This window comes from Bradyrhizobium sp. USDA 4461 (assembly GCF_054055655.1).
In genome coordinates this window covers 5,236,885-5,294,078 of the sequence record NZ_JBSRXM010000001.1, presented here as the reverse complement: position 1 = coordinate 5,294,078, position 57,194 = coordinate 5,236,885, and the positions used below count along the sequence as shown (strand labels likewise).

The 57,194-nt window shown below is 64.2% G+C and carries 51 protein-coding genes and 1 pseudogene (2 of these 52 only partly in view); 12 read left to right on the top strand and 40 right to left on the bottom strand.

The features are described from left to right. The 14 genes from ACVINW_RS24545 to ACVINW_RS24480 form a co-directional block, all read right to left on the bottom strand. Positions 1-518: the 5' portion of a Gfo/Idh/MocA family oxidoreductase gene (locus tag ACVINW_RS24545; protein ID WP_456753678.1), read on the bottom strand. Its footprint begins 421 nt before the window's first position; 518 of the gene's 939 nt are visible here — the first part of the coding sequence; the start codon lies at positions 516-518; its stop codon lies off the left edge, out of view. Positions 519-634: 116 nt separating this feature from the next. Then, entirely contained in the window at positions 635-1,150 is a 516-nt protein-coding gene (nusG, locus tag ACVINW_RS24540) for a transcription termination/antitermination protein NusG (RefSeq protein WP_456753677.1), read from the bottom strand. Then, positions 1,150-1,788: a winged helix-turn-helix transcriptional regulator gene (locus ACVINW_RS24535; protein ID WP_456753676.1), complete on the bottom strand. Its 639-nt coding sequence runs from the start codon at positions 1,786-1,788 to the stop codon at positions 1,150-1,152. The genes nusG and ACVINW_RS24535 overlap by 1 nt, the downstream gene beginning before the upstream one ends. Before the next feature lie 138 nt (positions 1,789-1,926). Further along, complete coding sequence (locus tag ACVINW_RS24530) at positions 1,927-3,144, bottom strand: glycosyltransferase family 4 protein (RefSeq protein ID WP_456753675.1); 1,218 nt, start codon at positions 3,142-3,144, stop codon at positions 1,927-1,929. Further along, the gene (locus ACVINW_RS24525) at positions 3,141-4,232 is read right to left on the bottom strand and encodes a glycosyltransferase family 4 protein (protein WP_456753674.1); all 1,092 of its coding nucleotides are present in this window, start codon (positions 4,230-4,232) and stop codon (positions 3,141-3,143) included. Before ACVINW_RS24525 ends, ACVINW_RS24530 begins: the two co-directional genes overlap by 4 nt. 8 nt (positions 4,233-4,240) lie before the next feature. Continuing rightward, positions 4,241-6,055, bottom strand: a complete 1,815-nt coding sequence (gene asnB, locus ACVINW_RS24520; protein ID WP_456753673.1) for an asparagine synthase (glutamine-hydrolyzing) — start codon at positions 6,053-6,055, stop codon at positions 4,241-4,243. Between the two features lie 167 nt (positions 6,056-6,222). Next, a complete protein-coding gene (locus ACVINW_RS24515; RefSeq protein WP_456753672.1) occupies positions 6,223-7,404 on the bottom strand; it encodes a glycosyltransferase family 4 protein in 1,182 nt (393 codons plus the stop codon). After that, positions 7,404-8,333, bottom strand: a complete 930-nt coding sequence (locus tag ACVINW_RS24510; protein ID WP_456753671.1) for an NAD-dependent epimerase/dehydratase family protein — start codon at positions 8,331-8,333, stop codon at positions 7,404-7,406. Before ACVINW_RS24510 ends, ACVINW_RS24515 begins: the two co-directional genes overlap by 1 nt. A gap of 3 nt (positions 8,334-8,336) precedes the next feature. Beyond that, entirely contained in the window at positions 8,337-9,188 is an 852-nt protein-coding gene (locus tag ACVINW_RS24505; RefSeq protein ID WP_456753670.1) for a class I SAM-dependent methyltransferase, read from the bottom strand. Next, positions 9,178-9,747 (bottom strand): acyltransferase, encoded by a 570-nt coding sequence (locus ACVINW_RS24500; RefSeq protein WP_456753669.1) that lies wholly within the window; start codon positions 9,745-9,747, stop codon positions 9,178-9,180. Before ACVINW_RS24500 ends, ACVINW_RS24505 begins: the two co-directional genes overlap by 11 nt. Next, on the bottom strand, positions 9,744-10,586 hold the full coding sequence (locus tag ACVINW_RS24495) for a hypothetical protein (RefSeq protein WP_456753668.1): 843 nt from the start codon (positions 10,584-10,586) through the stop codon (positions 9,744-9,746). The genes ACVINW_RS24500 and ACVINW_RS24495 overlap by 4 nt, the downstream gene beginning before the upstream one ends. Positions 10,587-10,732: 146 nt before the next feature. Beyond that, the gene (locus ACVINW_RS24490; protein WP_456753667.1) at positions 10,733-11,827 is read right to left on the bottom strand and encodes a glycosyltransferase family protein; all 1,095 of its coding nucleotides are present in this window, start codon (positions 11,825-11,827) and stop codon (positions 10,733-10,735) included. 3 nt (positions 11,828-11,830) lie between these two features. Beyond that, entirely contained in the window at positions 11,831-13,669 is a 1,839-nt protein-coding gene (asnB, locus tag ACVINW_RS24485; RefSeq protein WP_456753666.1) for an asparagine synthase (glutamine-hydrolyzing), read from the bottom strand. 2 nt (positions 13,670-13,671) lie between these two features. After that, positions 13,672-15,225 (bottom strand): lipopolysaccharide biosynthesis protein, encoded by a 1,554-nt coding sequence (locus ACVINW_RS24480; protein WP_456753665.1) that lies wholly within the window; start codon positions 15,223-15,225, stop codon positions 13,672-13,674. A gap of 301 nt (positions 15,226-15,526) precedes the next feature. Between ACVINW_RS24480 and ACVINW_RS24475 the strand changes: the two genes are divergently transcribed. After that, positions 15,527-16,720, top strand: a complete 1,194-nt coding sequence (locus tag ACVINW_RS24475) for a CaiB/BaiF CoA transferase family protein (protein ID WP_456753664.1) — start codon at positions 15,527-15,529, stop codon at positions 16,718-16,720. Between the two features lie 97 nt (positions 16,721-16,817). Here ACVINW_RS24475 and ACVINW_RS24470 read toward each other — a convergent pair whose 3' ends face one another. The 9 genes from ACVINW_RS24470 to ACVINW_RS24430 form a co-directional block, all read right to left on the bottom strand. Beyond that, on the bottom strand, positions 16,818-18,329 hold the full coding sequence (locus ACVINW_RS24470; protein WP_456753663.1) for a tripartite tricarboxylate transporter permease: 1,512 nt from the start codon (positions 18,327-18,329) through the stop codon (positions 16,818-16,820). A gap of 22 nt (positions 18,330-18,351) precedes the next feature. Further along, positions 18,352-18,894, bottom strand: coding sequence for a tripartite tricarboxylate transporter TctB family protein (locus ACVINW_RS24465; protein WP_456753662.1), 543 nt, complete (start codon positions 18,892-18,894; stop codon positions 18,352-18,354). A 76-nt stretch (positions 18,895-18,970) separates the two neighbouring features. Then, a complete protein-coding gene (gene mtnA, locus ACVINW_RS24460) occupies positions 18,971-20,068 on the bottom strand; it encodes an S-methyl-5-thioribose-1-phosphate isomerase (RefSeq protein WP_456753661.1) in 1,098 nt (365 codons plus the stop codon). After that, the gene (locus tag ACVINW_RS24455; protein WP_456753660.1) at positions 20,065-20,940 is read right to left on the bottom strand and encodes an S-methyl-5'-thioadenosine phosphorylase; all 876 of its coding nucleotides are present in this window, start codon (positions 20,938-20,940) and stop codon (positions 20,065-20,067) included. Before ACVINW_RS24455 ends, mtnA begins: the two co-directional genes overlap by 4 nt. Positions 20,941-21,149: 209 nt before the next feature. Then, positions 21,150-22,127, bottom strand: a complete 978-nt coding sequence (locus ACVINW_RS24450; protein WP_456756490.1) for a Bug family tripartite tricarboxylate transporter substrate binding protein — start codon at positions 22,125-22,127, stop codon at positions 21,150-21,152. A 438-nt stretch (positions 22,128-22,565) separates the two neighbouring features. Next, positions 22,566-23,363, bottom strand: a complete 798-nt coding sequence (locus ACVINW_RS24445) for an enoyl-CoA hydratase/isomerase family protein (RefSeq protein ID WP_456753659.1) — start codon at positions 23,361-23,363, stop codon at positions 22,566-22,568. A 33-nt stretch (positions 23,364-23,396) separates the two neighbouring features. Next, the gene (locus tag ACVINW_RS24440; protein ID WP_456753658.1) at positions 23,397-24,590 is read right to left on the bottom strand and encodes a pyridoxal-phosphate-dependent aminotransferase family protein; all 1,194 of its coding nucleotides are present in this window, start codon (positions 24,588-24,590) and stop codon (positions 23,397-23,399) included. A 116-nt stretch (positions 24,591-24,706) separates the two neighbouring features. After that, positions 24,707-25,990 (bottom strand): MFS transporter, encoded by a 1,284-nt coding sequence (locus ACVINW_RS24435; protein ID WP_456753657.1) that lies wholly within the window; start codon positions 25,988-25,990, stop codon positions 24,707-24,709. Positions 25,991-26,095: 105 nt separating this feature from the next. Beyond that, a complete protein-coding gene (locus tag ACVINW_RS24430; protein WP_456753656.1) occupies positions 26,096-27,295 on the bottom strand; it encodes a pyridoxal-phosphate-dependent aminotransferase family protein in 1,200 nt (399 codons plus the stop codon). Between the two features lie 132 nt (positions 27,296-27,427). Here ACVINW_RS24430 and ACVINW_RS24425 point away from each other — a divergent pair, with 132 nt between their 5' ends. The 3 genes from ACVINW_RS24425 to ACVINW_RS24415 all read left to right on the top strand — a co-directional run bounded on the left by ACVINW_RS24425 (position 27,428) and on the right by ACVINW_RS24415 (position 31,716). Beyond that, entirely contained in the window at positions 27,428-28,180 is a 753-nt protein-coding gene (locus tag ACVINW_RS24425; RefSeq protein WP_456756489.1) for a GntR family transcriptional regulator, read from the top strand. Between the two features lie 136 nt (positions 28,181-28,316). Further along, positions 28,317-31,295 carry an FAD-binding and (Fe-S)-binding domain-containing protein gene (locus ACVINW_RS24420; protein ID WP_456753655.1) on the top strand — a complete coding sequence of 993 codons (2,979 nt, stop codon included), beginning with the start codon at positions 28,317-28,319 and terminating at the stop codon, positions 31,293-31,295. Further along, on the top strand, positions 31,288-31,716 hold the full coding sequence (locus tag ACVINW_RS24415; RefSeq protein ID WP_456753654.1) for a GlcG/HbpS family heme-binding protein: 429 nt from the start codon (positions 31,288-31,290) through the stop codon (positions 31,714-31,716). The genes ACVINW_RS24420 and ACVINW_RS24415 overlap by 8 nt, the downstream gene beginning before the upstream one ends. A gap of 190 nt (positions 31,717-31,906) precedes the next feature. On the opposite strand, the gene ACVINW_RS24410 is transcribed toward ACVINW_RS24415, so the two are convergent. The 3 genes from ACVINW_RS24410 to ACVINW_RS24400 form a co-directional block, all read right to left on the bottom strand. Continuing rightward, a complete protein-coding gene (locus ACVINW_RS24410; protein ID WP_456753653.1) occupies positions 31,907-32,686 on the bottom strand; it encodes an enoyl-CoA hydratase/isomerase family protein in 780 nt (259 codons plus the stop codon). Positions 32,687-32,763: 77 nt separating this feature from the next. Then, positions 32,764-34,863 (bottom strand): molybdopterin oxidoreductase family protein, encoded by a 2,100-nt coding sequence (locus ACVINW_RS24405; RefSeq protein ID WP_456753652.1) that lies wholly within the window; start codon positions 34,861-34,863, stop codon positions 32,764-32,766. Positions 34,864-34,986: 123 nt separating this feature from the next. Further along, positions 34,987-36,057 (bottom strand): extracellular solute-binding protein, encoded by a 1,071-nt coding sequence (locus tag ACVINW_RS24400; RefSeq protein WP_456753651.1) that lies wholly within the window; start codon positions 36,055-36,057, stop codon positions 34,987-34,989. A 198-nt stretch (positions 36,058-36,255) separates the two neighbouring features. Between ACVINW_RS24400 and ACVINW_RS24395 the strand changes: the two genes are divergently transcribed. Together ACVINW_RS24395 and ACVINW_RS24390 are read left to right on the top strand one after the other, a co-directional pair. Further along, positions 36,256-37,182: a tripartite tricarboxylate transporter substrate binding protein gene (locus ACVINW_RS24395; RefSeq protein WP_456756488.1), complete on the top strand. Its 927-nt coding sequence runs from the start codon at positions 36,256-36,258 to the stop codon at positions 37,180-37,182. A gap of 33 nt (positions 37,183-37,215) precedes the next feature. Further along, a complete protein-coding gene (locus ACVINW_RS24390; protein ID WP_456753650.1) occupies positions 37,216-37,917 on the top strand; it encodes a molybdate ABC transporter substrate-binding protein in 702 nt (233 codons plus the stop codon). A 14-nt stretch (positions 37,918-37,931) separates the two neighbouring features. On the opposite strand, the gene ACVINW_RS24385 is transcribed toward ACVINW_RS24390, so the two are convergent. Further along, positions 37,932-38,738, bottom strand: coding sequence for an SDR family NAD(P)-dependent oxidoreductase (locus tag ACVINW_RS24385; RefSeq protein WP_456753649.1), 807 nt, complete (start codon positions 38,736-38,738; stop codon positions 37,932-37,934). Between the two features lie 81 nt (positions 38,739-38,819). Between ACVINW_RS24385 and ACVINW_RS24380 the strand changes: the two genes are divergently transcribed. The 5 genes from ACVINW_RS24380 to ACVINW_RS24360 all read left to right on the top strand — a co-directional run bounded on the left by ACVINW_RS24380 (position 38,820) and on the right by ACVINW_RS24360 (position 43,778). Next, the gene (locus ACVINW_RS24380; protein WP_456753648.1) at positions 38,820-39,563 is read left to right on the top strand and encodes a GntR family transcriptional regulator; all 744 of its coding nucleotides are present in this window, start codon (positions 38,820-38,822) and stop codon (positions 39,561-39,563) included. A 44-nt stretch (positions 39,564-39,607) separates the two neighbouring features. After that, the gene (locus ACVINW_RS24375; protein ID WP_456753647.1) at positions 39,608-40,630 is read left to right on the top strand and encodes a TRAP transporter substrate-binding protein; all 1,023 of its coding nucleotides are present in this window, start codon (positions 39,608-39,610) and stop codon (positions 40,628-40,630) included. A gap of 42 nt (positions 40,631-40,672) precedes the next feature. Then, on the top strand, positions 40,673-41,185 hold the full coding sequence (locus tag ACVINW_RS24370) for a TRAP transporter small permease (RefSeq protein ID WP_456753646.1): 513 nt from the start codon (positions 40,673-40,675) through the stop codon (positions 41,183-41,185). A 15-nt stretch (positions 41,186-41,200) separates the two neighbouring features. Continuing rightward, complete coding sequence (locus ACVINW_RS24365; protein WP_456753645.1) at positions 41,201-42,496, top strand: TRAP transporter large permease; 1,296 nt, start codon at positions 41,201-41,203, stop codon at positions 42,494-42,496. A 187-nt stretch (positions 42,497-42,683) separates the two neighbouring features. After that, complete coding sequence (locus tag ACVINW_RS24360) at positions 42,684-43,778, top strand: amidohydrolase family protein (protein ID WP_456753644.1); 1,095 nt, start codon at positions 42,684-42,686, stop codon at positions 43,776-43,778. Between the two features lie 50 nt (positions 43,779-43,828). Here ACVINW_RS24360 and ACVINW_RS24355 read toward each other — a convergent pair whose 3' ends face one another. The 7 genes from ACVINW_RS24355 to ACVINW_RS24325 form a co-directional block, all read right to left on the bottom strand. Beyond that, entirely contained in the window at positions 43,829-44,098 is a 270-nt protein-coding gene (locus ACVINW_RS24355; protein ID WP_456753643.1) for a hypothetical protein, read from the bottom strand. 137 nt (positions 44,099-44,235) lie between these two features. Beyond that, the gene (locus ACVINW_RS24350; RefSeq protein ID WP_456753642.1) at positions 44,236-44,973 is read right to left on the bottom strand and encodes a Crp/Fnr family transcriptional regulator; all 738 of its coding nucleotides are present in this window, start codon (positions 44,971-44,973) and stop codon (positions 44,236-44,238) included. A 239-nt stretch (positions 44,974-45,212) separates the two neighbouring features. After that, positions 45,213-46,052 (bottom strand): phosphodiesterase, encoded by an 840-nt coding sequence (locus ACVINW_RS24345; RefSeq protein ID WP_456753641.1) that lies wholly within the window; start codon positions 46,050-46,052, stop codon positions 45,213-45,215. 9 nt (positions 46,053-46,061) lie between these two features. Next, positions 46,062-47,120, bottom strand: coding sequence for an ABC transporter ATP-binding protein (locus ACVINW_RS24340; RefSeq protein WP_456753640.1), 1,059 nt, complete (start codon positions 47,118-47,120; stop codon positions 46,062-46,064). Further along, positions 47,117-47,902 (bottom strand): ABC transporter permease, encoded by a 786-nt coding sequence (locus ACVINW_RS24335; protein WP_456753639.1) that lies wholly within the window; start codon positions 47,900-47,902, stop codon positions 47,117-47,119. Before ACVINW_RS24335 ends, ACVINW_RS24340 begins: the two co-directional genes overlap by 4 nt. A gap of 4 nt (positions 47,903-47,906) precedes the next feature. Continuing rightward, positions 47,907-48,722 (bottom strand): ABC transporter permease, encoded by an 816-nt coding sequence (locus tag ACVINW_RS24330; RefSeq protein ID WP_106329293.1) that lies wholly within the window; start codon positions 48,720-48,722, stop codon positions 47,907-47,909. 37 nt (positions 48,723-48,759) lie between these two features. After that, on the bottom strand, positions 48,760-49,767 hold the full coding sequence (locus tag ACVINW_RS24325) for an ABC transporter substrate-binding protein (protein WP_456753638.1): 1,008 nt from the start codon (positions 49,765-49,767) through the stop codon (positions 48,760-48,762). Between the two features lie 185 nt (positions 49,768-49,952). Here ACVINW_RS24325 and ACVINW_RS24320 point away from each other — a divergent pair, with 185 nt between their 5' ends. Beyond that, positions 49,953-51,104, top strand: coding sequence for a zinc-dependent alcohol dehydrogenase (locus ACVINW_RS24320; RefSeq protein WP_456753637.1), 1,152 nt, complete (start codon positions 49,953-49,955; stop codon positions 51,102-51,104). A 35-nt stretch (positions 51,105-51,139) separates the two neighbouring features. Here ACVINW_RS24320 and ACVINW_RS24315 read toward each other — a convergent pair whose 3' ends face one another. The 6 genes and pseudogenes from ACVINW_RS24315 to ACVINW_RS24290 form a co-directional block, all read right to left on the bottom strand. After that, positions 51,140-51,844, bottom strand: a complete 705-nt coding sequence (locus ACVINW_RS24315) for an ABC transporter ATP-binding protein (RefSeq protein WP_456753636.1) — start codon at positions 51,842-51,844, stop codon at positions 51,140-51,142. 3 nt (positions 51,845-51,847) lie between these two features. Then, positions 51,848-52,618, bottom strand: a complete 771-nt coding sequence (locus ACVINW_RS24310; protein ID WP_456756487.1) for an ABC transporter ATP-binding protein — start codon at positions 52,616-52,618, stop codon at positions 51,848-51,850. Further along, positions 52,615-53,601, bottom strand: a complete 987-nt coding sequence (locus ACVINW_RS24305; protein WP_456753635.1) for a branched-chain amino acid ABC transporter permease — start codon at positions 53,599-53,601, stop codon at positions 52,615-52,617. The genes ACVINW_RS24310 and ACVINW_RS24305 overlap by 4 nt, the downstream gene beginning before the upstream one ends. Before the next feature lie 7 nt (positions 53,602-53,608). Continuing rightward, positions 53,609-54,493, bottom strand: a complete 885-nt coding sequence (locus tag ACVINW_RS24300) for a branched-chain amino acid ABC transporter permease (protein WP_456753634.1) — start codon at positions 54,491-54,493, stop codon at positions 53,609-53,611. A 51-nt stretch (positions 54,494-54,544) separates the two neighbouring features. After that, positions 54,545-55,798 (bottom strand): ABC transporter substrate-binding protein, encoded by a 1,254-nt coding sequence (locus ACVINW_RS24295; protein WP_456753633.1) that lies wholly within the window; start codon positions 55,796-55,798, stop codon positions 54,545-54,547. A gap of 68 nt (positions 55,799-55,866) precedes the next feature. Then, a pseudogene (locus tag ACVINW_RS24290) lies at positions 55,867-57,194 on the bottom strand (xanthine dehydrogenase family protein molybdopterin-binding subunit) (it continues 1,064 nt past the right edge of the window).

The following is a 57,194-nucleotide window of genomic DNA, read 5'->3' as shown; positions in this document are numbered from 1 at the left end:
TCTTCAGCGCCCTTCCAGGAGGCGTGATACCAGCGCCCGCGCGAGGTGATGTAGGTGAGCTCGACCTTGTGGCGCTTCTGCGAGTTGGCGAAGCGGTCGCGAAGCGCGATGATCGCCGGATGCAGGCGCAATTGCAGAATGGTGGAGATCCGCCGGCCGGTGTCGCGCTCGATGGCTGCCAATCCGTCGATGTCGCCGGGATTGAGCACCAGCGGCTTTTCGCAGATCGCATCGACCCCGGCGCGGAGCGCAAACCGGCAGTGCGCGTCGTGAAGGTAGTTCGGCGAGCAGATCGTCATGTAGTCGAGCTTCTTGCCGTCGCGCTGCAACGCGCCGACATGGCGATCGAACAACTCGAATTCGGTAAAGAACTCGGCGTCGGGGAAATGGCTGTCCATGATTCCGACGGAGTCGTTGGGATCGTAGGCCACCGCGAGCTTGCCGCCGGTATCGGCCATCGCCCGCATGTGCCGTGGCGCGATGTAGCCGGCTGCACCGATCAGCGCATAATTGGTCATGAAATCTCCCTCTTCGAACTCTTGGCTTGCTTCAGGCAAGCTACCGCACTCGGGGTGAATCGCGCGTCACACCCGAGCAAAAAACTCCAATACGCCCCGCAAGGCGGCAGACGCGCTCAAGCCGCGGCGATCAGATCCGCCCCGACAAGAACGCGGACCTTGCGGCCCAACAGGTTCAACAGAACGGCCACGCGATGGTGATCGCTGGCGTCCTCCACAAGCGCAAGACTGTCGACGAATGCACCCTCGACAATGCGAACCGCATCGCCAGGCGAGAACGCCGGCCTGCGCGCAAGGGCGATGAATCCGGCCTCGTCCTCGCGCGATTTCAGCGCATCGATAACGGCATTTTCAACTGCCGCGGGCCGATCGCCGACGCAGACGAGATGTGAAACGCCGAGCGTCGATTGAATGGCGCGCCAGCGCTGTGCCGCGACATCGATCGCGACAAACAGATAGCGCGGGAATAGCGGCCGGGCGACGAGCTCGATCTTCCGCGCATGACTGCGGCGCCGCTGATAACGCGGAAGGTAGGTGGAGAACCCCTGTCGCACGAGGCCGGCCGCCGCTTTTGCTTCGGCATTGACTTGTGTCTGCACGACATACCAGCGGGACCCGGGCTGCATCGCCATCACGCTCCCTGCGGCTGCTTGGGACGCAAGCCCAGTAGCTCCGGCGCGAGCACCTTGTCTGCGCCGAAATTGCCAACCGCCTGGTCGAAGACGGTTCGAGCGGCCGTCAAATGGGTCACCACCACCGCATCGAACGGCTCGTCCACCAGCGCATAGGAGGAGACCACCTTGACCCCGATGAAGCGGGTCGCTGTCGCATCGGGATCAACGATGGCAAGCACCGAAATCGGCCCATCGACCGCACACAGGATCGCGATCTCGCAGAGGTCCGATTGTCCGGCGAGCACGACCCGCCTGAAGCCACGCGCCTGCGCGCGTTCAAACAGCCGGCCGTATTCCTCCTTCGCCTTGCGGAACAGCGAAAAGGAGTCCGTGAGGAACTGGACGGTCAGTCGCGATTTCTCGGAGAAGCCCTGCGGGGTGAGATAGTAGGCATAGCGCCGCGCCGGCGCCGAGCCGACCTTGACGAAGCCCTTCTTGATCGCCCGCTTCAGGTAGGCATTGACTAGGCCGAGCGCGACGCCCAATTCGGCCGCGATGTGCCGCTGCGATTGCGCACCATCCGCCTCGAGCGAGGTGAGCAAGCCGAGCACCAGCCGGTCGCTGTCATTCTCATCCGTCGGCAGAGTGCTTGCCATCACGCCTGTCCCCACTGGAGCAGGCTGATACCGCGTTCACTCGATGAACGTCAAGCAAATTCGTTCATGCCATGAACGCTTCAACCAATTGATTACAAAGGGATTTACATCTGACACATGTGACGCGATGGTCACACTTCAGGCCTTATCGGGCAACTCGGCCAAGTATTGCGCCGCGAGCGTTGAATAGCTGTACCGCCGCGCCACGGCCACCCGATCGGCCCGCGGACGCGCCGGGTCGTCGAGGGCAGCGCGCAGGGATGCGGCAAGCGCGTCGGCATCATCAGGCGCGCATCGCGCGGTCACCAGATCCTCGAGCCCGGTCAGCGCCCGCTCCTCACAGGCAATGACACTGCGCGGTGCGAACAGGCAGTAGTCGAACAGCTTGTTCGGGCTGATGCCGTGGTGATAGAGCGCGTTGTTGTGGAAGGCGACCACCGCGCAATCGGACGCGTGCAGCATGCTGTGCACGACCGCCCGATCGACCTCATCGTGAAACTCCACATTGGCGAGCGCAGCCGCCCGCTGTTTCAGCGCCTCCTTCGAGGTGCCGGAACCGATCATCACGAAATGGATCTCGGGGTTTGATTTACCGAGGATCGAAGCGGCGTCGAGAATGGCCTCCACGGCGTTCGGCGGGCCCATGCCGCCGGCGTAAAGCACGACGCGCCTGCCCCGCTGGTGCAGCAGATTGATGCGGTCGACCAGGGGATGGCCGAGAGCCTCGATGGTCAGCGCGCTCTGAATTTCGCCGTCGGAAACTCCGTTGGGGATCCACAGGAACTTGCCCGCGGGCAAGCCACGCGCCCGCATATGAGCTTCCGCTCCGGCCAACAGGCAGATCACGCGATCCGCCGTACGATAGGCGGCGCGCTCCTTCCAGCCGAGCACCTTCATCAGCGGATGCCATGCCGGCGTCATGCCAAGCGCGACGATGCTTTCCGGCCAGAGGTCGCGGACCTCGAGCCAGAACCGCGTCCCGAATTGTCGCGCGACTTGACCGGCCGCTGAGACGAAGAACAGATGCGGGCTCGACGCAATCATCAGGTCCGGCTCGCCGAACTGCGCCGCGATTGCAGATGCCGCCGAACGGAAAGCCGGCGCAAAGCTCAGATTGTTCCGCAGCCGTCCCAGGCTGCCATGGCCATAGCGCGGCGTGTCGAGAAACCAGAAGTCGACGTCATTGATCCGCTGCGGCCCCGGAACGCGCGGCTGCCTGTGCAGGTGGTGAAAGGCGGCGCTGACGATCACCACCCGGTGCCCCATCTTGCCCCAGGCGTCTGCCAGCCAGAACGGACGATAGTGACGCCCGAGGCCAGGGCCTCCGGCAAAGGGATGCAGCAGCCAGATGTTCATGCCGCCGCCCCGAGCGAACCAAGTCGCCGGTAGAGCTCGATGAGTTCCGCCGCGTCGTGCTGCCAGTTGAAATTCCGGGTCACCGCGGCCCGTCCCGCCAGTCCCATTCCGATCGCGAGCTGCCGGTCGTCCGCGAGCCTGGACAGGCAGTCCAGCAGCGCCGCGCGATCGTCGAGCGACACGACGAATCCGCACCCGGCCGCCTCCACGATCTCCTTGGATTTCGGCAGATCACTTGAAATGACAGGTAGGCCGGCAGCCATATATTCAAACAGCTTGGTTGGAAGTGAGAGCAAATAATTCGGTTCAGGCAATAGCAGGTTGAGGCCGATGAGACTCTCGTTCAGCAGCTTCGCGATCTCACCACGTCCCAGCCTGCCCCTGTATGACACGTCGGCAGTTGATTTCTCAAGCCAGGCTTGTTCCTCGCGACCGATTGTTCCCGCCAGCACCAGCGGCAGACGCACCGCGGCACATGCTTCAACCATTTCGACCAGCCCGCGATCGAAGCTGGTGCGGCCAACGTAGACCGCCTGGCGTCGCCGTTGTGTCGTCGGCCCAGGCTCAATGAATTCGTCCAGTCGCACGGTGTTGCGCACCAGCATGACGGCAGCACCATAGCTGCGAAAGCGATCGGCAATAGCCGGCGTCGCCGCGACGATGGCGTTGAAACGGCTGGCGGCGTAGCGTTCCGCCAATTCCATTCCGCGCGAGACGAGCGGCCGCATCCAGGGCCAGATCCACCGCTTGGAATAGATGTCCGCGGGCACATCCTCGTGGACGTCGTAGACCACCTTGCAGTTTCGGCTCTTGAGCCGCAGCGCGAACGGGATCAGCTCCGGATCGTGGAATTGCACGACGTCTGCGCTGGCCGCCCGCGCGAGGGCAAAGGCCGCTCGGCCCGTGACCCACGGGCGCTTCCAGCGGGCAGCCGGCGGCATCTCGATCAATCTGAAATCGATGCGGCCCGGATCGCTCGGGCAAGGTGACCGTGCCACGACGGTCACGTCGTGGCCGGCTTCGGAGAGGCTGCGCGCTTCCTTCTCAACGATTCGAATGTCATCGGCCGCATGGACACTCGACAACATGCAAATCTTCATGGAGATCCGACCCGGAAGCGTTCACCCCAAAGCGCGACGCAATAAAGCCGCCAGCGCATTCCAAGATCGAGCCGGTGGAATTTCTTCTTCACCGCAGCCATGTCGGCGTAGCGGGCAAGCAGGGCGCTGCCGACAACCTTTTCATACATCGCCGGCGAGTGTCGGCTGAGCCAGAGCCGGTCGGGTGCTGCAAAGCCGATCTTGTCCTTGCGCCAGGAGATGCTGGCCGGAAGCGCGTCCTGCATCGCTGCACGGAGCGGCCATTTCGTCCAGCCCTTGTTCAATTTGATGCGCGTCGGCAGGCTCAACGCAAACTCGACAAAGCGGTAATCGAGGAACGGCAACCGGGTCTCGATACCAAACCGCATCGAGTTCTTGTCCTCGAAACGCAGCAGCATCGGCAGGTTGGTTTCGGTGATCTCCAGCACCTGCATTTGCTGCGCATCTCTCGTCTCTCGCGCAAAACGGCGAAGACATTCCGGCAGTTCCGGGCTCTTCAGGAAGGCGTATTGCCAGCGGTAATATGCGTTCCGCAGCGCCGCCGAGCTGGCGCCAAACAGGTACATCAGCAACCGTTGAGCCGAAACGCCGGCCTGCGTGGCCGCGCTAAAGGCGGACAAGAATCCCCCGACGCCGGAGCGAGCCAGCTGGTCGCGCAGCCAGGCCGCATAATAGCGGTGATAGCCCAGCAGCGTCTCGTCACCGCCCTGACCGTCGAGCAGCACGATGACGCCGTTGGCGCGCGCGGTCTTCATCACCTCGTATTGCATCATGATCGAGGGGCCGCCGAACGGCTCTTCCTGCACCTCGAGCAGGGCCTCCGCGGTCGACGCGAAATCCTGATAGCTCGGCTTGGTACGCAACCAGTTCAGCTCGGCCTTTGCGACGACGTCGGCCGCGTATGCCTCCTCGTTGTTCTCCGCCTGCTCGCTGACCGCCGTGATGGCAAAGAAGCGATCGTTGGAGGATGAGGCATAGCGCCGGGCCGCCAGCGTCGCGACGCTGGAACTGTCCAGTCCGCCCGACAGGCAGGTACCGACCCGAACGTCCGAGCGCAAACGCAGACGCGTCGCGTCATCGAGCAGCTCCGCCAGCGAGCTGGCGGCTTGCTGCTCGTCGGCCACGGCCGAACGCGGCGCCAGCGAATAATAGCGCTCGATCTTGATCCGGCCCGTTGCCAGATCGACGCGCATCTTGTGTCCAGGGGCCAGCTTCTCGATACCCTTGAAGAAGGTCCGATCGGTATGGTCGCTGAGGCCGCAGACGAGAAAGTCCCTGACAAGTTCGTCGTCGGCGACGGCGCGCCCGATCAACGGCAGCAACTGGCGAATCTCCGAACCGAAGGCGAACTGGTTTGCCGTGTCGACAAAGTAGAAGGGCTTCACACCGAAGCGATCACGCGCGCAGAACAGCGTATTGTCACGCTCGTCATGAATCGCAAACGACCACATGCCGTTGAAATGCTCGAGGCAGCTTTCGCCCCAATGGACATAGGCCGTGAGCAAGACCTCGGTGTCCGACGCCGTGTGGAAGACGTGGCCGAGCGCTTCAAGCTCTGCGCGCAGTTCGAGATAATTGTAGATCTCGCCATTGTAGGTGATCCAGATCGGCAGCAGCCTGTCGCGCATCGGCTGCGCGCCGTCGTCGGTCAAATCGATGATGGCCAGTCGCCGGTGCCCCAGCCCGACCTTGCCATTGACCCTGACCCCGCGCCCGTCCGGCCCGCGGTGAGCGACCAGATCGGTCAGTCGATCGACTTGGTCAGCATCAACGAGCCCGTTCTTGGCGACTAGGCCGAATATGCCGCACACGTGGGACTAACCTGCATGGTCTGGGTTTCGTGGACAATTCGACAGGACGCGCATTCCGGCCGCTGCGGCACGACATCCGGCCCAGCGCCTGCGCTCTCCTCTACCCTGTTCACGCGATGAACGTCAACCTCAGGGGTCAGCGCGCGCCCGCGCGATCCGCTGCTCGACTATCTTTCGATCGGCGCATCGACATCCTGACCGGCAGCCTCTCGCATGGTGGCGGCAAAACTGGCCGCGAATGCGCGGACGCGCTCGTCCTGATGCGGAACGACGTTCCGAATGACGAGCCCGCGCGCTTGCTGCGAAGCCTCCGCAAGGTGGTCGGCCAGCGCATTCGGATCATCGACGCCGAAATAGCGGGCGGCGCCTGAGGTTTGCTCGCGGTGTACGTCGATGTCGGACAGGATCATCTGAACGCCGAATGACTTCGCCTCCTCCACCGTCGTGCTCCAACCCTCGAAGCGCGACGGGTTGAGCAGCGCGGTTGAGGCTCGCAGCAGGGCGTAGACATGGGGCAACGGGATCACGCCGAGGTGCCGGAAATGCGCCTCGAGGCCGCGGCGTTTGATCTCGGAATTGACCAGATCGTAATAACCGGGCTCGCGCCGATCCTCCGTGCTGCCCGATGCGCAGACCACGACATCGACCCCACGACGTTTCAGGATCGTCAACGCGTCGACGACGAGCTGATGGTTCTTGTGGCGGTAGAACTGATTGGGCAGATAGAAATAGTTCTGCGGCAGGCTATAGGTCGCGATCACGTCCGACGGTTCCGTATTCAGGAACGCAGCCGGCGGCTGGGTCGCGAAGCGTACGACGCTGACGCGGCTCTTGGCGTGCGGGTAGTAGGCCCTGAAATCGCGCAAGGCGCTCTCGCTGCTCAGCATGATGGTTCGCCCGGACGCCATCTGAACGCGAAAGCCGATCTCGCGGCGCCAGCGCGCCGTCGTCGGAAACAGCTGAGGCAGCGAACGGTGTTGCAGATCCGGGATCCAGGCCACCGTTGGGATCGCCAACCGCCAGCCGAAGAAGCGCGCGGCTTCAACGACGACATCGATGCGTGCGGAGCGAAACGCCGCCGCGGCTCCCCGGTCCAGACCAAGCGCGAGCGCTGAAGCCAGACCCGGCTGTCCGTCGAATGCCTCGGACCTGACGACCTCGACGCCGGGTATCGCGGCAAACTCTGCGAGTTCGTTCGCATCGGCCCCGGTCCCCGCAAACACGACCGGAGTGAACTCGCCGGGCAGAAACCGGTCGAGCGCCGCGAACAGGTTGCGTTGATAATTAAACCCGCCGGCCCAAAGCCGTCGCGAAATGTGACCAAACGCGAACCGCAATGGGCGCGGCATCACGAAGCATGTCCTTTGAACCAAGCCACATAGTCGGCGATACCCTGGTCGAGCGGAATGCGCCAATCGAATCCGATTTCGCGGAGCATTGTATCGTCGGCCAGCAGGCTGACGGGATCGCCGGGCCGGCTGATGCCGGAGTGCCGTACAACCGTATTGCCGCCCCACTGCTTGATCAGGAGCGCGGCGATATCGGCAACGCTCGTGCCGCGGCCCGAACCGCCATTGATGACGCGGAAATTCTGCTGCGACGACGCTTCCGCGACTTTGGCAAGCAGCCTTGCGACATCGCGAGCGTCGGTCCAGTCGCGGATTTCCTGGCCGCTCCCGCCAAGCGTCAGCACGGGTTGCTGGGCCTCCAGCCGCGAGCAGATGTCCCACAGCAACTGCTTGCGCAGATTGGGGCCATAGACCGAGAACAGCCGCACGATCGTGCAATGCATGCCAAACGACTGCGCGTAGCTCCGGCACAGCTGCTCCATCATGAATTTGTGCTGCCCATAGGGGGACATCGGAGTCGGGACAGCACTTTCAGCGATCGGCCCGGCATGGTCGGCGCCGTACACGGCCGCGCTCGACGCCGCGATCAGCGCGCAGTCAGGCGCGGATCCGCGCAGCCATTCGAGCAGCCGCGCCGTGCTCGCGACCGTCCGCGAAAAATCCTCGAACGGCCGCTCGATCGAGATGCCGACGGAGGAGCCGCCGGCCAGATGAAAGACATGCGTCGGCAGCCCGTGCGCTGCCGCAAGGGCGTTGAGATTGGCCGCGTCGATCTCGCCGTTGATCCAGCTCTGCAAGCCGAGCCGGCGGGCTTCCGTCGCGTCGAGCGCGCCGTGCCCGACGCCGTGCACCGCATGGCCGGCGCCTGACAACTCATGCACGAGATGGCGGCCGATGAACCCGTTCGCGCCGGTGACCCAGACGATCATCGCTCAAGCCTTGTGACAGACAAAGGAGTACAGCCGGCCCGGCCGATTGTCGAAGCGCTCGGCCATCGACAGCAGCGAGCCGAACACAAGGCGTGACGCAAATGCGGTCCGCCACAACGGCGCTGCCGGAATCCTTTGCGACAACTTGGTCACGATCGCAGCCTTCAGCGTCTCGAGCGTGTAGGGAAACAGGTTGATCGGACTTTGCAGCGGCGCCAGCGTGTCGATCTTCGAAAATCCGGCGGTGGCCAGCGCGCCGGTATAGCGATCGAGCAGGAAGGCATGTTCGCCGCCGTAGAGGTGATGCAGCGGATGCTGCGCAAGGAACTGGGGAAGATCCGCCTCCTTGCTGATGACGTGCTCGCGCGCCGCGATCAGCATGCCGCCGGGCCGCAACACGCGAAACATCTCCCGACAGGCACCTTCGAGATCGCGCGTGTGATGCAGCACGGCCCGGGCAAAAACCACATCGAACGTCGCATCGGCGAACGGCAGCCGCTCGGAAAACTCCTCGACCACCTCGATCGGCAGTTGCGCCTGCTGCGCCAGGCTGCGGATCGCCGCCCCTCCCACGATCGCGCTGGGATCCGGCTCGAGCGCGGTCACCGCAAAGCCGCTGCGGGCGAGCGCGTAGCTTGCAATGCCGCGGCCGGCGCCGACGTCGAGCGCGGCACCAGACCGGCCGGCCAGCAGCGCTGAGACCGCCCGCCACTCGGAGCTCTGGAAATAGCGTTCAGCGGCTTCGGCCAGCGGATCGTCGTAGAATGCGTCGAGCACGAGCTGGCGCTGGTCGGGCTGATTGCGCAGCCAGACCACCGCTTCCTCCCAGGTGGTAAACTTGCGCTCACCGTTCATCGGCGCCAAGCTCCCTCACCAGCACGGCCGGATTGCCGGCCACGATCGTAAACGGCGCGACATCCCTTGTGACGACCGCGCCGGCCGCGACGATGGCGCCCTGCCCGACCGTCACCCCGCGCAACACCATCGCAGCCGCGCCGATCCAGGCATCATCGCAAATCCTCACCGGGCTTTCGTCGAGCGAGATGTCGCTCGGATGGCCGCGCGTGAAAATCTGCTGCACCTGCCGGTGCCGCTCCGCCGTCCGCAGCGGATGGGTGAGATTGTCGAACACATTCGCCGAATGCGAGATCAGGACGCGGTTGCCGATCTCGATCAAGGCCGCCGACCAGATCCGGGTGCCTTCGCCGACGTAGCACCACTCGCCGATCCGGATCTCCCCGCCATGCGCGAAGGTCAGGAGCTCCCCGAGGATGCGGCTGTTGCGGCCGACGACGATCTTGTCGGCATCGCCGCGGATGTTCCTGATCCTGGCGGAGCGGCCGAGCGCCGCGTCGGCTTGCAGACGGCACGTCGCGCGACCGATCAGACGTTGGATCAGGTAATCGATATTCATGCGGTCAACTGCAGGCAGGCGACCGCGCGCGACGACGCCGCAAGGTCGTCGCCCTGCCCCTTGCCGGTATGGATGTCGAAAACGGTGGCGTCGGCGAGCGCCTCGGCACTCTGGCGCGACCAGCCTTGTCGCGAATAGCCGAAATAGTCGACATGGTGCGATGTCGCGCCGAATGCCTCGATAATCCGCTCGATCATGGCAAGATCGAACACCTGATACCAACCGAGATTGTCGCGCTTGCCGAACGGCACGGAGATCAGGCACGTCCCGCCGGGCTTGAGAATGCGCTTGAACTCCTTCACCGCCGGGACGAAACCATCCCGATCGGTCTCGGCATCGCGCGGATCGCCCGTGTACAGCATCTGATTGTCGAGCCCGATGTGCTCGATCGTCGAAATGCTGGCGACCGTGTGGAAGACATGATCGCCGAACATCGTCTTGCGGAGATCGCCGAACACATAGGAATAACCATCATGCCAGTAGCAACGCCGCTCCGGCGCCAGCGTCATGATGGTGAGATCCGCGCCGCGCAGCGGCGGACGCCGCAGCAGGAAGTCATGGTTGAAGGTCGATCCCGCATCCAGCATCTTGCCGACATCTTTCAATCGGCCGTAGACCCAGGGATATTCCACCACGCGCTCATCCATCGCGATGCCGTAGCCGGGCGGAAGCTCCTTTCCCGCCTGAAGCAGGCCGCCGTCGATCGCCGCGGTGATGGTGTCGCGTTTGACCGTCTGATAGCCCGGGCCGAACGGCCGCGGCCGCATCCTGAACAACGGCACGGCCAGTCCGTCCGCCATCCATTTCAATTGATAGATCAAGTCACTTGCAGACATCATTCCGGCCCGATCGCCCGCCCGCTGGCCGGCTCTGTGCCCCCGTGTAGAGCCTTTTCCGGTCCGATGGAATCGGAACGGGCTCTAGAATCTCGCTTTTGCGCGTTTTCTTCACGCCAACCGCCACCCACTTCGCTCGAAACGCTCTGTTACGGCTCAATCCGCGCGACGAGATCGATAAACTGTGCCCATTGCGAGGCCTTGCTGTAAGTCTCCTGCACGCGGCTCCGGCCGGACGCGGCGATCCCGACCCATTGCGGCCAATCCCGCAGGCTGCTTGAAATCGCCTCGACGGCCCTTTCGGGCGCGTCATAGGTGCGCATGGTGACACCATCCTGCATCGCCTCCGGATAGTTGCCGGCATCGGACACCAGCAGCGAGCCGCAGCCCATCGCCTCGAAGCAGCGCATGTTGCCGCGATCGTTGCCGGCCATGTCGATGGCGCCGTTGAGCACGATCTTCGCCGACCCGAACAGCTCGTAGAGGTCCCGGCCGAACAGCGGCGTCCTTGCGATGCGCGCGATGACGTCGGGGCGGCGGTGCTTCCCCAGCGGCAGCAATCGCCCGACCGCGCTTTCGGCAAGCCGCGTCAGCCGCGAGGCATCGAGGCAGAATACGATGTTGCGGTCAGCCGCCAGCGCCGCGACCTGTTCGAGCGTCCGGCCGCGCGCACTATGGTGCCGCGAATATCCGCCGACAAACGCCACGTCGATCGGCCGTTCGCCGTTGCCATACTGCGCCATGACAGGATCGATCGCGGGGAAGAACAGCTCCGCCCGGCAGCCCTTGCCGCGCCAGGCTTCGAGGATCGAGGGGAAGTTTCCAAGCACCGCGCCATAGGCGCTCAGGTCGGCGTTTCCCGAGGGCGCCGCGCGCCAGCACAGCGTCTTCTTCACACAGCCGGGAAGCTTGGCGACGAATGCACTGGGATAACGCACCGGATCGAGATTGTAGAACACCTCGGTCCTGTGATGCTCGATCTGCGCGAGCAGAATCGCCTCCAACGTCGGCGTCCCCTGCATGCCCTGCTCACGGGCCCATTGGCGCTGCAGCACGTCGTCGTCTGCATTGGTGAAAAAAGCTTCCGGCGCACCGTCGAGCACCGGCTTGAGGAAATGCGCCGCGCCAAAGCGGTCATGCAGGAAAACGTCGCGGCGCGCGGCGAAGGTCGATGCCTTTGCCGCGAGCTGATTCAGCCGCGGCAGATAGGACGGATAGAGACCGCTATTCTGGAACAGGCGCATCGGTTACGCGGTCCTCGCCAACATCCATTTCATGTTCAGATACGGCCAGATCCGGCCGACCGATTCCCAATCCCAGCCTTGCGACGCCGTCAAGCGACCGACCACTTTCCGCAGCGGCGTCTCGTCGACGAACTCGGCGAATGCCGGAACCTTCCGATCGAGCAATTCCGTGGTCCAGCCCGCCAACGGACCGTTCAGCCATTCCGGCATCGGTGAATTGAAGCCGACCTTGCGGCGCGCGGTGCGGATGCTTTCGGGCATCAAATTCGCCATCGCCTGCCGCGCCACCACCTTGGTCATGCCATCGGCCGATTTGCTGGTTTCCGGCAGCGCCATCGTATAGGTCACCAGCCGCCAGTCCATGAACGGCATACGGACCTCGATCCCGTGCGCCATCGAAAGCCGATCGAAATTGCGCAGGATGGTGGGCAGGGTGGTCGAGTGGAACATGCGGTAGAGCCGCCGGTTCAGCGCACCCCATGTATCAGGCAACTCATCACCCTCGGCAACCAGCGGCAGCGGCGCCGGCATCGCCGTCAGCCCTCCGCGCAGGAAATAGTGCCCCTGGCGCCTGATCATCTGCGCGCGCAGGAAGTCGAGGCCGCGCTGTGCGAGTTGCGATCGGGACGTGAGCGCGGCCGCCGCGTTGCGGATCTTGAATGCGGCCGACTGCCCTTCCTGCAAATAAGCGCCCATCAATTCATCCGCGCCGTGGCCATCAAGCGACACGGTGACGTTCTGGCGGCGCAGCTCGCGATAGATCAGCCAGGGCGCGCTCGGCAGCCCGATATAGACGTCGTCATTGTCGTCGAGGATGCGGTCGAGGTCGGTGAGCGCGTCGGAGCGCCCGATTTCGAGAAAGCTCGGCGCCACATCGGCCCACGCGGCCGCTTCCTCCGCCATCGGCCGCTCGTCATTGCTGGCGCCGGGAAAGGTCGCGACAAAGGCGTGCCGCCAGGCTGTCGAGTCGCGCGGTCCCATGCCGGCCTTCTCATGGCTCGCCATCGCGCAGATCACCGCGGACGAATCGAAGCCGCCGGACAGGCAGGTCCCGATCGGAACGTCGCTGCGCATGCGGAGCGCAACGGACTCGTGAAACAGCTCGCGAAAGCGCCCGACGCGGTCGGCCTCGCTGTTCGGGATCACAGGCAGGTGATCCACGGTCCGCCACCAGCGGCGCACCTGCGCCCGCCCCTGGCGCAGCCACATGCAGTGACCGCCCTGCAGGCGACGGAGTTGCGAGAACAGCGTCCGCTCGCTGCCTTCGATCCCGAACGGGTCAAGCAACAATCGCCGCGCCACGTCGATATCGAGCGACGTCTCGACCAGCCCGCTCCGCGCCAGCGCCCGCTGCTCGGATGCGAACACGAAGCGCTCGGACGTTAACGCGTACAGCATCGGCTTGATGCCGAAGCGGTCCCGCGCAAGGAACAGATCATCCGTGACGGTGTCGTAGATCGCCAGCGCCCACATGCCGTTGAAGCGCAGCAGCATGTCTTCGCCCCAGGCCTGCCAGGCAGCGAGGATCACTTCGGTGTCGGACTGGCTGCGGAACACCGCGCCCTTCGCCTCAAGCTCGCGGCGCAGCTCGAGGAAGTTGTAGATCTCGCCATTGTAGACGATCACATGGCGGCCATCGCCCGATGCCATCGGCTGATAGCCGCCCTCGCCGGGATCGATGATGGCGAGCCGGCGATGGCCGAAGGCGACGTTTCGCTTGGCGTTGAACCAGGTGCCCTCGCCGAACGGCCCGCGATGCGCGATCAGGCTGGTCAGCCGCGAGATCTCGGCCGGCTCGACGGGATTGCCCCGAAGATTGACGATGCCTGCGATACCACACATGTCTAGGCGGCCTTGAAGGGCAAGAAGCGAGTGATGACGATGCGGAGATCGCGCCAGCAGACGGCGCGATAGGGACCCAGCTGAGACACGGCGACAGCGGCGACAAAGATCACCGCCGCCGACACGCCGTAGAGCGAGACCACATACCACCATGACGGCGCGTGGTCGAATGACATATGGCCGAGCTGCGAGCGCAGCGCCAACGCTATGGCGACACCGGTGCCGAGCGGGATCAGGACGAAGTGCAGCATCCGTGACCACATCCCCGAAAGCCTGAAGGTTCGCCGCAGCAGCAGCACCGTGATCACCATCTGCGCGACCATGCCGACACAGGAGCTCCAACCGGCGGCCTGCCAGCCGAAATACGGCAATGCGATGGCGCTGGTCGCCAGCGTGAAGGTGCCCGTGACGAGCGAGATCAGCGCGTTGAAACTGGAACGTCCCTGCGACAGCAGATAGAACGCAAACACATTGGCGCTCGAGCCCAATATCCCGCTGATCGCAAGCACCACCAGCACCAGCTGCGCCTCGGCGGCGACCTCGGCACCGGTCCATCGATAAAGCAGCGCGCCCGCGACCGGGATCAGGCCGCCCAGCGCGCTCGCGGCGAGCACGTTGAGAATCCAGGACGAGCGAAGCAGCAAATCGACCTTGCGATCATCGTCTTCCTTTTGCAGCGTGCTGAAGAACGGGAACAGGATCTCGCCGATCTTCAAGACGCCGATATAGACCGCCTCCTCCAGCCGCTGCGCGACGCTGTAGAAGCCGACGAATTGCGGTTGCAGCAGCGCGCCGAGCAAATAGCGGTCCGCCTGGCCTGCGAACAGCGCTCCGCTTTGTGCCGCGACCTGCCAGCCACCAAGCTTGACCAGCGCACGCAGCGCGCCGCGGTCGAGCGTCGGCGGCGCGAGCCAGTCGCTGATCGCATGTCGCGACCAGGCGAAGGCCATCAGCAGATTCGTTGCGAAGCCCAGCGCCTGGCAGCCGAGGAAGGTCGAGGCGCGCGGCGCGTATGGGATGAACAGCAGCATCGACATCGTCGTCACCACCGTGCCCGTGATGCTGATCGCGGCGATCCGCCGATAGTCCTGGCGCGCCGTGAACAGCGAGAGAAACACCGCGAACAGGCACTGGCACAGCCAGCCGGCACCGGCCAGGGTGAAGGCAAGCCCGAGATCGTCGCCGGCCGGGCCGCCGAGGTGAAATCCCAGTCGCGCCAGCGGCGCACCGGCGAGGATCAGCAAGGCCGCGATCAGGCCGCCTCCGGCGATGGCGAGCGCCAGGGCGGTGGCGAAGAAGCGCCGTGCGTCGTCGCGATCGGACAGTTGCAGCCGTTGCGCAAGCTCGCGCGCCGTCGAAAGACCCAGCGCATTGCTGAACATCAGCGCCGGCGCGACACAGGCGGTTACCAGCCCCGCAACACCGAATGCGGCGAGGCCGAGCCGGAAAATCACGAATGGGAGAATCGCCAGATTGAGCAGCACCGCGACCGCAAAAGCGGTCGCGTTCCACGCCGAATTGCCGAGCAGATGGGACGGACCTCTCTTCACTGCCATGCCCGCTTTCGGTCCATCACGTCGAAACGCCTCAAGTCCCTCTTCCATAAGGGCAAAACCCATTCGGTCGGGCGACGGGCTAGCAGCCAGAAGCGTGATTGTCGAGAGTTGGCGGACGACGGACGGATGCTCAGGTGTGGGCAGGCGCGAATCGCACCTTATGCAGAGCGGTCCGCACGGAACCGTGACTGTTCGTTTCCGGCACTTTGTTATCCGGGTAACAGTTGGAAAGACCTGCCAAATTGTCTATGGCAGATGAGCAATAGCCCCCACAGCGGCCCGCCAAACAAGAGGTGTCTCAATGCCCTTTCCCCGCGCATCCCAAGCCCTGTCCCGTTTCACCGTGCTGGACTTGACCCGGGTCCGCTCCGGGCCGACCTGCGTGCGCCAGCTCGCCGATTGGGGTGCCAACGTCATCAAGATCGATGCGCTGCTGGAGGACGGCGGCGGCGAGCAGCCGGGCGGTCCCCGCGGCGGCTCCGACTTCCAGAACCTGCATCGCAACAAGCGCGCGATGACGCTGAACCTCAAAGACCCCAAGGGGCTCGAGGTGTTCAAGCGGCTGGCCGAGCAGGCCGACGTCATCGTCGAGAACTTTCGCCCGGATGTGAAGGGCAAGCTCGGCATCGACTATGAGAGCATCCGCAAGATCAATCCGAAGATCGTCTACGGCAGCATCTCCGGCTTCGGCCAGGACGGCCCCTATCACAAGCGCCCTGGCTTCGATCAGATCGCGCAGGGCATGGGCGGCCTGATGTCGGTGACCGGCGCGCCCGGCCAAGGCCCGATGCGGGTCGGCATTCCCGTCGCCGACCTCACCGCGGGCCTGTTCTGCGCGCTCGGCATCCTCACCGCGCTGCTGGAACGTGACGTCTCCGGCGAAGGGCAGTGGGTGCAGACCTCGCTGCTGCAGGCGCAGATCTTCATGCTGGATTTCCAGGCGGCGCGCTGGCTGATGGAGAAGGAAGTCGCCAAGCAGGCCGGCAACAACCATCCGACCTCGATCCCGACCGGCGTGTTCAAGACCTCCGACGGCTACATCAACATCGCCACCACAGGCGGGCGGATTTGGGAGCGCTGCGCCCAGGCGATCGGCGCGCCCGACTTGATCGCCGACCCCGACTACGCCACCGCGCCGGCGCGCTCGAAGAACCGTGACGCGCTGAATGCGCGGATCAACGCGCTCACCGAAAAGAAGTCGACCGAGACCTGGGTGCAGGAACTCAACGCCGCCGGCGTGCCGTGCGGGCCGATCTACTCGATCGACCAGATGTTCGAGGACGCCCAGGTCAAGCATCTCGGCATGGCCCAGCACGTGCCGAACGACGAGAACCGGCATATCCAGCTGGTCAGCCAGCCGGTGACGCTGTCGCGGACGCCGAGCAAGATGGTGGCGCGGCCTCCTGAATTCGGCGAGCAGACTGAGCAAGTGCTGGCCGAGTTCGGCTTCGGCAGTGACGAGATCGCCGAGCTGCGCCAGCGCAAGGTCGTCTAGTCTAGACTAGAGCTCTGCTCCTATCACATCGGAACGGAACGCCAAATTCTTGTCTTCGCGAACCGGTGTCCACTTCGCTCGAAAACGCTCTGGAACCTCACGCCTTTGCCGGCCGTAGCAGACCTGCGACGCCGGCAAAGGCCCGATCGATCACCGGCCAGAACAGCAGCACGATCGCCAATGTCGTGATGCTGCCGACGAGGCCGTTCGACCAGAACACCTTCATGTCGCCGCCGGAGCCGATCATCGAGAGCCGGAACGCGTCCTCGGCGCGGCTGCCGAGCACCAATGCCAGCGTGAACGGCGCAAGCGGAATGCCGATCTTCTTGAAGACATAGCCGACGACGCCGAAGCCCAGCATCAGCCAGATGTCGAACATCGCATTCTGGATCGCATAGGCGCCGATCGCGCAGGACACCACGATCATCGGCGCCACCGCCGCGAACGGCACGCGCAGGATCGAGGCGAAGATCGGCACGGTGGTCAGCACCAGCACGAGGCCGACGACATTGCCGAGGTACATCGAGGCGATCAGGCCCCAGACGAAATCCTTGTGCTCGACGAACAGCAGCGGGCCCGGGTTGAGGCCCCACACCATCAGGCCGCCGAGCAGGATCGCGGCAGTCCCTGAGCCTGGAATGCCGAGCGCAAGCATCGGCAGCAGCGCCGAGGTACCCGAGGCGTGGGCGGCGGTCTCCGGCGCGAACACGCCTTCGATGCGGCCCTTGCCAAAACTTTCCTGATCCTTGGAAAAGCGTTTTGCCAGATTGTAGCCCATGAATGAGGCCGCGATCGCGCCGCCCGGCGTAATGCCGAGCCAGCAACCGATCACCGAGGAGCGCAGCAGCGTCACCCAGTATTTCGGCAGGTCCTTCCACACCGACAGCACCACGCGCAGCGAGATGCCGGCGGCATGTCCGCGGAGCGCGAGGCGCTCCTCCATCGTCAGCAGGATCTCGCTGATGCCGAACAGGCCGATCACGGCGACGAGGAAGTTGATGCCGCGCAACAGCTCGGCCGAGCCGAAGGTCATGCGCAGCTGACCGGACACCGTGTCCATGCCGACGCCGGCGAGCAGCAACCCAAGCGACATCGAGATGACGGTCTTGTGCTTGGCTTCGCGGCCGAGGCCGACGAACGAGCAGAACGTCAGCAGATAGACCGCGAAGAATTCCGGCGGGCCGAACTTCAGCGCGAATGACGAGATCATCGGCGCCAGGAAGGTGATCAGCAGCACCGCGACCAGCGAACCGATGAACGACGAGGTGAACGCCGCGGTGAGCGCTTCGGCCGCCCGGCCCTGCTGCGCCATCGGATAGCCGTCGAAGGTGGTCGCGACCGACCAGGCTTCGCCGGGGATGTTGAACAGGATCGAGGTGATGGCACCGCCGAACAGCGCGCCCCAGTAGATGCACGACAGCATCACGATGGCCGATGTCGGGTCCATCGTGAAGGTCAGCGGCAGCAGGATCGCGACGCCGTTCGGGCCGCCGAGCCCCGGCAGCACGCCGACGAAGATGCCGAGCACGAGGCCGACCATCATCAACAGCAGCGTCTTCCACGTCAAAAGGACGGCGAAACCATGCAGCAGGAGACCGAAAGCTTCCATGTCTCGAGATCCTGTCGATCGCTCAGTACCCGAAGGCCGCTTCGAGCGGCCCCTTCGGCATGATGACGTCGAATGCGATGTCGAAGGTCACGAACATCGCGGCGGTGAAGATGAAGGCGGTCAGCAGCGACTTCCACAGCGCGATCTTGCCGACCAGGCGCATGAAGCCCGCGATCAGGAGAAAGCTCGCGACATAGAGGCCGAGATACTGGGTGGCGAGGCAGAACAGGAAGGTCGGCACGAACACCGCCATCACGCGGCGCAGCTGGGCGCGGGTGACAAAGGTCTCGGCAGCTTCCCGGCGCGACACGAAGGCGGCACCCAGCCCATAGAGGCTGGCGGCGCCGAGGATCACCGAAAGATAGAACGGAAAATAGCCCGGCTGCGGTCCGGTCGAATCCCACGAGGCGCCGGTGCGCCAATTGTCCCAGCCCAGCACCACTGCCAGCGCAAGCAACAGCAACGAGACGACGACATCGACGACGCCGGTGGAGACGACGGCCGGGGAATTCTCTTCAGGCGCGGTCGGATCGTCGACGACGATCTCAAGTTCGGTGTTGGACATGGACTGGACGGTCCGGGTTGCGAGGGCAACGATGGGGATAGCGCGCAGATGCAATCACCGTCAATGCAGCCTTCAGCTAACTGGATCGTTCGGGAAACGCGCTCGCAAGTGCAGCACGATTCGCATCGAGCACGCCGCGCTCGGTGATCAATCCCGACACCAGCCGCGCCGGCGTCACATCGAAGCCGAAATTGACGACGCCAGAGCCGTCCGGAACCACGCGCACGGTCTCGATCCGTCCGTCCGCCGTCCGCCCGGTCAGGTGCGTGACCTCGCTGGCCGCACGCTGCTCGATCGGAATTTGCCTGATGCCGTCATCGATACTAAAGTCGATGGTCGGCGACGGCAGCGCGACATAGAACGGCACGCCATTGTCGTGCGCCGCGAGCGCTTTCAGATAGGTGCCGATCTTGTTGCAGACGTCACCATTGGCGGCGACGCGGTCGGTGCCGACGATCGCGAGATCGACCATGCGATGCTGCATCAGATGGCCGCCGGTGTTGTCGGGGATCACGGTGTGCGGCACGCCGTGATGGCCGAGCTCCCAGGCGGTGAGCGAGGCACCCTGATTGCGCGGCCGCGTCTCGTCGACCCAGACATGGACCGGGATACCGCGATCATGCGCCTGGTAGATTGGTGACGTCGCCGTTCCCCAATCGACGGTTGCAAGCCAGCCGGCATTGCAATGCGTCAGCACGTTGACCGGCTCGCCCGGCTTCTTGGTCGCTGCGATTTGTTCGATCAGGCCGAGCCCATGGCGGCCGATCTCGCGGTTGATCTCGACATCCTCGTCGGCGATTGCGCGGGCGCGGGCATAGGCCGCATCCGCCCGCGCCGACATCGCGACCGGGGCGAGCGCGCGCTGCATCTCGTCGATTGCCCATTTCAGATTGATCGCGGTCGGCCGGGTCGCGGCCAGCATCTTGCCGGCGCGATCGAGCGCGGCGTCGGAAGCATCGGCGCGCATCGCCAGCGCCATGCCGTAGGCCGCGGTCGCGCCGATCAGCGGCGCGCCGCGGACCAGCATCGAGCTGATGGCCTCGCCGGCCTCGTCCGCCGTCGTGATCTTCGCAACGACGAATTCATGCGGCAACCGGCGCTGATCGATCGCGCCGACCGACCAGCCGTCGGGCTCGAGCCAGATGCTGCGGAAATGGCGCCCGTCGACCTTCATGACTGCAACACCCGTCCGGCGACCGCATCGAGCTTGGCAAGCAGCTGCGGATCGCGCGCCGTGGGCGCCGTGATCAGCGCGGTGTCCAGCGCGCGGTCCGAGCCGATCGGACAGGGCTCGTGGTCGCGCGGGAAATCCCGCGCCAGCCGCGCCACCAGCGCCTTGGCCTTCTCGGCGTTCGAATTCAGCACGCGGATGATGTCCTGCACCGTCACCGCATCATGCGCCGGATGCCAGCAGTCGAAATCGGTGACCATTGCCACGCTGGCGTAGCAGATCTCGGCCTCGCGGGCGAGCTTGGCTTCCGGCATGTTGGTCATGCCGATCACCGAATAGCCCTGCGCCTTGTAGGTCAGGCTCTCCGCAAGCGAGGAGAATTGCGGCCCTTCCATGCAGAGGTAGGTGCCGCCGCGCGCGAATGCGATGCGCTCGGCTTCGGCGGCGGCCGCGAGATGCTTCACCAGCAGCGGCGACACCGGATGCGCCATCGAGACATGCGCGACGCAGCCTCTGCCGAAGAACGAGCTCTCGCGCTTATGGGTGCGATCGACGAACTGGTCGACCAGCACGAAGGTGCCCGGCGGCAGTTCTTCCTTGAATGAGCCGCAGGCGGACAGCGCGACCAGGTCGGTGACCCCCGCCCGCTTCAGCACGTCGATATTGGCGCGATAATTGATGTCGGACGGCGACAGCGCGTGCCCCGGGCCGTGCCGCGGCAGGAACACGATCGGCAATCCGGCGATCTCGCCACGGCGCAGCGTCGCGGATGGTTCACCCCATGGGCTCGGGATCGGCTCGTCGCGGACATTTTCCAGGCCCGGCAAATCGTAGATGCCGGATCCGCCGATGATTCCGAGAACGGCCTTGGTCATGATCGCTCCTCACGCTCCCGCAACGGCGGCATCATGCGGCGCAATATCGATGGCGCAGCCGCGCGATGCAAGGCGTTTCCGGGCGGAAGGTAAAGCAACGAGGGATGCGCAGCGTACGTCGGGCCAGCGTCGCTGGCCATTTGCTCCGTCATTCCGGGGCGATGCGAAAGCATCGAACCCGGGATGACGGAAGGTTCACGGCCGCAACCTTACTTCGCGACGAAGCCCGCCGCGTTCATCAGCGAGGCATTCTGCTTGTCGTCATCCTCGAGGAATTCGACCATGTCCTTGCCGGTGAGGAAGATCGGCTTCAGCGCCTGCTTCTCCATGTAGTCCTTGTATTCCGGCGTCTGCGTCACCTTCTGGAACAGGTCGACATAGAACGCCTGCTGCTCCTGCGTGACCTTGCCCGGCAGGAACATCGCACGCAGCATCAGGTACTGCACGTCCAGCCCCTCTTCCTTGCAGGTCGGGATATCGTTCCAGGACTGCGTGTCGGTGACCTTGGTCTTGTAGGAGATCCGCTCCTTGTCGAACACGCAGAGCGCGCGGACCTGGCCGGCGCGCCAGACTTCGAGATTCTCGCTGGGATTGTTGACGTTGGATTCGGTGTGACCGCCGACCAGCTGGGTCGCAGCCTCACCGCCGGACTTGTACGGCAGATAGGAGAATTTCGCGCCGGTCTTCTGCTCCATGAACACGGTCAGCACGTGATCCTCGCGCTTGGAGCCGGTGCCGCCCATCTTGAAGGGCGCGCTTGCCGCCTTGGCAGCATCGATGAACTCCTTCACGGTCTTCGGACCCGCGGTGTTGTCCCACAGCACGAACTGGTCGAGCGCGATTACCGACACCGGCGTGAGGTCACGCCAGTTGAACGGAATCTTGGCCGACAGCGGCAGCATGTAGATCAGCGAATAGGCGATCAGCACCTTGTTGGGATCGCCTTCGCTCGACTTCATGTACATCAGCGCTTCCGCGCCCGACGCGCCGCCCTTCAGCGACACCACCATCGGCTGCTTCATCAGATTGTTCTTCTGGATCGCCGCCTGCATCATGCGCGCCATCTGGTCGGAGGCACCGCCGGCGCCGGCCGCAACCACGATCTCGACCGGCTTGCTCGGCTCCCAGCCGGCAAACGCCGGCGTGCTCAGCAAGAGGGCCGCGATTGCAGCCGTGGTTTTTACAATCTGTCCCACGTGTTTCTTCCCTATCTATTTGTTCGGCTTGGCAAAATCTGCGAAGCGGAGCGCGTGCATCATTGTGCCGAGAATGAGGGTGAGTTCAAGCCGCCGAACCGTCGCATGGCGTATGACTTTGGAATGAGGTGGGGTGCAACGTTGCGAGGAGCAGACCGGGTAGAGTGGGCAAAAGCGCGCCGCTTATCCGCTGTCGTCCCTGCAAAAGCAGGGACCCATAACCATAGGGCTGTGTTGTTGAAGCAAGCTGTGGCCCACAGCGCAGCAAACCAACCGGCATCGGTGGCTATGGGTCCCTGCTTTCGCAGGGACGACACCGAGTTTGCTGCGATGGATTCTGGGCTCGTGCTTCGCACGTCCTCAGGTGCGCAATTGCGCACCGGCGAATGGCGACGGAGAGCCCCGCGCGCCCAGAGCCTCTCGCAGCCGCTACTTGCCCTTGAAGTTCGGCGCGCGCTTGTTGAGGAAGGCGTCCATGCCTTCGCGGAAATCCTCGCTCATGTAGGCGCGCAGGATCAGGTCTTCGCCTTCCTCGCGCGACAGCGTGCGGCGGATGCGGCGCACCGCTTCCTTGGTCACCTCGAGCGTGATCGGCGCATGGCCGGCGACGAGCTTCGCGGTCTCGTTGGCGCGGCGCTGCAAGGTCTCCACATCGGGCACGACCTCGTTCAACAGCCCGAGGGCCAGCGCTTCCGGCGCCTCGACCAGCCGTGCCTTGAAGATCAGGTCCTTGGTCCGCGCCGGGCCGATCAGCGACACCAGCCGCGAGATGTTGGACATCGACAGGCAGTTGCCGAGCGTGCGTGCGATCGGGAAGCCGATCCGCGTCGCCTCGGTGCCGATGCGGATGTCGCAGCAGGCGGCGATGCCGGCGCCGCCGCCGGTGCAGGCGCCGGCGATGGCCGCGATCACCGGCACGCGGCACTGTTCGAGCGTGCCCAGCACGCGGTCAATCCGCGCCTCGTAGTCCAGCGCATCCTGCGCGGTCTTGAACGCCCGGAACTGGGAGATGTCGGTGCCGGAGGCGAACGCCTTGTCGCCGGCGCCGGTCATGATCAGCGCCTTGATCTGATGATCCTGATTGATGCTCTCGCAGATCGAAGCCATCTGCTCGTACATCGCAAAGGTCAGCGCATTGCGGGCCTGCGGCCGGTTGAACGTGATGCGCGCGATGCCGTCCTCGACGGAGTAGATCAGGTCTTCGGTCGGTGCCACGGGCGCGTTCATGTCTCGCTCTTTCTGTTGGTTACGATTTGATATTCAGGCGACCTTCGAGGCCTGCGCGACGTCGCGGCCCTTCAGGACCTCCATCGCCGCCAGCACGCCGCCGCCGCGATGCGGCACCTTGGCCAGATCAAGCCCCATCTCAACGCCGGACAGCGTGCCCATCAGCATCAGATCGTTGAAGTGACCGATATGGCCGATCCGGAACACCTTGCCCTTGACCTTGTTGAGGCCGGTGCCGAGCGACATGTCGAAATTATCCAGCACGACCTTGCGGAAGTGATCGGCGTCGTGGCCGTCAGGTACCCGCACGGCGGTCAGCGCCGGCGAATGCGCGCCCTGCTCCTGACACTGCGTTTCCAGACCCCAGACCTTGATCGCAGCGCGGGTCGCTTCGCTGTGGCGCTTGTGGCGGGCGAACACGTTCTCCAGCCCCTCCTCCTCCAGCATCTTGACGGCCTCGCGCAGGCCGAACAGCAAGTTGGTGGCGGGGGTGTACGGCCAGGTGCCGGCCTTGTTGATGTTGATGACCTCCTGCCAGTCCCAGTAGGAGCGCATGCCCGGATTCGCCCTGGCCACCGCCAGCGCCTTCTCCGATACGGCGTTGAAGCCGAGGCCGGGCGGCAGCATCAGCCCCTTCTGGGAGCCGGCGATCGAGACGTCGATGCCCCAGGCGTCGTGCTCGTATTCCAGCGAACCGAGACCGGAGATGGTGTCGACCATCAGCAGCGCCGGATGCTTCAGCGTGTCGAGGATCTTGCGCACGTCGCGCGGATAGGTGACGCAGGCGGTCGAGGTCTCATTATGGACCACGCAGACGGCCTTGATCTTGTGCGCCTTGTCGGCGGCGAGCCTGGCCTCGATCTGCTCGAGGTCGGCGCCGTGGCGCCAGTCGCCCGCAATGAAGTCGACGTCGAGCTTGAACTTGTCGGCAATGCCGTGCCACAGCACCGCGAACTGCCCGGTCTCGCACATCAAGACCTTGTCGCCCGGCTGCAGCGTGTTGACGATCGCGGCCTCCCAGGCGCCGGTCCCGGACGACGGGTAGATGATCACGGGCTGCTTGGTGCGGAACACGCGCTGCATCGCCGACATCACGGCGAAGCCGATCTCGGCGAATTCGGCGCCGCGATGGTCCATGGTCGGCATATCCATGGCCCGCAACACCCGGTCCGGCACGTTGGTCGGTCCCGGAATCTGCAGAAAATGCCTTCCAGTATGCACGGTCATGAGCGTCTTTCCCGGTCTTGCCTTGGTCTTGGTAAGCCGCTCGCATATCACTATTCGCCGGGTTTGTCCTAGGCCCGTCGGGAGGCCGTCATGCATATCTGACGGCCGGCAGCCCCTCATTCGGCGGCCACCACCTTGCCCGGCGCCACCAGTTCGCCGGTCTCCTCGAACGGCCGCTCGGGGTGCATCAGGAACGCCGAGAAGCCGCCGAGCAGCAACAGGCCCATCGACATCAGGAACGGCAGGTACCAGTTGCCGGTGGCGTCGATCACGAAGCCTGCAACCAGCGGCGAGACGATGGCCGCGAAGGCCGAGCCGGTGTTCATGAGCCCCGCGGCGGTGCCGGAATATTTCGGTGCGATGTCCATCGGGATCGACCACATCGGGCCGATCACCAGCTCGGCGCAGAAGAAGCCGGCCGACAGGCAGAGCGCGACCACCGTGATGTCGTGAACGAACAGGATCGGCATCAGCGACAGCAGTGCGCCGGCAAAGCCCACGATGGTTACGCTGAGCCGCGCCAGCCGCACGTTGCCGGTGCGTTCGAGGATGCGGTCGGAGATGACGCCGCCGATGCTGTCGCCGATCACCCCGGCAAAGAACACGCCGGATGCGAACAGCGCCGAGTTCTTCAGATCCAGGCTGTAGTTGTTCTTGAAGAACAGCGGCAGCCAGTTGAGGTAAAGCCACAGGCACCAGCCGTAGCAGAAATAGGTCAAGGTCACCGGCCACATCCGCTGCAGCAGCGGTCCCCATGGCACCTTCGGCCGCTCGCCTTTAGGCCGCGGCGGCAATGTCGCGAGCTCGGCTGCGGTGATCGCGCCGTGCTCCCGCGGCTCGTTGCGGAAGTACCAGACCCACACGATGCCCCAGATCAGACTGACGATGCCGAGCGCGACGAACGCGCCGCGCCAGGTCAGCCACAGGATCAGGAGCGCGACCACCGGCGGGGTGATGGCGTTGCCGAGCCGCGCGAACGAATGCGTCAAACCTTGTGCGAAGCCGCGCCGGTTGGCCGGCGTCCAGTACTGCATGGCGCGCGTCGCGGTCGGGAACGTCGCGCCTTCGCCGAACCCGAGCGCAAAGCGCGCGACGAACAGCGCGGCAAGACCATGGACGAAGCCCGTCATGATGGTCGCCGCCGCCCAGATCATGCCGCACCAGAACAAGGTCTGACGTGGTCCAAAGCGATCGCCGACCCAGCCGCCGATCACCTGGAACAGCAGATACGGATAGGCGAAAGCCGAGAACACCAGGCCGAGCTGGGTGTTGGAGAGACCCAGCTCCTTCTGGATGTCGCCGGCCGCAGTGCCGATGTTCACCCGGTCCACATAGGTGATGAAATACATCACGCAGAGCATGGCCAACACGACATGGGTGGCCTTGAACCGAAGCCTCATATCCCCTCCCCTCCGCGACTTTTTTGAGCTTGCTGACGCCGGCTGCCAAAGCATGATCCGGACAAGCGCGAGGCGGTTGTCCGAAGAGATCATGCTCAACAAGAGCTAGGTGCCGACCACCTTCAGATGCGACGCGTTGCGCTGATCGCGCTGCTCGAGAATCTTCATCGCGGCCTCGACACCGCCCGCGCGGTGCGGGACGCCGGCGATCGACAAGCCCATCTCGACGCCGGTGAGCGCGCCAAGCAAGGTCAGCTCGTTGCACTCGCCGAGGTGACCGATGCGGAACACCTTGCCGGCGACCTTGGACAGGCCAGAGCCGAGCGACATGTTGAAATTCTCGAGCACGACCTTGCGATACTGATCGGCGTCATGGCCGGGCGGCATCAACACCGCGGTCAGCACCGGCGAGAACTCCGAAGGCTCCTGGCACAGCACCTCGAGGCCCCATTGGTTGACGGCAGCCCGCGTCGCGGCGGCCAGCCGCTGGTGACGCGCGAACACCTTGTCGAGGCCTTCCTCCAGCAGCATCGCGATGGCTTCGCGCAACCCGTAGAGCAGGTTGGTCGCCGGCGTGTAGGGGAAGAAGCCCTTGGCGTTCGGCTTCAGCATCTCCTCCCAGTCGAAATAGGAGCGCGGCATCTTGTTGCTGCGCGACGCGGCGCGGGCCTTGTCCGAGATCGCGTTGAAGCCGAGGCCGGGCGGCAGCATGAAACCCTTCTGCGAGCAGCTGACGCTGACGTCGACCTTCCATTCGTCGTGCCGGTAATCGACCGAGCCGAGCGAGGAGATGGTGTCGACCATCAAAAGCGCCGGATGCGCGGTGCGGTCGATGGCGGCACGGATATCCGCGATCCGGCTGGTCGCGCCGGTCGAGGTCTCGTTGTGGACCACCATCACCGCCTTGATGCTGTGCGCAGTGTCATCGGCGAGTTTGGCTTCGATCCGGGCGGGGTCGGCGCCGCGGCGCCAGTCGCCGGGGAGGAAGTCGACCTCGATGCCGAACCGGCCGGCGAGCTGCCGCCACAGCGTGGCGAAGTGGCCGGTCTCGACCATCAGGACCTTGTCGCCAGGCGACAGCGTGTTGACGATCGCGGCTTCCCAGGTGCCCGTCCCGGACGACGGGAAGATCACCACCGGGCCTTTGGTCTGGAAGATCCTGGCGCTGCCCTCCAGCACCGTCCGGCCGAGCTCGCCGAATTCGGCGCTGCGGTGGTCGATGACCGGCATGTCCATCGCGCGGAGAATGCGATCGGGGACGGGGCTCGGCCCGGGAATCTGCAGAAAATGGCGCCCTTGATGCATGAGATCCTCCTAATCGCCGGAATTCGACCCTTCGGGAAGTCTTTTTGCATTCATTTTTTGTCTTTTCAATCGAATTTTGGTATTCGATTACGGAGATCGACGCGACCGCGCCGCCAAATTATTGTTCAGAATATGAAATCCGCGATTCCCGAGACCGGGGTTCCGATCACCCCGCCCACCGCCGGCAATGGCAGCGACCGCCAGGAGGCCTCACTGCACGGCGAGGTGCTGCTGCGGCTGCGCGACTACGTGGTGGAAGGCAACATCCCCGAGGGCGCCCGCGTTCCGGAACGGCAGCTCTGCGAAATGCTCGGGATCTCCAGGACCCCGCTGCGCGAGGCGCTCAAGGTGCTGGCCGCCGAGGGCCTGATCGAACTGCTGCCCAATCGCGGCGCACGGGTACGCCAGCTCAGCCAGCGCGACCTCGAGGAGCTGTTCGACGTGATGGCAGGGCTGGAGAGCCTCGCTGGACGGCTGGCCTGCGAGCTGATCACCGACGAGGAAATCGCCGCGATCGAGCGGCTGCACTACGAAATGTACGGCCACTACCTGCATCGCGACATGCACGGCTATTTCCAGATCAACCAGCAGATCCACGAGAGCATCGTCGCGGCGGCGCGCAACGGTACGCTGAAGACGACCTACGCCAACTTCGCCGGCCGGATCCGCCGGGTGCGCTATTCCGCCAATTTCGCCCGCAAGCGGCAGCGTTGGGGCGAGGCGATGCGCGAGCACGAGGCGATCCTCGATGCGCTACGCCGCCGCGCGGCGAGCGAGCTCAGCGATATCCTGTTCCAGCATCTTCGCAACAAGCGGTCCGCCGCGATCGATCACCTCGCCGAAGGTCAGGACGCCGACCTGGAAACGACGCCCCAGGGCGACTAGGGGTGAGCCTGGGGGAGCGCGACGAGATCGCAATCCTTGCCCATTCTGAATTCATAATATAATTCTCACGTCGAGAAAATGCATAATCCATGAGCAGGCACGCCCGCCACGCGCCGTGGATCACATCGGATCTGGGATGAAGAACGTCTCCTCGCTCGAACAGCGCCTGCGCTCCGAACTGACCGGCGACATTTTCTTCGACGCCTTCAACCGCGGCCGCTACGCGACCGACGCCTCGTTCTACCAGATCATGCCCGCCGGCGTGGTGGTGCCCCGCACCGTTGACGAGGCGCTGCGGACGCTGTCGATCGTCCGCGACGCCGGGCGGATCGTGACCCCGCGCGGCGGCGGCACCTCGCAATGCGGCCAGACCGTCAATGACGGCATCGTGGTCGATCTCTCCAAGCACCTGAACCGGATCGTCTCGCTCGACGTCGAGGCCCGCACCTGCGTGGTCGAGCCCGGCATCGTGCTCGATGACCTCAACCGCCAGCTGAAAAAGCACGGGCTGTGGTTTCCGGTCGACGTCTCCACAGCGTCGCGCGCCACGATCGGCGGCATGGCCGGCAACAATTCCTGCGGTGGCCGCTCGCTGCGCTACGGCACGATGCGCGACAACACGCTGTCGATGGACGCCGCGCTCGCCGACGGCACGCTGCTGCATTTCGGCGAGGTGCCGCGCGATCTGACGCGGATCAATGCGTCCGACAGCGGATTGAAGCTGTTTCGCGAGATGCTCGATCTCGGCGAGCGCGAGGCCGCCGAAATCGCGGACAAATTCCCCAAGGTGCAGCGCCGCGTCGGCGGCTATAACCTCGATGCGCTGGTGCCGCGCAACGCGCCGAACAACATGGCGCATCTGTTGGTCGGCTCCGAGGGGACGCTGGCCTTCACCACGCAGGTCGAGCTCAAGCTGTGGCCCGTGATCCGCAACAAGGCGCTCGGCGTCTGCCATTTCGGCAGCTTCTATGAAGCGATGGATGCAGCCCAGCATCTGGTCAAGCTGCGGCCCATTGCCGTCGAGCTGGTCGATCGCACCATGATCGCGCTGGGGCGCGAGATCGCGATGTTCCAGCCGATCATCTCGGCGGCCGTGCGCGGCGATCCCGACGCCATCCTGGTGGTCGAATTCGCGGAAGAGGATCAGGCCGACAATCTCGCCCGCCTGAAGCAGCTCGGCGAACTGATGGGCGACCTCGGCTTCGGCTGGGACAAGCCGCAGCGCAAATGGGGCGGCGTGGTCGAGATCGTCGAGCCCGCGCTGCAGACCGGCATCGCCGATTTCCGCGCCGCCGGCCTCAATGTCATGATGTCGATGAAGCAGGAAGGCAAGCCGGTCTCGTTCGTCGAGGACTGCGCGGTGCCGCTGCCGCATCTCGCCGACTACACCGAGCGGCTCAATGCCGTGTTCGCCAAGCACGGCACCCGCGGCACGATGTATGCGCACGCCTCCGAGGGCTGCCTCCATGTGCGCCCGGTGCTCAACCTCAAGCTTGAGAAGGACGTCAAGGCAATGCGCGCCATTGCCGAGGAAGCCTTCGCGATGGTGCGCGAATACAAGGGCTCGCATTCCGGCGAGCACGGCGACGGCCTGGTGCGCTCGGAATTCCACGAGACCATGTTCGGCGCGCGCATCGTCGCCGATTTCCGCGAGGTCAAGCAGCGCTTCGATCCGACCAACACGCTCAACCCGGGCAAGATCGTCGATCCGCCGAAAATGGACGACCGCTCGCTGTTCCGTTTCTCGCCGGACTATCGCGTCGGTGAAATGAAGACGGTGCTCGACTGGTCGGCGTATCCCGGCGCCGGCGGCGGCTTCCAGGGCGCCGTCGAGATGTGCAACAACAACGGCGCCTGCCGCAAGCTCGAAGGCGGCGTGATGTGTCCGTCCTATCGTGCGACCCGCAATGAAAAGGACGTCACCCGCGGCCGCGCCAACACGCTGCGGCTCGCGATCTCGGGCCAGCTCGGGCCCGATGCGCTCGCCTCCGACGCGATGGTGGAGACGCTGAAACTCTGCGTCTCCTGCAAGGCGTGCCGCCACGAATGCCCGACCGGCGTCGACATGGCCAAGATGAAGATCGAGGTGCTGGCGGCACGCGCCGCGACGCAAGGCCTGTCGCTGCGCGACCGGCTGGTCGGCTATCTGCCGCGCTATGTCGATCTCGCCTCGCGCCTTGCGCCGATCGCGAACTGGCGCAACCGCAGCCCGCTGCTGCGCGCGCTGTTCGAGAAAATCGCCGGCATCAGCGCCAAACGCGCGCTGCCGGAATTTCGCCGCGACACCTTCCGGCCCGATGCCGAGGTGCTCGGCCCGCCGGATGGCCGCGAAGTGGTGCTGTTCGCCGATACGTTCAACCGCGGCTATGAGCGGGAGAATCTCGACGCTGCACTCGAGGTGCTCGTTGCCGGCGGCTATCGCGTCCATCTGCCGAGACCATCGGATGGCGCCCGTCCGCCGTGCTGCGGGCGCACCTTCCTGTCGGCCGGACTGGTTGAGCAGGCCCGCGCCGAGCTCGGCCGGCTGGTTGCAACCTACGCACCGTTCGCGGCACGCGGCGTGCCGATCATCGGCCTGGAGCCGAGCTGCCTCTTGACGCTGCGCGACGAGCTGCTGTCGCTGCGATCGGATGGCGCCGCAAAGGCCGTCAGCGCGCACGCGCTGCTGTTCGAGGAATTCCTGGTGCGCGAGGCGGAAGCCGGGCGCCTCGCCCTGCCGCTCGGCGCGGTCGCGAGCAAGGCTGTCGTGCACGGCCACTGCCACCAAAAATCTTTCGGCGCGTTCAAGCCGGTGGAGAAGGTGCTGCGGCTGGTCCCGGGGCTCGAGGTCAAAACTATCGAGTCGAGTTGCTGCGGCATGGCCGGCGCGTTCGGCTATGGCGCCGATACCTACCAGGCCTCGATCGAGATGGCCGAGCTGTCGCTACTCCCTGCGGTGCGCGGCGCCGATCAGGACACGCTGATCGTGGCCGACGGCACCTCGTGCCGGCATCAGATCAAGGACGGCAGCGGCCGCACGCCGCTGCATGTCGCCAGCGTATTGGCGATGAGCCTGAAACGTGCGACATCGAAATCCGACCCATCATTGCCAACAAAGGAAGAGGCCCATGGCTGAGCTCACCCTCGACACCGCCCGCAAGATCCTGGATGCCGCGCTCGCCAAGGGTGTCGAGAAGAAGCTGAAGCCGCTGGTCGTCACCATCCTCGACGCGCGCGGTGCGGTAAAGGTGACGGCAGCCCAGGACGGCACCAGCCTGATGCGGGCCGAGATCGCCCATGGCAAGGCCTATGGCGCGCTGGCGCTCGGCATGGGATCGCGGGCGCTGTTCCAGCGCGCGCAGGAGCAGGCCTATTTCATCGATTCCGTGAACACGCTGGCGCAGGGCCGGCTGGTGCCGGTTCCCGGCGGCGTGCTGATCATGGACGGCACCGCCCTGCTCGGCGCCGTCGGCGTCAGTGGCGACACCTCCGACAATGACGAGATCTGTGCCCTCGCCGGCATCGAGGCCGCCGGCCTGAAGGCCAACGCGGGCTGATACGCGATCGGGCGAGCCGAGCGCAAAATTTTCGGAATATTAGAAACTTACCCCTGATTTGCCCGACGTGTCAAGCTGCCTTGTCGAACGTTGGCCGCGTCGGCTCCTTTGCATGGGGTTGTTTCCCATGTTTTGATAGTGCGCGCCTGCGGCGGCCGCATGCGGGCGGCTGAAGCGGCACGGCGATGCCTCAACGGCCGGTCCAGGTCGGCTTGCGCTTCTCGCCGAAAGCCTTGAGGCCTTCCTTGGCGTCCTCGGTCATCGCGAGCAGCGCGATCTGGCTTTCGGTGTAGGCGATGCTTTCATCGAACGACATCGAGGCGATCGCGCGCATCGCGTATTTGCCGCGCCGGATCGCGGTCGGCGACTTGTCGACGATGCGGCCGATCAGCCAATCGACCTTGGCGTCGAGCTCGGCCGCCGGCACCACGTAGTTGAGCAGGCCCGCGGCCTGGGCAGCCCTAGCGTCGAACGGCTCGCCGGTCAGCGCCCATTCGTTGATCAGACGCGCGGGCGCGATCGACTGCAGCAGGCTCAGCACCTGCATCGGAAACACGCCGACCTTCACCTCGGGCAGGCCGAAGATCACGCCATCGGCGGCGACCGCCATGTCGGTCATGCACAACAGGCCCATGCCGCCGGCCATGCAGACGCCGCCGACCCGCGCGATCGCGGGTTTTGTGGCGCTCTGCGACAGCCGCAACAGGTCGGCGTAGTCGACATTGGGCCGCGAGAAATCCATCGAGAACGCCGCGCCGCTGTTCTGCAGATCGGCACCGGCGCAGAACGCCTTGTCGCCGGCGCCGGTCAGCACGATGACGCGCACGTCCTTGTCGTCATGCGCCTCGCGATAGCCCTTCGCGATGCCGGCGATCACGCCGGCATTGAGCGCGTTGCGCTTGTCCGGGCGGTTGATGGTGATCCAGAAGGCCTGCCCGCGCTTTTCCAAGAGAACGCTGTTGTCGGTCATGTTTCCTGCCTGTTTGTGCCTGTGTGCTGTTGTCAGCCCACATTTGCGGCAGGATCGGCGCCGACTGCAAGCACGATTCAGGCGCCCGCAGACGCCTTCCTGATCCAGACCTTGTTGTCGTGGAACGCGGCACCGCCGAGCGGTGCGACGGCCTCCGCCCCGGTCAGCATGTTGATGCCGCGGCCGCCGATATGGGCCTTGTTCGGATGGATCGACTCGGCGATCAGCACGCCGCGGCGCACGCCATCGAACAGCTTTGCGGTCAGCGTGGTCTCGCCGCGCATGTTGCCGAGCGTGACGGCCTCGCCGTCGGCGATCGACAGCGCGACCGCATCGTCGGGATGGATCATCACGGTCGGCGCGCCCTCGCGGGCCTGCGACGACGGTGTTTCGTTGAAGCTGGTGTTGAGGAAGCTGCGCGAGGGCGACGTCGCCAGCCGGAACGGATGCTGCGCGTCCGCCTCCTCGATGATGGTCCAGTGGTCGGGCAGCGAGGGCATCTTGTCCCATGCGCCCAGCAGCCCGCCGGTTCCGACCGGCACCTTGCCCCAATCCACCTTGAAGTGGAACTTCTTGTCGGCGTGGGCAAAGCCGTCGAGATAGTGCGAGGTGCGGAAATCGGGTTGCAGGTCGCGCCACAGCTCGGCCTCGAGCGTCGCGATATCGCCATGCCCGCTCTTTTGCAGCGTCGCGTCGATCAATTCGCGCGCCGTCATGTCGAAGCCGGGATGCACGGCGTTGAGACGGCGGCCGAGCCCCTGCAGCACCTCGTGGTTGGAACGGCACTCGCCCGGCGGATCGATCAGCTTCGGGCCGACCGAGATGTGCTGATGACCGCCGCCGTAATAGAGGTCGTCGTGCTCCATGAACATCGTCGCCGGCAGCACGATATCGGCCATCCGCGCCGTCTCGGTCATGAACTGCTCGTGCACCGCGACGAACAGATCCTCGCGGGCAAAGCCCTGGCGCACCAGCGCCTGCTCGGGCGCCACCGTCATCGGATTGGTGTTCTGGATCAGCATCGCCTTGACCGGCCCGCCGCCCTTCAACGCTTCGGCATCGCCGGTCAGGATCCGGCCGATCTGTGACTGATCGAGCACCCGCGTCGAGGGATCGATCGCGTCGTGGCCCTCGATGATCGACTCGTCGAAGCGCCAGATCCCGGCATTGTTGAAGAACGCACCGCCGCCCTCATATTGCCAGGCACCGGTGACCGCGGGAATGCACAGCGCCGCGTGCATCTGCGCGGCGCCGTTACGGCTGCGGGTGAAGCCGTAGCCAAGACGGAAGAACGAGCGCTGGGTCTGTCCGACCAGCCGCGCGAATGCCTCGATCTCCTCGACCGGCACGCCCGAGATCGCCGAGGCCCATTCCGGCGTCCGGGTCTTCAGATGTGCTTCCAACTCGTCGGGGCAATCGGTGTAGCGTGCAAGGTACTCGCGATCGGCAAATCCCTCACGGAACAGCACATGCATCACAGCGCAGGCGAAGGCGCCGTCGGTCCCCGGCCGCAGCAGGATCTTGATGTCGGCCTGCTTCATGGTCTCGTTGTTGTAGACGTCGACCGCCGCGATCTTGGCGCCGCGCTCCTTCCGCGCGCGCGAGGCATGCGTCATCACGTTGACCTGGGTGTTCACCGGATTGGTGCCCCAGATCACGATGAGATCGGACACGCCCATCTCGCGCGGGTCGACGCCGGCGATCTTGCCGGTCCCGGCGGCAAAGCCGATGCGCGCGATGGTTGCGCAGATCGTGCCGTAGAAGCGCGAATACTTCTTCACATGCGACAGTCGGTTGAGGCCGTCGCGCATCACGAGCCCCATCGTGCCGGCGTAGTAGTAGGGCCAGACCGATTCGGCGCCGAACTCCCGCTCGGCGGCGTTGAAGCGCGCCGCGATCTCGTCCAGCGCCTCGTCCCAGGAAATCCGCGCGAACTGGCCGGAGCCCTTCGGCCCGGTCCGGCGCATCGGATATATCAGCCGTTCGGCATGATGGATCCGCTCGGCGTAGCGTGCGACCTTGGCGCAGACCACGCCGGCTGTATAGCTCTGCTGCTTGGAGCCGCGGACCCTGCCGATCGAGCGGCCCTCGATGACTTCGACGTCGAGCGCACATGCCGACGGGCAGTCGTGCGGGCAGGTGGAATGGCGGATGTCGACCTTGGCATGCTGGTTCATGCCAAATTGGTAACATCAAATATCGCCTCCGCCGAGGGGCATTATTGCCCAGTCCGGGCGAAAACCGGGCATGAGCCATGCGGCAGGCGCCGAGACCGGACTGCGATCCGCTCGCCCCGTCGGTCAAACGCGGAAGATGCGAGTGTAGTGCGACTTGATCGCGTCCCCTTCCCGCTCCACCGCGGCAGGATCATCCTTCATCGTCTTGATGTCCTTCAGCGGCTTGCGTCCGGCCTTCTCCGGGACCTGCGCGTGGACGGACCTGAGGCCGCCGATCTCGATGTTGAGCTGCTGCCCCTCGCGGCCGAGCGCGAAGGACTGGAACAGCCTGGCGGCATTCGGATGCGGACAGTCCTTGAAGACACCATTCGGGCCAACGATCAGCGGTGATCCCTCGGTGGCATAGACCGGCTCGACCGGGCGGCCCATCTCCTTCATCTGGAAGATGTTGTACTCGTTGCCGTCGGCCATGACAGCGCGCTCGCCGAGATCGAGCTTCTTCGGCGGATCGGTCGAGGACTGCACCTGCATGATGTTCTGCTTGGCGAGCTGCTCGAAGAAGCTCCAGCCGAGATCGCGCTGCATCTGGTAGGTCGCAGTCATGATGGTGCCGCTATAGCCGGGATGCCCCTTCACGATCTTGCCCTTCCATTTCGGATCGAGCAGATCGGCAAAGCTCTTCGGCGCCTCCTCGGCCTTCACGAGGCTGGTATTGTAGGCAATGATCGACAGCCAGACCCGGAAGCTTGCGAACTGACCGTCGGCATCGCGATGCTCCTCCGGATAGAATCGTGCGACCTCCTCCGGGACATAGGGCGCCAGAATGCCGTCCCGCTTCCACACGATGAAATGCGCGGCATCGGAGGAGTTGACGACGTCGACAGCGTGAATGTTGCTGGCATATTCCTGGCCGATCCGCTGGAACACACGCTCGGCGCCGGTGCGTTCGACGCGCACGGAGATCTCGGGATATTTCGCTTCGAACGCCCTCGCCAGCTTCTCGGCGACTGGCAGATCGGTCGAGGTGTAGTAGACGACCTGCCCCTCTTTCTTCGCCGCCGCGATCAATGTCGGCGTCACTGGTTCCGCGGGTGGCGCGGCGGCCATCACGCGGGTTGAAAAGGCGGCCCCTGCCAGCACGGCACCGGTGCCCTTCAGCATTTCGCGGCGCGACAGCCCAGGATGTTTCCTCATATGATTCCCGCACTCAGTGGCGAAGTTTAAGTACACCGTCCTCCCGCCCTCATTCCGATGCGCGAGAACGGAGTCTGTCGTCGACAGACGCTTCAGGTTGCAGCTAGACTTCTCGCCAAGAAACAAGACTAAAGTTGGGGGAAGCGATCAATGGCGGGCTTTCGGTGCGCCTTGGTGTTTGTCGCCGCGTTGCTGAGCATGTCTATCTCGAGCTCGCATGCGGATGCTGAAGACTACCCTGCGCGACCGGTCAGGATCATCGTTCCCTTCGGCCCCGGCGGACCGGCAGATGTCGTGGCGCGACAGATCGGCAACATCCTGCAGGAAGGCCTCGGCCAGCCCTTCGTGGTCGAGAACCGCACCGGCGCCGGCGGCGTGATCGGCACGCTCGAGGTCGCGAAGGCGCCGGCCGACGGCTACACCCTGCTGACGATGTCGAATACCCAGACCGCGAATGAGTCGTTGGTGCCGCAGCGCAAATATGAGCTGATGCGCGACCTGACGCCGATCGCATCGCTGAACACGTCGGATCTCGTGATCGTGGTCCACCCCGCCGTGCCGGCGAAGACGCTGCAGGAATTCATCGCGCTGGCAAAGGCGCAGCCCGGAAAGCTGAACTATGCTTCGTCCGGCCAGGGCACGCCGTATCACATGGCCGGCGAATTGTTCAAAGCCATGGCCGGAATCGACACCGTGCACGTGCCCTATCGCAACAGTGGTGAAGCCCGCAGCGGCATCATCGGCGGCCAGGTCCAGATGATGATCGATGCCGTTCCCGCAATGGCGCCGAATGTCGCCGAAAACCAGGTGCGGGCGCTGGCAACGACCGGAAAGACTCGTTCAGCAGTGCTGTCGGGCGTTCCCACGGTGATCGAGGCTGGCGTTGCCGGATACGAGGCGACGATCTGGCTCGGCCTGATGGCGCCGGCACGGACACCGAAGCCGATCATCGACAAGCTGAACGCAGCCGTGAATGCAGCGATCAAGCGGCCGGACGTCGAGAACCTCTGGGCCGCGCAAGGCGCGGTGCCGATGCAAATGACGCCGGAGGCGTTCGACCAATTCCTGCGCGCCGATATCGTGAAGTGGGCAGACGTCGTCAAACGGTTCGACAAGAACCAATAGACGGACAACGGCAACGCCAATGGAACGGTACGCATGAAGACGTTGAACATCCTGAGCGGAGGCGCGGCGCAGGGCCTGGTGCGCAGCCTCGGACCAGCATTCGAAGCCGAAACCGGCTTCGTCGTTGGCGGCGATTTCGGCGCGGTCGGCGCCATGGCCGACAGACTGCGCGCCGGTGTTCCGACCGACATCGTCATCCTCACCGCGGCCCTGATCGCGACACTGGCCGATGAAGGGCTTGTCGTGCGGTCGTCGATCGCCGACATCGGCCGCGTCGAAACCGCGCTGGCGGTCCGCGCAGGCGATCCGCCGGCGCGCCCCGAGGATGCAGCCGGCCTGCGCACGGTGCTGCTCGATGCTGACGCGATCTTCGTGCCGGATATCAAGGCTTCAACCGCCGGCATTCACGTCGCCAAGGTGCTTGCACAACTCGACATCGCCGATGTCGTCGCCGATCGGCTAAAGATCTTTCCCAACGGCGCTACGGCGATGCGGCATCTGGCCGAGTCAAGCGACCGGCGGTCGATCGGCTGCACGCAAACCACCGAGATCATCAGTACCAGTGGCGTCGTGCTGTCGGCCACCTTGCCGCCGGGATGCGGGCTCGCGACCATGTACACCGCCGCCGTTGCGACGCAGGCGATGGCTGCATCGCAGGCGCAACGCCTGATCGCGCTGCTGACCTCGCCGGAGACGTCGAAGCTGCGCAATCAGGCTGGCTTCGTCTCCGGCTGACTCGGACTCGCCTTTCAGCGCGCCAGCTGCGTGAGGCCCGTTGGCGGTCCATCGACCGCGGTCCAGCCACCATCGACGAACAGCGTGCTGCCACTGACATAGCTCGCCGCATCGGAGGCGAGGTAAGCGACGGCGGTGGCGACCTCGTCGGCGCTGCTCCAGCGGTTGAACACGGTGTGGCCGGCATAGAGATTGTAGATATCGGGCCGCTGCTTGAATGGGCCGGTCAGCGCGGTCTCCGCGATGCTCGGCGCGATCGCGTTGACGCGGACGCCGGATCGCCCCACCTCGGATGCGAAGCCCTTCACCAGAAGACCGATCGCGGCCTTGGTCGAGCCATAGACCGCAAGCCCCGGCTCGATCGTCACCGCGCGCACCGAGGAGCAGGCGATCAGGCTGCCGCCCTGCTGCGCGACCATGATGCGGCCGAACGCCTGGAAGAACCAGACCGTGCCCTTGATGTTGAGATTGATGACGCGGTCGAGGTCCTCCTCGGTATAATCGATGATGGTCTTGCGGATGTTCAGCCCCGGCGTCGTCACCGCGATGTCGACGCGCTGAAATTCCGCCAGCGCCCTCGCCGCCAAGGCCTCGACGTCGGCACGATCGGCGGCATCGCAGGTAGCGGCCGAGGCCGATCCGCCCTGCGCGCGGATCGCAGCAGCCGCCGCATCGGCGCCTTCCTGTGTGCGATCGGCGCACAGCACGCGCGCGCCGAGCGACGCCAGCGCTTCAGCCGAGGATTTGCCAATACCAGAGGCGGCGCCCAACACCACGGCGGTCTTGCCGGTGAGATCAAACAGCTTGCGGTAGTCGGTCATGGGACCTCCCGAGACGCGAACGATGCGCGTTTGCCTTCGACGATGAGTTCATATACTAATATATCAATTCTGGGAGCAACAATGCCCGCGCGCTCGCCGAAAAAGCCGCAGCTCCGCAACATCGCCGGCCATAGGCGGACCGGCCGCCCGCGGACCGCGACGGCGGCCGCGCGGATCTATGCCGAGCTGCGAGCCGAGCTCGTCTCGTTGCAGCGCAAGCCGGGCGACCCGATCCTCGAGACCGAAATCGCTCGTTCCTATGGCGTGAGCCGGACACCGGTGCGGGAGGCCATCCTGCGGCTGTCGGACGAGGGCCTGGTCGAGATCTTCCCGCAATCCGGCATCTTCGTGTCGCGCATCCCGCTCGCCGCCCTGCCCGAGGCGATCATCGTCCGCAGGTCGCTGGAGGAAACCATGACGCGGATGGCGACAGAGCGCGCCAGCGCCAGCCAAATCCTCGGCCTGCACGCGATCCTCGAACGCCAACGCGAGGCCGACATGGCCGGAGATCGCGAGGCATTCCATCAGGCCGACGAGGCCTTTCACGCAGCCATCGCCGACGTCGCCGGGCATCCCGGCATCTGGAAGCTGATCCTGCAGGTCAAGGTCCACGTCGACCGCTTCCGACGCCTGACCCTGCCGCAACGCGGGCGGATGGCCGAGGTCATCGCGGAGCATGAGGCCGTCATGACCGCGATCGAGGCGCATGACGCGGTGCGCGCCGGCGCCGCAATGGTCACCCATCTCGAACGGCTGCTGGCCGACATCTCGGCTACCCGGCACAACAATCCGGAATTCTTCGATCAGCGAAGCGAGCCGGCATGACCGCGGCCGGAGACTCCGGCCAGGCAGTTTTGGAAGGAAACAACATGAACGCTACCGATCGAGCGCAGCACCGCGATGGCGGGCTCAACCGCCGCGAAGTGATCAAGATCGCAGCCGGCCTGGGCGCGGTCGCGGCGAGCCCGACCTTCGCGCAGTCGAAGGCCGTGTTCAAGGCGTCCGACGTCCAGCCGCCCGGCTACCCGACCGTGGTCGCGACGGAAAATCTCGGCAAGAAGCTCGCGGAAGCGACCAACGGCCGCCTGTCGGTGCAGATGTTCCCCTCGATGCAGCTCGGCGGCGAGAAGGAAACCATCGAGCAGACCCAGATCGGCGCGATCCAGATGCTGCGCGTCAGCGCGGGCTCGATCGGACCCATCGTCGACGACATCAACGTCGTCAACATGCCGTTCCTGTTCAAGAACATGGCGCATGCGGAGCGGATGATGGACGGCCCGATCGGCCAGGAGCTGCTGGACAAGATCACGGCGAGCCCAAACGCCGGCCTTGTCGCGCTGTGCTGGATGAACTCCGGAGCCCGCAGCCTCTACAACACCAAGCGCGCGATCAAGACGATCGCCGACATCAAGGGCCTCAAGTTCCGCGTCATAGGCAATCCGATCTTCATCGACATGATGAATGCGCTCGGCGGCAACGGAGTCGCGATGGGCTACGATCAGGTGTTCAGCGCGCTGCAGACCGGCGTCATCGACGGCGCCGAGAACAACCCTCCGAGCTACGTGTTCAGCAATCATTACACCGCAGCGAAGCACTTCTCACTCACTGAGCATTTGATCGTTCCCGAACTGCTGGTGTTCTCGAAGCGAGCCTGGTCTGCGCTGTCAGCCAATGACCAGACGCTGATCAAGAAGCTTGCCCGCGAGGCGCAGATGGAAGAGCGCGGCCTCTGGAACACCTATGAGCAGCAGGCGATGGACAAGGCGAAAGCCGCCGGGTGCGAGATCATCGAGATCGCCGACAAGACGCCATTCCAGAACGCGGTCAAGCCAGTGTGGGACAAATACGGCCCGAAATACCAGGACATGATCGGGCGTATCCAGTCGGCCTGACTCCACGTCACACAGGACATCGACATCTGACAGGACAAGGTCATGGCCGGATCATATCGCCGCGCGATGGACTATTTGTATCTCACCTGCGTCATCACGGGCTGTGCGGCGCTGGTGCTGATTTCAGCGGTCATCCCCTGGGCGGTGTTCACCCGGTATGTGCTGAACAGCGCCGCATCCTGGCCCGAACCGCTCGCGGTGTTGCTCACCATCGTCGTCACGTTCATCGGCGCGGCCGCGGGCTATCGGCTCAACCTGCACATGAACGTCGGATATTTCGCCGGCAAGCTGCCTGACCCGCTGCGCAACGTCGTGGATCTGGTCGTCCAGCTGCTGATGGGGCTCATCGCGCTGTTCATGATCATCTGGGGCGCCCGGCTCGTCGAGGTGACCTGGTACAACACGATCGCCGATTTCCCGTCGCTGTCGGTCGGTGTCACCTATCTTCCGATCCCGATCGGCGGCGGCTGCCTGCTGCTTTTCATCATCGAGCGGATTTTTCTGGGCGCACCGCCCGATCCGATCGGCCCGCATCGCGACGCATCGATCGACTGATCACGGGAAGCAACCATGGATATTTCCATCCTGCTCGCGACCATGTTGCTCTGTTTCCTGATCGGCATGCCGATCGCCTACTCGCTGGCGATGGCGGCGATCGTTGGCGCCTTGTGGATCGGCATTCCGCTGGAAGCGGTGATGCTGAAGATATCCGACGGCGTCAGCAAGGTCGCGATGCTTACGATTCCGTTCTTCGTGCTGGCCGGCGCGATCATGGCGGAGGGCGGCATGGCCCGGCGGCTGGTTGCGTTCGCCGACGTGCTGGTCGGGCTGACCCGGCTGCGTGGCGGCCTCTCGATCGTCAACGTGCTGGCGACGACATTCCTGAGCGGCATCTCGGGATCGGCGGTCGCCGACACATCCGCGATTGGCTCGGTGATGATCCCGCAGATGGAAGCGAACGGCTATCCACGGGTGTTCGCGACCAATCTGACGATCACTTCGTCGGTGCAGGCGCTGCTGGTGCCGCCGAGCCACAATGCGGTGCTCTATTCGCTTGCGACGGGCGGGACGATCTCGATCAGCGCCCTGTTCATGGCCGGCGTATTCCCGGGGCTGCTGCTCGGCTTCTCGCTGATCATCCTGTGCCTTGCGGTCGCCTATCGCGAGAAGCATCCGCATGGCCAGACCGTGCCGGCCAAGGATGCGATCCGGATCGCGATCGATGCGGGCTGGGGCCTCATCACCCTCGTCATCATCCTGGGCGGCATTCTCGGCGGCATCTTCACCGCCATCGAAGCCGGCGCCGTCGCCTGCATCTGGGCGTTCTTCGTCACCATGTTCATCTACCGCGACTATCGCTGGCGCGACTTGCCGGTGCTGCTGCATCGCACGCTCCGCACGGTCGCAATGGTGATGACGCTGATCGCCTGTGCCTCCAGCGTCGGCTACATCATGGCGCTGACCCAGATGCCGGCCAAGATGACCGCTTTCTTTCTGTCGATCTCAGACAACAAATACGTCATCCTGCTTCTGATCAACGTCCTGCTGCTGGTGCTCGGCACGCTCGTCGACATGGCGCCGTCGATCCTGATCGCGACGCCAATCCTGTTGCCGGTCATGAAGAATTTCGGCGTCGATCCGGTTCATTTCGGCATGATCATGCTGCTCAATCTCGGCATCGGCCTCTGCCACCCGCCGGTCGGCGCGATCCTCTTTGTCGGCTGTGCGGTCGGCAAGGTCACGATCGAGCAGGTCATGCGCAAGATCTGGCCGTTCTACGCGGTGATGTTCTTTGTCCTGATGTGCGTGACCTATCTCCCCGAAATCTCGCTATGGTTGCCCCGGCAGCTCCAGGTCCTGCACTGAGCGCGAGCGACATCTTGCACAAGCGCGGCAAACCCGTCAGCATTGCGCTGACATCATCGAAAAAGGCCGGGTCAAGCCGGTCTGAGCAGATCAACATTGCGCGGCACGCGCAGCGTGCGATCTTGCGACCGCTCGCCGGCATCCCTACGCTCCCCGCCCACAACAAAACGACAGGGAGGCGATCGTCATGAGCACAAGGCGGGATTTCCTGAAAGCGGGCACAGCGGCGGCGGCCGGCATCGTGTTCTGCGGCTGTGGGCTCGTCCACAACGCGAGCGCGCAGCAAGCGCGCCAGAAGTTGCCGGTCAGCGTCGGCGGCAAGCGCGTCAAGACCATCGACATTCATTCGCATTGCCACTTCCGCGAGGCGGGCGCCCTGCTCGGCGCCGACGCCGGAAAATATCAACTGCCGCCGGTCAACGGCGCCGCCGAGGCCTTCCTCGAGATCGACAAACGTCTCGCTGCGATGGATTCGCAGGCCGTCGACATGGAAGTGCTCTCGATCAATCCGTTCTGGTACGACCGCGATCGCGATCTAGCGGGCAAGATCGTGAAGATCCAGAACGAAAAGCTCGCCGAACTCTGCGCCTCGAAACCCGAGCGCTTCGCCGCCTTCGCCTCGCTGACGTTGCAGGCGCCGGACCTTGCGGTCCAGGAGCTCGAGACCGCGGTCAAGAAGCAGGGCCTGAAGGGTGCGGCGATCGGCGGTGTCGTCGACGGCGTGGAATTCTCCGATCCCAGGTTTCACCCGGTATGGGCCAAGGCCGAGGAACTCGGCGCTCCCCTGTTCATCCATCCGCAGGGCGTGCCCGAGCTCAACAAGCGGCTGTCAGGCAATGGCTGGCTCGGCAACACGATCGGCAATCCGCTCGAGACCACGATCGCACTCTCGCACCTGATCTTCGAGGGCACGCTCGACCGCTTCCCGAGATTGAAGATCATTGCCGCGCATGGCGGCGGCTATCTCCCGTCTTACGCCGATCGCTCGGACCATCCGTGCCTGGTCGGACCGAAGGGATGCAATCCGGAGATCAAGCTGCAGAAGGCGCCGACCGAATACCTCAAGCAGATCTATTTCGACTCGCTGATCTTCACGCCCGAGGCGATCCGACATCTCGCTGCCCAGGTTGGCGCCGGCCAGATCGTGCTGGGCAGCGACTATCCCTATCCGTGGCAACTGGCGCCGGTCGACCACATCTTCGCCTGCGCGTCGCTGAGCGACGACGACAAGGCCAACATTCTCGGCCGGACTGCGGCAAAGCTGCTCGGTGTTGCGGCGTGAGGTTTGAACCGTCGTCGTCGCGCCATGGCGCGCGACGACGGTGTCGACGATCAGTTGGCCCTCACCGTCCGCATCTGATTGCGCGGCTGAACCGTGGGCGCCAGCTCCGCGACGTTGGGCACCGGATCGGCGTAGACGGCCTCAGTTCCGGCGAACTCCGCTTGCGCCGCGTCCGATACCCATGTGACCGCCGAGGGGTGACTGACCAGCATCCCGATCAGTGCAACGATCACCAGTACCGGCAAAGCGATCAGCTTGAAGCTGAAGCTTTGGTAGTTGCGCTCCGGGTCCTGCCGTCGATTGTCGAACGAGCCCTGCATGGATTCCTCCACATTGCGGATGTGATCCACCGAGGGTTCACTTACCGCAGGGCACGCAAGACCGATGTGAATGGTTTCACAAGCTTTGTCGGGTTCACCGTTTCGTGAGACCCGGACGGGCCGAGCCGCCGCAGCGGCTATTCCCCGTCATCGGCCCCGGCGTCGACCAGCTCTTGCAGCGACTCGGGCTTCAGCACGACGATCGCACCATGCTCGAGCCTGACCCAGCCGCGGGTCGCCCAGGCGCGGAGCTGCTTGTTGATGCTCTCGCGGGTCATGCCGACCATCTCGCTGATCTCCTGCTGGGTGATCGAGATGGTGCGCCCCTGCGGCTTGTGCTTGTCGCTGAGACGCAGCAGCGCGCTCGCCAGACGGCCGGGCAAGTCCTGGAGGATCACCTGCTCGACCTGGTCGCTGGTCCAGCGCAACCGCGCGCACAGCAGCTCGATGAACTTCATCGCCAGTGTCGGCTGGCTGCGCACGAACGGAATGAACTCGCGCCGGTCGATGACGAACAGCTCGCAATTGGTGTTGGCGGTGGCGTCGGCGGTCCGCGACAAGCCGTCGAGCAGCGCGATCTCGCCGAAGATCTCTCCGGCCTCGATCAGGTTCAGAATCGCATTGCGGCCGTCCGGCGACGAGATGCTGATCTTCACCGTGCCCGAAATCACCGCAATCAGGCTGGTGCCGGGATCGCCCTTGGAGAAGATCGTCGTGCCGCGCTTCAGCGTGATGTGCTTGGCATAGCGACAGAGCTGATCGAATGCCTCGGGCTCGAGATCGGCGAAATAGGGATGCTTGCGCAGCACCGACAGCTTGTTGTTGGAAAACGACGGCGCACCGGCAGTTCGTTCTATGGGGAGCGCACCGGTCATATTGATCCAGACTGAATATGTTGCGCTCGATCGGTGCGCCAGCAGCGCGGGCACCGACGAGGCCATCGATCAATGAAAGTGGGACGACTATAACCCCGCCAGCGGCCTACAGCAACAAAAGGTCCGGGCCGGTGGCATCGGGATAGCGGGCATCCAAAGTACAATTTGGAATAAATATGTTCCTTTACAACGCTCAATTGCAGCCGGCGACCGCTGCTTGACGCCCCGTTCGAGCCGACTCACAGCAGCTTGCCGTCCGGCCCAAAGAACGGATGCGGCCCGTCAAACTGGCCGATCGGGAGCTGGTGCGTGACCAGCTGTCCGAAGTCCTGTCCGGGAAACCAAGTGTGCAGGTGAAAGGCAGCCGGTTCCACCTTGAACGACGGCTCCCGAAGCTGGCCAAGGTCCAGGTCGACCGCGTGGTTCGGCGCAGGGCATAGTGTCACGGGGAGCCCGGCAAAGGTCGTCAGCATGGCTCGGTGGACATGCCCGCAGCCGATCAACCGCACTCGCGGGTGACGCCTGACGATTTCCGCCAACGCGTCGGCATTGAAGAGATCCTGCCGGTCCATATGCCAGATGCCGCCCTTAAATGGCGGGTGATGCAGGAAAAGCAGCGCCGGCCGGCCGTCCCCGGTCGCCAACGCCGCATCCAGCCATTGCAGCGTGGACGCTTCCAGCATGCCGTGCGGCTTGCCGGCGACGCTTGAATCCAGCAGCAGAAGATCGAGCCCGTTGACCTCGATCTTCTGGTCGAGCGGACCCGCTGCGTGGACATAGCGCGCGGCTGGAAACGCGGCGCGCATCCACTCACGCGAGTCGTGATTGCCGGGAATTCCGGCAAACGGAACGCGCAGCGGCGCGAGCAAGCGCTTCAGATAGTCGTATTCCTCGACTGAGGGCGTGTCCACGAGGTCGCCGGAGATGACGACGAAATCGGGGGCCGGCGCAAATGCGTTGAGCGCAGCAATACAGCGTTCAAGCGCCTTCGCGGTATCGACCCGGCCATAGGCCAACGCTCCCGGCGGCTTGATGTGGAGGTCGGATATTTGCGCGATCAGGACTGGTTTCGACGGCATCGATAATTCTCAGGGTTCGGAAGGCAGAAGACGAAGCGCGTCGGGCGCGATCGAAAGCCCTACGCGATCGCCGACCTTGGCCTGGATCGTATTGGGCGCGTCGACATTGAGCGGCTTGCTCGACGCAGCGCTCACGACAATTCGCTGCCGGTCGCCAATGAAGCTGACGGCATCGACGGTTCCCGAGAGCTGCCCTGCGCCGGCGTCCACCACGAGAATGGTTTCGGGGCGGATCATCACGGTCGCGTTCGCAGTCGTCGCGCCACCTTCGATCGGCAAGCGCCCGCCGGGCAGGATCAAGACGCCGTTCTCGATCGGCGCCTCCACGATATTCGCCGCGCCGATGAACTCCGCGACGAACCGATCCTTCGGCGCAAAGTAGACCTCGCGCGGCGTGCCGATCTGGGCGATCGCGCCCTTCCGCATCACGACAACACGGTCGCCCAATTCCATGGCTTCGGCCTGATCGTGGGTGACATAGATCGTCGTGATGCCAAGTGCGCGCAGCAGCCGGTTGAGCTCGCTCCGCAGCCGGTCCCGCAGGGCGGCATCAAGCGCGGTCAAAGGCTCGTCGAGCAGCAAGATGCCGGGCCGGATCGCAACCGCACGCGCCAGCGCGACGCGCTGACGCTGGCCGCCCGAAAGCTGCTCGATGCGGCGGTTTTCCAATCCCGTGATGTTGGTCAGAGCCACCAGGTCGGCGACGCGCGCGGTGCGCTCGTCCCTGGCGACGCCGCGGATCTTCAAACCATAGGCGATGTTGTCCGCCACCGTCATGTTGGGGAACAGGGCGTAGGACTGAAACACCATCCCGACATTGCGCCGCTCGATCGGGACCGAGGTCATGTCCTTGCCGTCGAACAGGACCTTGCCGCCCGCATCCGGCAACTCGAGGCCCGCGATGATGCGCAGCATTGTGGTCTTGCCGCAGCCTGACGGGCCAAGCAACACCAGCGTTTCGCCGCGCGAGATGTCGAGGGTTGCGGGATCGAGCGCGCGGGTGCCGTCGGCAAAAGTCTTGCCGCACGCCTCGATCCGCACCGCTGCACCGTGACCGGCCGTACTCATCGCTTGTGATCCTTGTCGGCCAGCAGTTGCATCGCGACCAAGAGCGGAATGATCATCACGAAGAAGATCAGCGTGTAGGCCGAGGCCACTTCGAGCCGCATCGAGGCGTAGCTGTCGGCGAGCCCGATCGGCAGCGTCTTCGTCAACGGCGTATGCAGCATCCAGGTCAGATTGAATTCACCGAGCGACAGCGTGACCACCATCAATGCGCCGGCGAGAATTCCCGGCAGCGCGTTCGGCACGATGACGTCGCAGAAGCGCCGCCAGGGCGACGCTCCCAGCGAAGCGGCGCCTTCGTCGAGCGTCTTGATATCCACCGTCGCAAACACCGCCATCACTGACCGCACCATGAACGGCATGGTGAAGATCACATGGCCAACCAGGATGAAGAGCCAGGAACGGCGGAGGTCGCCAAAGCCGCCATAGGTCAGCAGCAATGCAAGGGCGATCGCAAGCCCGGGGATCGCCAGCGGCAGCGTGATGATCTCCTCGGCGATGCGGGCGAGCCGGCCTCCACGCGTATGCAAGGCATAGGCCGCGGGGACACCGGCGAACAGCGTGACCGCAAGTGTCGCGAATGCGATCACGAAGGAGAGCAGGATGGTACCGGCATAGAGCTCCCAGACCTGCGCGACCCATTGCAGGGTCACGCCGGATTGGATGCCGCGGAAATAATTGACGGTGACGCCGGCGGAAATCGAAAGCCCGGCGGGCACCACCAGGAATGCCGCAACGAGCAGCGTGAAGACGAACTGGCCGGTGAAGATCAGGCGGTCGCGCATGCGCTCACCCGGCCGCCGCGACCGCGCTGCCGCTGAAGGTGCGGGCGAGCGCGAGGATGAGCCAGGTGATCAGGCCAAGCCCCACCGACAACGCCGCCGAGGTCGCGAAGTTGGCGGCCAGCGTGAACTCGGTGTAGATCAGCATCGGCAGCACGTCGATGTTCGTTGCCAGCGTGAAGGCAGTGCCGAAGGCGCCCATCGCGGTCGCAAACGCGATCGCGCCGGAGGCGACGAAAGCCGGCGCCAGCGCCGGCAGCACGACGTCGCGCTGCACCGCCCAGGGGCTGGCGCCAAGCGACCGCGCGGCCTCCTCGAGGCCGACGTCGAGCTTCTGCACGGCGGCCATGATGGTCAGGATCACGCGCGGGATCGAGAAGTAGAGATAGCCGAGGAAGAGCCCGTAGATCGAATAGGCGAAGACGAACTTCTCGCCAAAAATCCGATTCGAGAGATCGCCGATCAGCCCTTGCCGCCCCGCCAGCAGGATGATCATGAAGCCGACCACAACGCCGGGAAACGCCAGCGGAAAGGTCAGCATCGCGATCAGCACGGCGCGGCCGGGAAAGCGGTGCCGCTGCAGGAACATTCCGGCAATCGTCGCCACGATCAGCGTGACGACCGTGGTTGCCGCCGCCAGCAGCACGGTGTTGATCAACGTCGCGCGATAGCGGCCTTCCGTCAGGATGGCGAGATATCCGGCGAGCCCGTGCGGCCCTTCAGCCCCTGCGACCACCAGGCGCGCCATCGGCAGCAGGAAGAAGGCCGTGGTCACGACCGCAAGCGGCAGCAGGCAGAGCCAAACGAAGGATTTTTGCGACATCGGAAGAATGGTGCCCCGCGAGAAGCACCATATTGCCTCAGCGGACCTCGGCGAGATAGCGGTCGACGAAGGCTTTTTGCACGTTTTCCATCTCGCCCCAATCGACGCTCTTGGCGCGGGCGTAGTCGCTGTCGGGGAGGAATTTGCCCTTCACGGACGCCGGCAGTTCGATCGGGCGGGCCGGACGCAGATGGGCATTGGTCCAGATCGCCTGTCCCTTGTCGGACAAGAGATAGTCCATCACCTTCTTGGCCTTCTCCTTGTCGGGCGCGTTCTTCACGAGACCGACAACATAGGGAAACACCACCGAACCCTCGCAGGGAATCACAAACTCGAAGTTGCCCTTCTCCGAATATTTCGCGCGATAGGCGTTGAAGTCGTAGTCGAACAGGATCGGCATCTCACCGGAGACGACACGGGCATACGACGTCTGCTTGGGCACGATCGGATCGTTCTTGCGCAGCTCCTTGAAGAAGTTGATCGCGGGATCGAAATTGCTGGGTGAGCCGCCGAGCGCCAGGTTGACCGCGACCGCGCCGACATAGCCGACCGCCGCCGACGACGGATCGAGGTAGCCGACCATGCCCTTGTAGTCGGGCTTCAGGAGGTCCTTCCAGCAGGCCGGCACCGGCTTGCCGCCGAGCGCGTCCTTGTTCACGAACAGGCCGAGCGTGCCGGAGTGGATCGTGGTCCAATAGCCGTCCGGATCCTTCAGGCCGGCGGGGACCTGGTCCCAATGCGCCGGCTTGTAGGGCTCAAGCGCATCCTGCGCCTTGGCTTTCATACCGAAGGTCACGCCGAAATAGCCGATATCGCCGACCGGATTGCTCTTCTCGGCCAGGATCTGGGCCAGTGCCTGGCCGGAATTCTTGTTGTCGTGCGGGATGTCGTAGTCGAGGTCCGCCTTGATTGCCTTCAGCATCGAGGCCCAATCGGCCCACTCCGGCGGGCAGTTGTAGCAGATCACGTCGGCCGCCTTGGCGGATTGCCACGGCGCGATCAGTGTCAGCGCCAGCAACGCAAGGACAAGGCGGACGGTCTTCATGGGAGGCTCCGGTCTGGGAGAGGATGCAATGCGGATTTCAACATCAACGGAGCGACCAAGTATAGATCGCGCATGACGGTTTTGCGACGCGCTCGCTGCCGTGCAGCAAATGCGAAGCCAACGATGGGACGCTCGTCGCCGCCGGTCATTTCGGGCTAGGCTGCCAGCCAAAAGAGGAAGCGCCCATGTACCAGCCAACCGGCGTCAAGACATCGCCCGACCTTCCCGTCCCCGACCTGATGAAAGCTTGGGTCCTCGGCGACCCCGACGAGCTCATGCTTCGCGAAAAGCCAACGCCGATCCCGTCGCGTGCCGAGGTTCTGGTCCGGATCGACGCGGTTGCAATCTGCGCCACCGATCTCGAGATCATCCATGCCGGGTCGCCGGCCAGCATTCAGGGCGGCCAGCCCTTCAACAAGAATTTCACGCCGGGTCACGAGTACATGGGCACAGTCGCCGCGCTCGGCCCTGATGTGGACGAGTTCAGGATCGGCGAGCGGGTCAGCGTCGAAATCCACGCCGGCTGCGGCCAATGCAAACGCTGCCGCCAGGGCATGTACACATCCTGTCTCAACTATGGAAAGCCGGAGAAGGGTCACCGCGCCAACGGCTTCACGACCGACGGCGGATTCGCCGAATACGCGGTCAATCACATCAATACGCTGGCACGCGTCCCGGAGACCATGAGCGATGCGGAAGCGACGCTCGTGGTGACCGCCGGGACGTCGATGTATGGCTTGACGGAATTGGGGGGATTGGTGGCCGGCGAGAGCGTCGGGGTGATCGGCCCAGGACCGATCGGACTTCTCGCAGTTGCCGTGGCCAAGGCGCTTGGCGCGAGCCCGGTGATCCTGACCGGCACGCGCAACAAGCGGCTCGCGATCGGCAGAGAATTGGGAGCCGATCGCGTCATCAACATCAACGACGAAGACGCCGTTGCGGTGGTGAAGCAACTTACAGGGGGGATCGGTGCTGACTACGTCGTCGAATGCGCCGGCACCGAAGCGACACTCAACCAGGCCATTCACATGACCAATCGTGGCGGCAAGATCTGTCTGGCCGCCTTCCCGCACGAGGCCGCGACGCTGGACATCGCGCATCTCGTGCGAAACAACATCTACGCCTACGGCATCCGCGGCGAAGGCAAAAGCGCGACCCATCGCGCGATGGAATTGATGGCGGCGAAGCGGTTCGATGCGACCAAGATCCACACGCATACGTTTCCGCTGGGCGACCTGCCGACCGCGTTGAGATATGCGCGGGATCGCGTCGACGACGCGATCAAGGTCGTGCTGACCAATCGCAAGGCCGGCGCGATCGCGAGCGCTGCCGAATGAAGCCTATCGTGCGGACGCAGGAGCACTGATCCGGTTCACACCGAACAGTAGCGCTCCTTGACCTCGTCGTCGGCCAACAACTCCTGCGCCGACGCCTGGTGCACCACCGCCCCCTGATCAAGGACGTAGGCACGATCGGCGATACCAAGCGCAAGCTCGACGTTCTGCTCAACCAGCAGAACCGTCGTTCCCTGCGCCTTCATGCTGCGGAACAGCTCGAACATCTCGTCGACCAGGACGGGCATGATGCCCTCCGACGGTTCATCCAGCATGATCAGGTCGGGCTTTGCGATCATCGCGCGCGCGATCGCCAGCATCTGCTGCTCGCCGCCGGACATCGTGACCGCCTCCTGATCCATGCGTTCGGCGAGCCGCGGGAAGATCACGGAAATCTCGTCGATCAACTCGGCTTCCCGCTTCTTCTGCTTTGACGCTACCAGCCCGAGCCGCAAATTCTCTCGCACCGACAACCCCTGCACGATCCGCCGCTCTTCGGGGACATAGGCGAGCCCCAACGCGAAGCGCACATGCGCCGGCCGATTCAGCAGCTCTTCGCCCTTGAAGCTGACCGAGCCGCGCGTCCGCCCCATCAAGCCCATGATCGATTTCAGCGTCGTCGTCTTGCCGGCGCCATTGCGGCCGATCAGACAGACGATCTCGCCGCTGATCACCTCGAGACTGATGTCCTGCAGCGCGTGGCTTGCGCCATACCAGGCATTGAGCTGGCTGATCTGCAGCATTCGTCAATGCTCCCGCTGGCCGAGATAGACGCGCTTCACTGCCTCGTTCTGCCGGACCTCGTGCGGCGTTCCCTCGGCGAGCAGTTCCCCGTGGTGCAGAACCAGGATGCGATCGCTGATCCCGAGCACCAGCTTCATCTTGTGCTCGACGAGGATGACGGTGCGCTCCTTGGCGAGCTTGACGATCAGATCCATCATGGTCCGGGTTTCTTCCGGGCTCATGCCGGCCGTCGGTTCGTCCAGCAGCAGCAAACGGGGTTGGCTGGCAAGCGCCATGCCAATCTCCAGCGCACGCTGCTCGCCATGGGCCAGCGTCCTGGCGGCGCGGTCCCGGGAGTCCCACAACCCGACCAGAGCCAGCAGCTCGTCCGCCCGCTCGACCAGTTCGGTCAGGCGCGCGCGAGGCCGCCAGAGGTCGTATCGCGACACCAGAGCCTGCAGGCCGACGCGGATGTTCTCACGCGTCGTGAGCTGCGGAAACACGCTGGTGATCTGGAAGGACTTTGCGATCCCCATGTGAGCAAAGCGATGCTGCGGCAGGCCGGTGACGTCCCTGCCCTCGAACTCGACGCTACCCTTCGTGGGCGGAAAAGCGCCGCACAGCAAATTGAAATAGGTGCTCTTTCCGGCCCCGTTCGGACCGATGATGGAGGTGATCGCCCCCCTGGAAAACTCGGCCGAGATGTTGTTCAGCGCGACAAACTTGCCGAACGTCTTGCCGACGCCACTGGTGCGCAGAATGATCTCGCCGGCTTGGTTTGCTGCGGCGGTCATCGCTTGCCTCGCGCGATCAGCGTGCCCCAGATGCCGGCGGGGAAGAACAGCACGCATGCAATGAAGATGGCGCCAACGATCAGTTGCCAGTGAACCGTCCACACGGAGACGATATTCTCCAGGACCAGGAAAACCGCCGCGCCGATCATCGGCCCGAAGAATGTCCCCATCCCGCCGAGCAGAGCGATCATCACGACAAGTCCCGAAGTCTCATAGTGCAGGATCTCGATCGGAACGATCGACAGATGCAAGGCCTGCAAAGCACCAGCAAGGCCGCAGAAGCCGCCAGATAAAATGAAGGTCAGCAAGCGTGTCAGGGTCACGTCATAGCCCGAGGCACGGGCGCGCATCTCGTTCTCCCGCACCGCTTCAATGACGGCACCGAACGGCGAGGCAAGAATGCGCGACATCACGAAAAATGCGGCGATCACGAAAGCCGCAATGACGTAGTACCGGATCATCGGATTGATGAAGTCGATCCGCAAGCCAAACAGATCGATGGTGCGGACATTGATGCCGCGAAGCCCGTTCTCGCCGCCGGTCAGGTCAACCGCCTGGTAGAACAGATAGTAGACGCATTGCGACAGCGCCATCGTGACCATGGCGAAGTAGATGCCGCGGGTCCTGATCGCGAGCACGCCAATCAGCAGCGCCATGAGCAGGCCACCCGCGATGCCGGCAGCGATCGCCGCATACCATGGCCAGCCAAAATGCACGATGGCGATGCCGCAGAGATAGGCACCAGTCCCGAACAGCGCCGCATGACCAAACGACAGAAGGCCCAGATAGCCGAACACAAGGTTGAAGCCGAGCGCGTAGAGCCCATAGATCAGGATGTTCACGGCGAGCGCCGTGAACGGCATCACCAACGGGAAAACCAGGATCACCGCAGCCACGATGCTGGCGCGATGCCGCGTTGCGAACTCGTACCAGCTGACCGTCGTGGCAGGAGGCTGTTTGATCGATTGAATCGTTTCGGTCATGCCGGGCTCAGCTCATCAATCCGGCGCGGCCGAAGAACCCTTGGGGACGCACGATCAGAACGATCGCCATCAGGGCAAAGATCGAAACCTTGGCCATCTCGGGTGCAAACAGCGAAGTGATGCTGACCACCACACCGACCAGCAGGCCTGCAAGGACGGCGCCGCCGATCGACCCCATCCCTCCGACCACCGTCACGACGAAAGCTTCGGCGAGGATGGTGCCCCCCATCTCCGGAATAACGCCCTGAAGTGGAGCAGCCAACAGCCCGGCAAGGCCCGCAATCGCCGTACCGATCCCGAACACGATCAACCAGACCCTGGAAACATCGACCCCAAGGACGCGGACGATCTGCGGATCGCGCGCGCCGGCGCGGATAACGAGCCCGAAGCTGGTTTTCTCCAGGAACAGCCAGAGCGCCAGCAGGACGACGGCCGTCGCTCCAATCACAAACAGACGGTAGAGCGGGAAATAGCCGACACCGATGTTGACGGCGCCTTGCAAGACCTCCGGCGTATCGAAGGGATAGCCAGTCTTGCCGAAGGCGATGCGCACGCATTCGACCATCACGTAGCTCAACCCGAAGGTCAGCAGCAGCGGATAATCGATGCCGCGACCGTAGAGCGGCCGGATCAGCACGCGCTCGACCGCGAGGCCAAACAGGCCGATCAGGATCGGCACAGCCACGAGACAGATCCAGAAATTACCCCCGATCGAGACCAGATAAAGCCCGACATAGGCGCCGACCATGTAGAACGCGCCATGGGCGAAGTTGACGACCGTCAGCATCCCGAAGATCAGCGAGAGCCCGATCGCAAACAGCACGTAGATCGCACCAAGCGCCAGCCCGGCGAACAGTTGCAACGCAATCAGATCGAAGCTCAGGCCCGCCATTTGTGCCCCTCGGACGAAGCGCACCGCTACCGGCGCGCGTCGTCGTATCGCTCAGCTTTTGTGACCAAGGGCTTCGCAGCTGCGCAGGTACTTCTCGTTGGGCTCTTCGGTCGAAAGGACCTCGAACACATCGGACTCGTTCTTCATGTCCTTGGACTTCGACTTGATCACGAGCACCGATTGCACTGACTGATGATCGCATTTGCGGTAGTATTGCGGTCCCTTGTAATAATCGTACTTCAGGGCTTCCAATGCCGCGACGACCTTGTCGGTCTCCACGCTGCCCGCGCTCTTGACCGCCTCAAGCACTGTCCGGACGCCACCATAGCCGAGCGCGCCATAATCGGTCGGCAACTTGCCGTCGTACATCTTGCGGAAAGCTTCGTTGAACGCCTTGGTGGAAGCGAACTTGTCCTCGATGCCCCAGTAGAACGAGCAGCCGCCGACGACGCCGTCGAATGCCTGCGGGCCCGCTGCGACGCGGCTGGCATGCGACAGCAGCGGCGCGATGATCTGGATCGATTTCTTGATGCCGAAATCGGTCGCCTGCTTCAGGGCGATCTGCTGGTCCCGTCCGAAATTGCTGATGAAGAGAATATCGGGCTTCAGCGCCTGAAGACGAGGCAGCAGCGTGGAGAAGTCCGTCGTTCCCAGCGGATGGCGGATATCACCGAGATTCTCGATGTTAAATTCTTTGCCGACCTCGAGGAAGCCGCGAACCATCTCGTGGCCATAGGCGTAGTCCGCGGTAAGGAACGCAACCTTCTTGCCAAATTTAGCGAAGGCGTAACGGCCGACCGCGCCCGACGTCATATGCGGGTTCAACGCCTCGTGGAAGGTGTACTTGCTGAAGTCCGCCGCCTCATTGATGGCGTCCGACTGGCTGATCGAATTGAAGATGACGCCGCGCTCCTTGGTGACGTTGTTGATCGCGAGCTGAACCGCGGCCGACAGGCTGCCGACGACGAAATTCACCTTCTCCTTCTCGACCAACTCCAGTGTCCGCGTCGCCGCTTCACCAGGATTGAGCTTGTCGTCGCGCACGACGAGTTCGGCCTTGCGGCCGTTGAGACCGCCGGCGTCATTGAACTGGGCGATGGCAAGCTGGCCAGCCCGCACCTGGTCCTGCGCCTCGGCACCATACGGGCCGGTCAAGGGAACGGGGAAGCCGACCTTGATGGGAGCTTCCTCGGCCCGCAGCAGATTGATGCGCAACGGTGAGACGGCGAGAGCGGCGCCGGCACTTGCCGTCGTCAGCAGACGACGCCGCGATACCGATCCGGCTTTGGTGACCTTGCTCGTCATGACTATTCCTCCCCAAGAACTGTCTGTGTTTTGCTTAGCGTATTGTCCTTGCCCGAAACTTCTCCACCTCAGATTCGTCCCAAGGCCGTCAGAATAACCCGGGGCGTCAGCGGAATCTCGGTAATTATCGTGCCAAACGGCCGCAGCGCGTCGTTAACCGCATTGGCGACCGCAGCTGCCGCGCCAGCCGTGCCCGCCTCACCCGCCCCTTTGGCTCCCAGCTCGGATTCTTGCGTCGGAGACACCACGTGTCCGATCTCGATATCTGGCATCTCGCCGGACATCGGGACCAGGTAATCCGCCATGTTGGCGTTGGTCAGCTGACCGCGTTCGTCATAGATGCACTTCTCGAACAGCGCCGCGCCGAGCCCTTGCACGACCCCACCCCGGATCTGCTCATCGACCAGTTGCGGGTTGATGATGGTTCCGCAGTCTTCGACAACCCAGTGCTTGAGCAGCGTCACGAACCCGGTGTCGGTGTCGACCTCGAGCCATGAGGCCTGCACGCCGTTGGTGAATGCAAAGGGATACTGGCGCGGAACGAAATGCCGGGTCGCCATCAACTCGGGCTGGATCCCGGGCGGAAGGGTGTCTGGCCGGAAATAAACGATCCGCGCCAGCTCGTTCAGCTCCATGCGTGGCACGCCGTCGCTGGCATTGACGATGCTGTTGTTGACGATATCGAGGCCGGCCGGCGTCGATTGCAGGATGGCAGCCGCGACATCGAGAATATTCCGGCGCAGAACCTTAGCTGCCTGCAACGCGGCTTCGCCGCCGATGCCGGCGCCGCGCGAAGCCCAGGTGCCGCCGCCATATGGCGTATGGTCGGTGTCGCCCAGGGTCACGCGGACCCGGTCCATCGAGACACCAAGCACGCTGCCCACGATCTGGGCGGTCAGCGATTCCGACCCTTGCCCCTGCTCGGTAATGCTGGTCTGGCAGATCACCGATCCCTGCGCGTCGAGCCTGACCGCGACACCATCCTGCGACGAGATTTTCGCGCCACCGACGCCGTAAAAGGCAGCACTGGGATTGGTCACCTCGATGAAGCTGGCGATTCCGATGCCGCGATGCACATTCCCGGCGCGCAAGTCCGCTTGTTCGGCGCGCAATCCGTCGTAGTCCATCATCTGGAGGAGCTTGGCCAGCGAGGCGTGATGCGAAAGCTGTTCGAACTTCATGCCGGAAGGCGATGCACAGGGATAGGCATCGTCGGGAATCAAATTGCGCCGGCGGATCTCAACGGGGTCCATGCCGATCTTGGCTGCGGCAAGATCGACCAGGCCTTCGGTGACCGAACAGGCGATCGGGTGCCCGACCGCCCGGTACTGGCACATCACGTTCTTGTTCTGGAAGACGACCCGCGCCCGCGCCCGATAGTTCGGTGTGACATAGG

Bases quoted from the DNA above. Each gene is read 5' to 3' on its own strand.
- ACVINW_RS24325 (WP_456753638.1), bottom strand. From the start codon at position 49,767: ATGAAGACCGTCCGCCTTGTCCTTGCGTTGCTGGCGCTGACACTGATC.
- ACVINW_RS24360 (WP_456753644.1), top strand. From the start codon at position 42,684: ATGAGCACAAGGCGGGATTTCCTGAAAGCGGGCACAGCGGCGGCGGCC.
- ACVINW_RS24300 (WP_456753634.1), bottom strand. From the start codon at position 54,493: ATGGCGGGCCTGAGCTTCGATCTGATTGCGTTGCAACTGTTCGCCGGG.
- ACVINW_RS24500 (WP_456753669.1), bottom strand. From the start codon at position 9,747: ATGAATATCGATTACCTGATCCAACGTCTGATCGGTCGCGCGACGTGC.
- ACVINW_RS24530 (WP_456753675.1), bottom strand. From the start codon at position 3,144: ATGAACATCTGGCTGCTGCATCCCTTTGCCGGAGGCCCTGGCCTCGGG.
- nusG (WP_456753677.1), bottom strand. From the start codon at position 1,150: ATGGCGATGCAGCCCGGGTCCCGCTGGTATGTCGTGCAGACACAAGTC.
- ACVINW_RS24320 (WP_456753637.1), top strand. From the start codon at position 49,953: ATGTACCAGCCAACCGGCGTCAAGACATCGCCCGACCTTCCCGTCCCC.
- ACVINW_RS24440 (WP_456753658.1), bottom strand. From the start codon at position 24,590: ATGACCGTGCATACTGGAAGGCATTTTCTGCAGATTCCGGGACCGACC.
- ACVINW_RS24385 (WP_456753649.1), bottom strand. From the start codon at position 38,738: ATGACCGACTACCGCAAGCTGTTTGATCTCACCGGCAAGACCGCCGTG.
- ACVINW_RS24465 (WP_456753662.1), bottom strand. From the start codon at position 18,894: ATGTCCAACACCGAACTTGAGATCGTCGTCGACGATCCGACCGCGCCT.
- ACVINW_RS24430 (WP_456753656.1), bottom strand. From the start codon at position 27,295: ATGCATCAAGGGCGCCATTTTCTGCAGATTCCCGGGCCGAGCCCCGTC.
- ACVINW_RS24420 (WP_456753655.1), top strand. From the start codon at position 28,317: ATGAAGAACGTCTCCTCGCTCGAACAGCGCCTGCGCTCCGAACTGACC.
- ACVINW_RS24365 (WP_456753645.1), top strand. From the start codon at position 41,201: ATGGATATTTCCATCCTGCTCGCGACCATGTTGCTCTGTTTCCTGATC.
- ACVINW_RS24335 (WP_456753639.1), bottom strand. From the start codon at position 47,902: ATGCGCGACCGCCTGATCTTCACCGGCCAGTTCGTCTTCACGCTGCTC.
- ACVINW_RS24515 (WP_456753672.1), bottom strand. From the start codon at position 7,404: ATGCCGCGCCCATTGCGGTTCGCGTTTGGTCACATTTCGCGACGGCTT.
- ACVINW_RS24455 (WP_456753660.1), bottom strand. From the start codon at position 20,940: ATGACCAAGGCCGTTCTCGGAATCATCGGCGGATCCGGCATCTACGAT.
- ACVINW_RS24505 (WP_456753670.1), bottom strand. From the start codon at position 9,188: ATGAACGGTGAGCGCAAGTTTACCACCTGGGAGGAAGCGGTGGTCTGG.
- ACVINW_RS24445 (WP_456753659.1), bottom strand. From the start codon at position 23,363: ATGAACGCGCCCGTGGCACCGACCGAAGACCTGATCTACTCCGTCGAG.
- ACVINW_RS24470 (WP_456753663.1), bottom strand. From the start codon at position 18,329: ATGGAAGCTTTCGGTCTCCTGCTGCATGGTTTCGCCGTCCTTTTGACG.
- ACVINW_RS24490 (WP_456753667.1), bottom strand. From the start codon at position 11,827: ATGCGCCTGTTCCAGAATAGCGGTCTCTATCCGTCCTATCTGCCGCGG.
- ACVINW_RS24405 (WP_456753652.1), bottom strand. From the start codon at position 34,863: ATGAACCAGCATGCCAAGGTCGACATCCGCCATTCCACCTGCCCGCAC.
- ACVINW_RS24435 (WP_456753657.1), bottom strand. From the start codon at position 25,990: ATGAGGCTTCGGTTCAAGGCCACCCATGTCGTGTTGGCCATGCTCTGC.
- ACVINW_RS24295 (WP_456753633.1), bottom strand. From the start codon at position 55,798: ATGACGAGCAAGGTCACCAAAGCCGGATCGGTATCGCGGCGTCGTCTG.
- ACVINW_RS24400 (WP_456753651.1), bottom strand. From the start codon at position 36,057: ATGAGGAAACATCCTGGGCTGTCGCGCCGCGAAATGCTGAAGGGCACC.
- ACVINW_RS24355 (WP_456753643.1), bottom strand. From the start codon at position 44,098: ATGCAGGGCTCGTTCGACAATCGACGGCAGGACCCGGAGCGCAACTAC.
- mtnA (WP_456753661.1), bottom strand. From the start codon at position 20,068: ATGAAGGTCGACGGGCGCCATTTCCGCAGCATCTGGCTCGAGCCCGAC.
- ACVINW_RS24315 (WP_456753636.1), bottom strand. From the start codon at position 51,844: ATGCTGCAGATCAGCCAGCTCAATGCCTGGTATGGCGCAAGCCACGCG.
- asnB (WP_456753666.1), bottom strand. From the start codon at position 13,669: ATGTGTGGTATCGCAGGCATCGTCAATCTTCGGGGCAATCCCGTCGAG.
- ACVINW_RS24375 (WP_456753647.1), top strand. From the start codon at position 39,608: ATGAACGCTACCGATCGAGCGCAGCACCGCGATGGCGGGCTCAACCGC.
- ACVINW_RS24410 (WP_456753653.1), bottom strand. From the start codon at position 32,686: ATGACCGACAACAGCGTTCTCTTGGAAAAGCGCGGGCAGGCCTTCTGG.
- ACVINW_RS24425 (WP_456756489.1), top strand. From the start codon at position 27,428: ATGAAATCCGCGATTCCCGAGACCGGGGTTCCGATCACCCCGCCCACC.
- ACVINW_RS24350 (WP_456753642.1), bottom strand. From the start codon at position 44,973: ATGACCGGTGCGCTCCCCATAGAACGAACTGCCGGTGCGCCGTCGTTT.
- ACVINW_RS24330 (WP_106329293.1), bottom strand. From the start codon at position 48,722: ATGTCGCAAAAATCCTTCGTTTGGCTCTGCCTGCTGCCGCTTGCGGTC.
- ACVINW_RS24525 (WP_456753674.1), bottom strand. From the start codon at position 4,232: ATGTTGTCGAGTGTCCATGCGGCCGATGACATTCGAATCGTTGAGAAG.
- ACVINW_RS24380 (WP_456753648.1), top strand. From the start codon at position 38,820: ATGCCCGCGCGCTCGCCGAAAAAGCCGCAGCTCCGCAACATCGCCGGC.
- ACVINW_RS24480 (WP_456753665.1), bottom strand. From the start codon at position 15,225: ATGGCAGTGAAGAGAGGTCCGTCCCATCTGCTCGGCAATTCGGCGTGG.
- ACVINW_RS24510 (WP_456753671.1), bottom strand. From the start codon at position 8,333: ATGATCGTCTGGGTCACCGGCGCGAACGGGTTCATCGGCCGCCATCTC.
- ACVINW_RS24495 (WP_456753668.1), bottom strand. From the start codon at position 10,586: ATGATGTCTGCAAGTGACTTGATCTATCAATTGAAATGGATGGCGGAC.
- ACVINW_RS24345 (WP_456753641.1), bottom strand. From the start codon at position 46,052: ATGCCGTCGAAACCAGTCCTGATCGCGCAAATATCCGACCTCCACATC.
- ACVINW_RS24340 (WP_456753640.1), bottom strand. From the start codon at position 47,120: ATGAGTACGGCCGGTCACGGTGCAGCGGTGCGGATCGAGGCGTGCGGC.
- ACVINW_RS24370 (WP_456753646.1), top strand. From the start codon at position 40,673: ATGGCCGGATCATATCGCCGCGCGATGGACTATTTGTATCTCACCTGC.
- ACVINW_RS24310 (WP_456756487.1), bottom strand. From the start codon at position 52,618: ATGACCGCCGCAGCAAACCAAGCCGGCGAGATCATTCTGCGCACCAGT.
- ACVINW_RS24415 (WP_456753654.1), top strand. From the start codon at position 31,288: ATGGCTGAGCTCACCCTCGACACCGCCCGCAAGATCCTGGATGCCGCG.
- ACVINW_RS24305 (WP_456753635.1), bottom strand. From the start codon at position 53,601: ATGACCGAAACGATTCAATCGATCAAACAGCCTCCTGCCACGACGGTC.
- ACVINW_RS24395 (WP_456756488.1), top strand. From the start codon at position 36,256: ATGTCTATCTCGAGCTCGCATGCGGATGCTGAAGACTACCCTGCGCGA.
- ACVINW_RS24535 (WP_456753676.1), bottom strand. From the start codon at position 1,788: ATGGCAAGCACTCTGCCGACGGATGAGAATGACAGCGACCGGCTGGTG.
- ACVINW_RS24475 (WP_456753664.1), top strand. From the start codon at position 15,527: ATGCCCTTTCCCCGCGCATCCCAAGCCCTGTCCCGTTTCACCGTGCTG.
- ACVINW_RS24390 (WP_456753650.1), top strand. From the start codon at position 37,216: ATGAAGACGTTGAACATCCTGAGCGGAGGCGCGGCGCAGGGCCTGGTG.